The sequence below is a fragment of the Phenylobacterium sp. genome, assembly GCF_041919955.1.
Classification (GTDB): domain Bacteria; phylum Pseudomonadota; class Alphaproteobacteria; order Caulobacterales; family Caulobacteraceae; genus Phenylobacterium.
In genome coordinates this window covers 242658-297982 of the sequence record NZ_JAYRSU010000001.1, presented here as the reverse complement: position 1 = coordinate 297982, position 55325 = coordinate 242658, and the positions used below count along the sequence as shown (strand labels likewise).

The following is a 55325-nucleotide window of genomic DNA, read 5'->3' as shown; positions in this document are numbered from 1 at the left end:
GCCGCCCAGCGCCGACGTCGGCGACCTTGTCTTCGAGCACGACGGCTTTGCGCTCGCCTTCCGTCATGAGGCCGGCGGGCGGCGCCTGACCATCGACGCGCCGCGCTTCGACAAAGGCCGCGGCCTCTCGGGCCAGATCCGGCTCGACCAACCGCCGATGGACCGCATGGTCATCGCCACCCCGTTCGCCGAGAACGACAAGGCCTTCTATTACAATCAGAAAATCAACTGCATGCCGGCGAAAGGGACCATCGCCTACGCGGGGCAAGACTACGACTTCGCGCCGGAGAGCGCCTTCGCCGTGCTCGACTGGGGCCGCGGGGTCTGGACCTACGACAACACCTGGTACTGGGGCTCGGCCTCCGGCCTGGTGGACGGCAAGCCGTTCGGCTTCAACATCGGCTATGGGTTCGGCGACACCTCGGCGGCCTCAGAGAACATGCTGTTCTTCGACGGCAAGGCGCACAAGCTGGCGGAGCTGACCTTCCATCTGCCGCCCGGCGCGCACGATAGCGGCCCCTGGCGCTTCACCTCGTCGGACGGCCGTTTCGAAATGATTTTCGAGCCGATCGTCGACCGCCACGCCCAGTTTGCGCTCGGCGCCATCAGCAGCCTGCAGCACCAGGTGTTCGGCCGCTTCTCAGGGACGGCGACGCTCGACGACGGGACCGTGCTGCAAGTCCGCGACCTGATTGGCTTCGCCGAGGAGGTCGAGAACCACTGGTAGCCTCTGAGGCTTCCCCGACGCGTGTCTTCCCGCTTTGCGAAGCAGGACCTGACGCCCTGAGCACCAGACCGATCAGGACACGGCTCGGCCTCGTCCCTCCGACGGATCACAAGCGCGAGTGGGTCCCGGTCGGGATGTCGCTCGGGGCGTCTAGGCCTGCTGCTGCTTCAGCGGCAGCAGGGCCACCAGGCTGATCGCCGCGGCGGCCGCCAGGTAGATCCCGACCGCCGGCAGGCCGCCGCCGTTGGTCGCCAGGGCCTGGGCGACGACCGGGGTGAGGCCGCCGCCGATGATGCCGCCGACATTGAAGCTCATCGAGGCGCCGGTGTAGCGGACCCGCGCCGGGAACAGGCCCGGCAGGAACGCGCCGAGCGGGCCGTAGACGAAGCCCATGGTCAACAGGGCCAACGACAGGAAGCCCCAGGCGCCCAGCAGCGAGCCCGTCCCCATCATCGGCGCCATCAGCGCCCCGACCGCCACGGCCATGAAGCAGCCGGCCATCAGCACCCGGCGCGGATTGGTCGCGTCGGACCAGTAGCCAGCCAGCACGATGCCCAAGGCCATGAAGCCGATCGCGCCCAGCTGCACGCCCAGGAAGGTCTCGCGGCTGTGGCCCTGAACGGTCGTGCCATAACCGAGGGCGAAGGCGGTGGCGATGTAGAAGACCGCAAAGCAGGCCACCACCGCGAACGTCCCGGCCAGCGTCGGCAGGAAGTGACGCTTGAAGAGTTCGGCCAGCGGCACGTCCGACGGCTTCTCGTGCTCAAGCGCCTTGGCGAAGGCCGGGGTCTCGGTGATGCGCAGCCGCACCCAGAGGCCGACGCCGACCAGCAGCACGCTGCCCAGGAACGGAATGCGCCAGCCCCAGGCCTGGAACTGTTCGGGGGTGAGCAGAACGCCGAGGATGAGGAAGAGGCCGTTGGCGGCGATGAAGCCGACCGGCGCGCCGAGTTGCGGGAACATTCCGTAGCGGGCGCGCCAGCCGGGCGGGGCGTTCTCGACCGCCAGCAGCGCCGCCCCGCCCCACTCCCCGCCCAGGCCGAAGCCCTGGCCGAAGCGCAGCAGGCAAAGCAGCACCGGCGCAAGCCAGCCAGCCTGCTCGTAGGACGGCAGGAAGGCGATGGCGACCGTCGACCCGCCCATCAGCAGCAGCGAGGCCACCAGGGTCGACTTGCGCCCGATCCGGTCGCCGTAGTGGCCAAAGACGATCGCGCCCAAGGGGCGGGCGAAGAAGGCCACGGCCATGGTCGCATAGGACGACAGGAGTTGCATGGCCGGCGAGGCGGCGGGAAAGAACAGCGGGCCGAACACCAGAGAGGCGGCGGTCGCATAGATGTAAAAGTCGTAGAACTCGACCGCAGTGCCCACCAGGCTCGCGCCCAGGATCCGCCGCGCCGAGGGCGCCTCAGAGTTCGTCGCCATTCACATCCCCAACCGTTTGGGTCGGCTTCGCGCTTGAACCGGGCGAGGTCAAGCGGCATCAAGCTTCACTATGATTCGCCTGATGGGCGAGCCCACGCCCCCTGGCGGTTGTCCCCGGTGGCGCTTGCGGGCTCCAGGACGGCGCGATCGCGTGCACACGGGCGACCTAACCGCTTGAAGTCGCTCGAATAAGAACAAAGTACTCAGGGAAGCCCAGCCGTGACCGAGGGTCTACGAGCGCTGTCGATCCTCGTGGTCGACGACAACGAGCAGATGCGCACCATCATCGGAACCGTGCTGTCCGCGGCCGGCGTGGGACGTCTCTACTATGCCGCAGACGGGCGGACCGGCCTCGACTCGCTGGCCCGCTACGACATCGACGTCGCGTACGTGGACTACGAGATGCCGGTGATGAACGGCCTCGACTTCATCGCCCGCACACGCGCGCTCGGCCCGGAGACCAGATTGACGCCGATCATCATGCTGACCGGCCATTCCGACATGATGCGCCTAAGCGCCGCGCGCGATCGCGGGGTGAACGAGTTCCTCGCCAAGCCCGTGACCGCCCGCAACATCCTGCTGCGGTTGGAGGCGGTGATCATGCGGCCGCGGCCCTATATCGACGCGCCCGACTTCTTCGGTCCTGACCGCCGCCGTCGCCAGGCGCCGGACTATCGCGGTCCGCGCCGCCGCGCGGCCGACAACGAAGGCGTTCTGGAGCTTTAGGCCCGCCAGATCGTCGCGCCTTCCTTGAGGGTTTCGACCACCTTGACCGACGCGAGCCGGTCAGGGGCGACCGCGGTCGGATCGGCGTCGAGGAACGCAAAATCGGCCAGCTTGCCCACCGCGATCGAACCCTTCGTCGCTTCCTCGAAGTGTTGGTAGGCGGCCCACAGGGTCATGGCCTTCAGCGCCACCTCGACCGGCACGCGTTCGTTCGGCCCCAGGATGTCGCCCGAGCGGGTGCGCCGCGTCACCGTCGCCGACAGCACCCGCATGGAGTCCGGGTTCGCCACGGGCGCATCGTGGTGCGTCGTGAAGATCATGCCCCTTCGCCAGGCCGAGCCGCAGGGCGAGATGTGGTCCGCCCGCACAGGCCCCAGCACCGAGTCCCGGTGCCAGTCGCCCCAATAGAAGGTGTGCATCGGGAAGAACGAGGGGATGATCCCCAGCGCCTTCAGGGCGTCGAGCTGATCCTCCCGCGCGGTCTGGCCATGGATCAGCACCGGGCGGCGATCGCCTCCGCCATGCTTGCGCGCCGCCTCGCGCACCCCCGCGATCAGCACGTCTATGGCCGCGTCGCCATTGGCGTGGACCAGGATCTGCCAGTTGTTCGCATAGGCCTTGTCGATGGCCGCCAGGCACTGGTCGACGGGCACGGCAGGATAGCCGGCGTAGGCCGCTCCCTGTCCCTCTGGGGGAATGAAATAGGGCTGCGACAGCCAGGCGGTCTTGCCTTGGGGCGAGCCGTCGATCGAGAGCTTCACCCCGCCCACCCGGAACCGGTTCGAATAGGCGCGCGACAGCAGCGGCGGCTTCACGACCTCGGTCGCGGTCAGCACGTCGGGATAGGACACCACGTCGGCCGCCAGCAGCCCCTTGGCGGCGGCGAGTTGCAAAGCCTTCACCCCCATCACGCTCGACTTGCCGTCCTGGCAGGTGGTGTAGCCGAAGCGGGAATAGAGCTTCACGCCAGCGCCGATCATGGCGAGGCTGGCCTCCAGATCCAGGCGGGCGAGCATCTTGCCCATCACCGCCATGAAGGCGGTTTCCTCCATCACTCCATTCGGTTGGCGTCCGCCCGTCTCGCGCCGGAAGACGCCGCCCTCCGGATCGGGCGTCTGCGCGGTGACGCCCGCCGCGGCCAAGGCCTTGCTGTTGGCCGCGCCCAGATGGCCGGACTGGTGGATGAACAGGATCGGGATGTCCGTCGAGATCGCATCGAGGTCAGTCCGAGTCGGATGGCGCTGCTCGCGCACCTGGGAGTCGTCGTAGCCGAAGCCGATCAGCACGCCGTAGCGATCGACAAATGTCTTGTTGGCGGCCAACCACTGACGAGCGATCCGCTGCAGGTCGGCGATCGAGTTTCCCTCCCCATCCGGCGCCGGCAGGAGGTTGGCGGACATGGCCTGCAGCCCGACGAACGAGACGTGCCCGTGCGCGTCGACGAAGCCGGGCAGCATCGTCCGCCCCTGGAGATCGACCCTGCGCGCCTTGGCGCCTGCCGCGGCCAGCGCCTCGTCCCTGGTTCCGACCGCAATGATCCGGCCGCCGCGCACCGTCACCGCCTCGGCCCGCGGCCGGCCGTCCTCCATGGTCAGGATTGGCCCGCCGAAATAGACGCTGGTCTCGCCCTGCGCGGCGGCGGCCGAACTCGCCACGCCGCTCGCGGCCACGCCGGCCAGGAAGCCCCGTCGAGATGTCGCCGCCATCGCCATTCCTCTCCATTATCGTTGCAGGCAGCATAGCCGTGGTTCGCGGCGGCGGCTCATCCTTGATTTGCCTGCGCCCTTGCGCCACTTGGACGGCCATGTCTCTGCGCATCGACCCGTTCCACGCCATCTCGGTCAGCGGTCTGGCCCATCGCCTGAAGAGCGAGGGCCGCTCGATCATCCATATGGAGTTCGGTCAGCCTTCGACCGGGGCGCCGAAGGCGGCGATCGACGCCGCGCACCAGGTGCTCGACACAGACCCGATGGGCTATTGGGAAAGCGCGCCGCTGAAAGCGCGGATCGCCCGCCACTACAAAGAGAAGTATGGGGTCGAGGTCGCGCCGAACCAGATCACCCTGACCTGCGGCGCCTCGCCGGCCCTGGTTCTGGCGCTATCCTCGGCGTTCGCGCCCGGCGACCGCGTGGCCCTGGCCCGGCCCGGCTATGTCGCCTACCGTAACACCCTGAAGGCCCTGCACATCGAACCGATCGAGCTGGCCTGTGGCGCGAACGAGCGCTTCCAGCTCTCCGCCCAGCGCATCGCCGCCATCGAGCCGGCCCCCGCGGGCGTGATCATCGCCAGCCCCGCCAACCCCACCGGCACCATCATCCCGAAGGCCGAGCTGGAAGCCATCGCCAAGGTCTGCCGCGAGCGGGGGATCAAGATCGTCTCGGATGAGATCTATCACGGCCTCAGCTACGTCGAGCCCGCGCACTCGATCCTGGAGTTCGAGCCGAACGCCTTCGTGGTGAACTCGTTCTCGAAGTACTTCAGCATGGCCGGCTGGCGGCTGGGCTGGCTGCTGTCGCCGCCGCACCATGTGAAGGCCGCCATCGCCTATATGGGCGCGCTGTTCCTGACCCCGCCCTCCCTCGCCCAGCACGCGGCCCTCGCGGCCATGGACGCCCACGAGGAGCTGGAAAGCCACGTCGAGGTCTATCGCGCCAACCGCGCCTTGCTGCTGGAGGCCCTGCCGCGGCTCGGCCTGACTGCAATCGCCCCGCCGGACGGAGCCTTCTACATCTACGCCGACATCGGCCACCTGACCGAAGACAGCCTAGCCTTCTGCCAGGGGCTGCTGCAGGATACCGGCGTGGCCACGGCGCCCGGCGTCGACTTCGATCCGGTCGAGGGCAAGCATTTCATCCGCATGTCTTTCGCCGTCTCCACCCCGGAGATAAAGGAGGCCATCGCGCGGCTCGAACCGTGGTTCGCCCAGCAGCCGGCGCGGGGCTGAACCTCCACCTTCGCGTCACAATCGCACCGCACCCTGCGCAGGTGCAGCCATCGTCCGCCTCGTCGCCCGACCTCAGTCTCCGCAAGCGGCCCTTGCAGGCGCGCTCCGCGGCGCTCGTCGATACGATCCTGCAAGCCGCCGCACAGGTAATCGAGACCGAGGGCGCCGCGGCGTTCACCACCAACCGCGTGGCCGAGCGCGCCGGCGTCAGTATCGGCTCGCTCTACCAGTACTTTCCCAACCGGGACGTGATCCTCACCAAGCTGGCCATCCGCGCCGAGGCGCAGCTGCGTGGGCAGGTCGAGACGATCCTGACCCAGGCCGAGGACATTTGCGAAGGCCTCGCCGGCATGGCCGGCGCGGCTTTCGAACACTACCTGGCCGCCCCGCGGCTGCACGAAGCCCTGGCCCAAGCCGAGGCGCGGCTCGGCCCGCTGGTGAAGGAAGAACTGGCCGGGGCGGAACAGCGGATGAGCGACCTCATCGCCGCCTTTGTCGCCCGCCTCGCGCCAGAGCGGCTGGCGGCCAATCCGGCGCTGCCGGGCGAGCTGGAGGCGGTGGGCCATCACCTGGTCGCACAGGCCCTGCGCGATCGCCGGACCGGCCGCGAGGCCCAATCGCGGATCGCCGCGATCCTGATGGCCTGCGTCGAGAACGGCTAGCGCTTCGCCTCCGGCGTCGCCTTGTCGCCCCCCGCGCCGCTCAGCTCGGGCACGTAGAGGCCGGTGATCGCGCCGGCGACGAAGCCGCCGGGGTTGGTGCGTGGGCCGAACGCGGCGCACGGATCGGGTTTGGCGATCTTCCGCGGCTTGCGGTCCTTGGGCGCGAAGGCTTCGCCCACCGCATCGCCGAACGGCTCGGCCAGCTGCAAGGCGTCGCCTACCCGCGACAGCGAGGGGTCGTCGGTGCCGACCACCTGGGCGTCGCGGGCCCAAACCATGGCGGCGACCTGGTTTCCACCGGGCGCCAGCAATTCGGCCTCGGCCGCCAGCCCTCCGGTCGTACCGGGCGCGCGCACGCCGACCGGCCCCGGGATGAAGTAATTGGCGGCGGCCGACGCAGCGGCTCCGAAGCGTCCTGTGGGCGCGATGCGCGTCACCCCGACCCGCACTATCGCCGCTCTCTCGTCAGGCGCGCCGAGCACTGTGAACCTCTCGCTCAGCTCGTAACAGACCTGCCGGTCGACCTCGCGCAGCACCGCCCGGCGGTCGGGCTCGGCCAGGGCCGCGCCGGCCCCGCCCACGGCCGCCGCTGGCTGGATGAACACCTGTTCGATTGCGGCGGCCGCGGCCTCGTCGCGCCGCTCGCGCACGGCGGCGCGCAGGGTCTTCTTGCGCGGTTCGAGACGCTCGTAACCGTTCATGAAGCCGGCGTCGGCCTGCGACGCCGTCTGACAGGCGCCGAGCACGAGCAGGCCCAGGGTGCAGGCGGCGCGGGGAATTCGAGAGGCCATGGTCGCTCCGAGGAGATGCGGGGAGATGTGGTCATGATGGCGCCGTCAGACAACGCCGAAACTCGCGTTTCCGTCGCATGAGGACGAAGCTTTCCATCGAACTTTCAGCAGCTTGTTGGTTGATGATCGTCGCCCGCTCGCATTCGCGGCGAAAAATCCTGGCAGGCCATGTCGGATTTCGCCCGTGTCGCCCGTCCTAGGGCGAGATCGGATCATTGGAGACACGACATGAGCGCCACCGACAGCCACACCGCCGCCGCCGACGACGACGACCGCGAACTGGTCCTGACCCGCATCGTCGACGCCCCCGCCGACAAGCTGTTCCGCGGCTGGACCGAGCCGGAGCTGATGAAGCAGTGGTTCGCCCCCAAGCCCTTCACCGTGCCTGTCGCCGAGACCGACGTGCGCCCGGGCGGCTCCAGCTACGTCGTCATGAAGGATCCGGACGGAAACGAATATCCGAACCGCGGCGTCTATCTGGATGTCGTGCCGGGCAAGAAGATCGTCTTCACCGACGCCTTCGACAGCGCCTGGACGCCCTCGGCCAAGCCGTTCTTCGTCGGGACTGTCACCTTCGAAGACCTGGGCGGCGGTAAGACCCGCTACACCGCCACCGCCCGCCACTGGACGGTTGAAGACAAGCAGGCTCACGAACAGATGGGCTTCCGTGAAGGCTGGGGCCTCTGCCTCGACCAGCTGGTCGAACTGACCAAGACCTACTGATCTGTTTCCTCCCCGCCTGGCTTCCTCCCCCGGCCGCGGGCCCGGGGGAGGAAGTCCCTGTCAGCGCCCGCGTATCGCGACCGCAGCCTAGCTCGCTCCTGCGCGTTTGATCTTCGTCAAGGCCAGCGTCCGACAGGAGCGCATTCTCCTGCGAGCGGCCAGGAGGTCCCGATGGCGCTTCCGAATCCCCCTTCGTCCATGCGGCGTCGGCTTCTGGCCCTGCGGCGCGCAACCTCCGGCGCGTCGCCACCCGCCGCGCCCCCGTCGTATCGCTTCTCGCCAGGGCGCGCGGCGGCGGGCGCGGCGCTCGCCCTGGCCGGCGCCCTCGCGATCGCCGCCCAAGTGGCGCTGCTGAACTGCGGGACCGCCGCCTGCAACACCGCCATCATCGAGATCGGCCTGGCCCTCGGGGCGGTGATCTCCGCGGCCTCCCAGCTCGCCCTGGTCGCGGGCCTGTGGCTCCTCTGGACGGCCCGGTCGCGAGCGTCTTGACGGCGCGGGGCGCACAACCTTAAGTGCAAGCCGCCTCGCCTCCCCGAGGCGCCCGAGCACACCCATGCCGCCTGCGCCCGACATCGCCAGCCGACGGCCGCGCACGCCCGCAGAGGCGCTGGAGCTGGCCGGCCACGCCTTGCGCGCCGGCCGTCCGCAAGAGGCGGAGGCCCTGGCCGCGGCAGTGCTGAAAGCCGACCGGAAGAACAGCCTTGCGGGCCAGACCCTGGCGAGCGCGCTGTTGATGCAGGATCGCGGCTCAGAGGCGATCGAACCGCTGCGCGCTCTCTCGCGCCGACTGGCCGATCCGGCGATCGAAACCTTGCTGGCCAGGGCCCTGGCGGCCGGCGGGCAGGCAGACGAAGCCCTCGCCGCCCTGCGCCGCGCGATCATCCGGCGCCCGGCCTACCCACTGGCGTTTCTCGACCTCGGCCAGGCGCTCGCCGCGGCAGGTCGGCCGCGCGAGGGGATTGCGGTGCTCGAGGACGGCCTCGCCCTCGTCCCCGCCGCAGACGGACTGCGGATCGCCGTCGGGTATCTATATCTCCAGGTCGACGACCGGGGCGCGGCCCAGGCGCAGTTCGCCGCCGTCCACGCCGCCGCGCCCAACCGGCAGGACGCCGTGGTCGGGCTCGCCAAGGTTGCGAGCCTGTCTGGCGAGCACGCGGCCGCCGCCGATCTTTATCGCCGCGCCTTGGCTCTGCGTCCGGGAGACTTCGCAGCCGCTCTCGGCCTCGGCCGCAGCCTGCTTGAGGCAGGCGAGCGTCAGGCCGGCGAAGCGGCGCTGCGGGCGGCCGTCGGCGGCGTCGAACGCATGACCGGGCCCGTGATCTCCGCCCTGGCCGCCGCCCCGCGCGGGCGCTTCTTCCTGCGCCCCAGCGCGGCGCGCAGGTTTCTCGGCGCCTAAGCTCGGAACCGCCGACGGTAGACGCCCTTTTCGCGGCCCATCTCCTCCAACAGCTCGCGCGAACGTCGGTCGGCCTCGTCGGACTGGCCCCCGACGCTCAGGCTCCAGGCTTCGCGCTTGACCGGCACGCACTGGGCGACCGGCGTGCCGGCTGGCAGGACGCCGCTGAAGCCCTCGTCGCGCCAATGCGCCGGAAAGTGAATCCAGGCGTCGTGATAGCGGTCGCAGTCCACCATGCCGGTCAGGGTCGTGAACGGCAGGTCAAAGCGGTTGAAGGGGTGGGTGAACAGCAGCGAGTAGCCGGGCGGCGTCTCGACGGTCCAGGCGTTGTGGAACTTGATCAGGAACCTGTCGTCGTCGAACAGGGGCGTGCCGGCGGCCTGGGCCGCGTCGTGAAAGCCGATCGGCGAGCGGGGCCAGCCGCCGCCCGCGGCGGGCGCCTCGAAGTCCCAGCTGAACTCGCCGCGCTCGACGTGCACGTCGCACATCAGCGGGATCAGGAAGCCGGTCGTCAGGGCGTCGACGAACGGCGGGCAGCGCTTGACCGTGTCGTCCAATGCCGCGACCACGGAACTGTAGGCTTCACTCGGCATGGTCTTGAGCCAGGCGGGCAGGCCCTGGGTCGCCGGAATCGGCGGCGGCAGACGCCCCTCCAATTCACGAGGACAACGGAAGGTCAGGGTCTGCGGCGCCTGCGCCATGCTCTTCAACTCCGTCCGCCAAGCTTGCCGCCCGCCGGGGCCGGGCATAGTCTGGCCAGATTAATTTACGCCATAAAGGGAAGCGACGATGAGCGCGGCGGTGGAAACGACCCCGAGATCCGAAGAAGTCCTCTACGAGGTGAGCGAGGGGATCGCCACCCTCACTCTCAATCGGCCCGAGCGCCTGAACACCATTTCCGGGCCGATGCTGAACCTGCTGACCCAGCTGCTGGTCCGGGCCAACGAGGATCCGGCGGTGCGGGTCGTGGTGCTGACCGGGACCGGGCGCGCCTTTTGCGCCGGGCTCGACCTGGTCGACGCCACCCAGGGCTCGGGCATCGGGTCGGAAAAGCAGCAGCAGGCCGTGTCTGTGAACCTCGACCTGCGCAACACGCCGCCGACCGTGCTGTTCGCCATGGACAAGCCGACCATCTGCGCCCTGAACGGCTCGGCCGCCGGCTACGGAATGGACACCGCCATGGGCTGCGACATCCGCATCGCCGGCGAGAGCGCCAAGATGGCGGCCGCCTTCGTCAAGCGCGGCGTGGTCCCGGAGAGCGGCGGCACCTGGATCCTGCCGCGGTTGCTGGGTTGGGCCAAGGCGGCCGAGCTGATCTTCACCGGCCGCACGCTGTCGGCCCAGGAAAGCCTGGAGCTTGGGCTGGTCAATCACGTCGTGCCCGACGCCGAACTGGCCGCCAAGACCCGGCAGATCGCGCTGGAGATGGCGAACAATGCACCGTTGGCTGTGCAATCGGCCAAGCGCCTGATGCGGATGGGCCTGTCGGAGACGTTCAACGACCACGTCCACCACGTCTATCTGCAGTTCCTGCAGCTCATCCGCACGCAGGACTTCAAGGAAGGCATGACTTCCTTCCTGGAAAAGCGCCCGGCCGACTTCAAAGGCCGCTGACGGCTACCAGACCTTGAACACCTGACCGCGCGCCCCGTCTTCGATGCTGCGCACATAGGCGCGGGCGACGCGGTCGGCGCCGGCCGTGTCGACGCTCTTGCCGGAGCGGCTCGTCAGCCATGATACCGCTGGTCAGAGCGATCGGACCGCCGTCGTTCAGGTGATGCTGGTCGGGCAAGGCCAGCATCACCTGCCCCATCAGCTTCCTGTCCAGGCCGCTGCGTGAATTTCAGGCCCGCGAGGCGAAGCCGACCGTGCCGTCGTCATCCGCCGCCAGGGTCTGGACCAGCTGGACCGTGGCGTCCGGCGGTCCGCCGCGACACGCGTCGATCATGCGCTCCAAGGCGATTTCGTCGCCGATGGCCAGCAGTTCCACCGAACCGTCGGGGCAGTTGCGGACCCAGCCGTCGAGGCTGAGATCCTGCGCCTGACGCTCGGCCCACCACCGATAGCCGACCCCCTGCACGATTCCGGTGATGCGAAGTCTGACCGCCCGACGCTCCATGGGGTGAAGAATGCCGAGGCTTTGCAAAGGTTCAACCATAGTCTGCGGCCAAGAGGATACGCGCCCCGGACCCCTTCCCTTAACGCTACGTCAGCGCGCTAAGTTCCCGACAGGAATCGTGAGGGAAAGCGTACGGATGTTCAGATTTTCGACGGGCGCCGCCGCCCTGGGTCTCGCCCTGCTGGCCGCCGGTTGTGGTACGACCCCGTCCGACAAGCCCGTCGCCAAGGTTGCGCCGGCGCCCGTCAAGGAGATCGCGCCTGGGTATCTCGCCGGCTACCTGGCCGCCGGAACCGCGCCCAACAGCCTGTCGCTGGTCCCTCCGCCGCCCGCCGCGGGATCGGCCGCCCTGGCCCGCGACGAGGAAGCCGCCAAGGCCGCTGTCGCCCAGCGCGGATCCGCTCGCTGGAACCTGGCCATCCAGGACGCCGAACTGAAGTTCCCCAAGGCCGCCGAGACCTTCTCCTGCGCCCTGGGCGTGGAAGTCAGCGAGCAGACGACGCCGCGGCTCTATGTACTGCTGCGCCGCACCCTGGTGGACGCGGGCCTGTCCACCTATCCGACCAAGAACCTCTACAAGCGAGCTCGGCCTTTCACCCAGAACGGGGCGCCGATCTGCACGCCGCAAGAAGAAGCCGAACTGCGTAAGGACGGCTCCTATCCGTCGGGCCACACGGCGCTGGGCTGGGCTTGGGCGCTGATCTTGACCCAAGCCGCCCCCGATCGAGCCGACGCTGTGCTGACCCGCGGCCGGGCGTTCGGCCAGAGTCGTGTCGTCTGCAATGTCCACTGGCTGAGCGACACCGACGAAGGCCGGATGATGGGGGCGGCCACCGTGGCGCGGCTGCAAAGCAACGCAGACTTCACGGCCGACCTCGCCGCCGCCCGGGAGGAGATCCTCGCCGCTCGCGCGGCCGGCAAGACGCCAAAGCGCGACTGCGCCGCCGAGGCGGCCGCCCTGGCGGAGTAAGGCCCTCCCCTCCCAGCGGGGAGAGGAGGACAGTTGGTCAGTTAGGCCGGTGTGGATTCACCGCGGTGGGCGGCCTCCAGGTCGGCGACGATGATCCTGCTCATCTTGAGCATGGCCTGGACCACCCGCTGGGACCTGGCCGGATCGGGGTCGCTCATCAACCGCGGCAGCGCCTTGGGAACGATCTGCCAGGACACGCCGAAGCGGTCCTTGAGCCACGCGCACTGGCTCTCGGCGCCACCGTCGGCGGTCAGGGCGGTCCAGTAGCGATCAACCTCGGTCTGGTCCTCGCAATCGACCACGAACGACACCGCCTCGGTGAACTTGAAGTTCGGCCCGCCGTTCAGCGCCGTGAAGCGCTGGCCCGACAGAACGAACTCGACCGTCATGGCCTTGCCCGCCATGCCGCCGGGCGAGCCGGGCGGGTAGCGCGTGACGGAAAGCACCTTGGAGTCGGGAAATAGCGAACAATAGAGCTCGGCGGCCTCTTCGGCCTGGCCGTCGAACCACAGGAACGGGTGGATCTTCTGCATGTTGTCGTCCTTGGATCGGGCGGCCTCGCCGCCCGCAGATTGAGGCCCCGACGTCAGGACCCGACCCGACGTCTGTTCCAAGGACGAACCTGCGAGATCACTTCCGACAGCCCCCGCCGGATCCTCAACGAAAAATCAGCGACGCTTACGGGCCGGCTTCGCCGCCTCCGTGGGCGGCGCGGTCGGCGCCGGCTGCGCCTTCGGCGGAGGCGGCGGGGGCGGCGGCAGGCTGAAATGGCTGCGGTCGGCCGGGCGGAAGTCCAGGCTCTTCAGGGTCCGCACGACCGGCTTGTCCAGCCCAGGTCCGCTCGTCACGAAGCGGAAGGGCGCCGTCACCGGCCCGACCTTGCGATAATCGTCGATCTCGGTCGCCACGCCCGGCCCTCCCTGGCCCGGTTCGACGATCCGGCCCAGCAGCCCGGTGCGCCGGTCGAACCACAGCTCGCGCGGACGGCCGCCGGCCGGCTGCACGCGAAGGACGTCGAAACTACGGCCGCCATGCGGACGCACGCCCAGGTGCGAGCTGCGCAGGTCGAAGCGGCTGGGATAGAAATAGCCATAGGCGCCGAAGAAGGCGTCCGAGCGCACCTTGGCGACGTGCTCGCCCTGGTCCGAGCCGGTGGCGGCGCCGCTGGACAGAATCCGCCACTCGGCCGCACCGTTGTAGCCCTGCACAAGCTTGCCGCCGGCGGCGGTCGCCGTCTCGTGCCGAAGGCCATAGCGCAGCGGATCGAGCCAGCGTTCGAAGGCCACGCCGGCCTCGTCGCCCACCTCATGCAGCCCGCGCAGCATGTTCCAGCCGGCCGCTCCGCCAGAGGCGGTCCGCGCACGGTCCAGTACACGCTGGGCGGCGGGAGAGTTCTGAGCTTCAGCGGCTCCGCCCAGCACAAACACCGCCGCGGCGACCACCGCCGCGAGCACATGACGCATCGGCGAAATCCACATCAGGCGGGAACTAGTCCGCCAAGCTGTTCAGAATGGGGCGCATCCTGAGGGAGAGTCGGCGCGGGGCTCAACAGGCCAGATTTCCTGGTTTGGATTGTTAGGTTTTCCAACGATTAGGACCTGCTCAAGCGACGTCAGAAAAACTGCGGCGACTCAATTCCCATTTATCCCATAGGAATAATTGCAAGACGTCTTCCTCCCCTTTGACGTCCCACCAAGCGGAGCATGGGTCGGCCCCGGCCGGCCCATGCGACCGCGGTCCTCAAGGGCCCAAGACGACGCCGAACGGCGCTGACCATCGATCAACAAACACCAAGTCGGCGGACGGCGACCGGGGCGGCGTCCGAGCGGGGATAGCTGTGCCAAAACTGAGCTTCAGAACCAAATTGCTCCTGTCGGCCGCCGCTGCGGCCAGCCTGCTGGGCGCGGCGCCCGCAGCGCATGCCGACGATGACGACGTGTCGGTGGAAGAGGTCGTCGTCACCGTACGCCGCCGCACGGAAAAACTGCAGGATGTGCCGATCACCGTCTCGGCCATCGGCGGCCAGACCCTCGCCGAGGAACGCCTCGACCGCGTCGCCGACTACGCCGCCAAGATCGCCAACTTCAACGCTCTGCAACAGAACACCCGCGTCTCGACCCTGACGATCCGCGGGGTCGGCGGCAACGCCAACAGCGACGGGTCCGAGGCCGGGGTCGGCCTGATCGTCGACAACGTCTTCTTCACCCACCCCGGCTTCTCGTGGCTCGACTTCGTGGATCTCGAAAGCGTCGAACTGGCCCGTGGGCCGCAGGGCACCCTGCTCGGCAAGAACACCACCATCGGCGCCCTGGTCGTGACCACTAAGCGGCCATCGTTCACGCCCGAGGGCCAGGTCAGCGCCACCATCGCCAACCACGAGCGCTATCAGGTCCGCGCCAACGTCTCCGGTCCGCTGATCGGCGACAAGCTCGCCGGACGCCTGACGATCTATCGCGACGTCGGCGGCGGCTTCATCACCAACAAGGTCGATGGCCAGGACTATCTCGGCAACGACCGCTGGGCCTTGCGCGGCCAGCTGCTGTTCGAGAACGGCGACTTCAGCAACCGCCTGATCGCCGAGCATTACGAAACCAAGGAATACAACAACTTCTATCCGCCGGCCGGCGATCCGCCGACCTTCGCCAACGGCGCGGCGCGCAACGGCTGGGAGCGCAAGCTGCGCACGGCCTTCGGCTACCTCCCCAGCTACGACACCCGGCACAACGCCGACCTGGACACCCAGGAAGAGATCGTCTCGCGCACCGACGGCGTCTCCAACCAGTTCGACTGGCGGCTGGGCGGCCACACCCTGACCTCGGTCACCGCCTGGCGGCGCCTCTATTTCCGTCCGAAGAACGACTCGGACCTCTCGCCCTATGCGATCTTCCGCGGCGGCTACGACGTCGACGTCGATCAGTACTCCCAGGAGCTGCGCCTAGCTTCTCCGACCAATGGGCAGTTCGACTATCAGGCGGGCGTATTCCTGCTGAAGCAGGAGGTGAGCAGCAACTTCCGCACCCTGTTCTTCAAGGACGCCAGCGCCTTCTTCCTGTCGCCGGCCCTCCCCTCCCTCATTCTCGACGGGCTAGAGACCAATCAGGTCGGCAAGGCCGAGACCACCAGCGTGGCGATCTTCGGCCAGGGGACATGGCGTTTCGACGACCGGGCCAGCCTGACCGCCGGCCTCCGCTACACATGGGAGAAGCGCGAGGCCTCGAACCGCGGCCTCTCCTTCGGCGGAGTTCCCCTCACCGGCCCGCTGGCGAGCCTGGCCGCCTATCGCGCGGCGGTGGCCGGCCAGCCCTTCTATGTCGAAGGCGAGAAGGAGAGCGGCGCGGTCTCCTGGCTGATCAACCCGGCCTACAAGCTCACCGACGACATCCTGGCCTACGCCTCGATCAGCTATGGCGAGAAATCCGGTGCAGCCAACCTCGGCGCCCGGCCGGGCGATCCGGTCATCATCCAGCCCGAGAAGTCGATCGACTACGAGATCGGCCTCAAGACCACATGGCTCGATGGCCGCGCCTATCTCAACGCCAACCTCTACTGGAACGACATCACCGACTATCAGGCGACCCTGACCACGGTGACCGGCGCCGTGCCGCGATCCTATCTCGCCAATGTCGGCAAGGTGCGGCTGCGGGGCCTGGAGCTGGAAGGCCAGGCCCAGATCACGCCGGCCCTGCGCGTTTCCGGCAGCGCGGCCTTCGCCGAGGCCAAGTACGAGTCCTACCGCAACGCCCCGCCGCCCCAGGAACTGCTCTATCCGGGCGCACCGGCCTTCGTGGACCTGTCGGGCACAAACGTTCCGTTCGCGCCGAAATTCACCGGCCAGATCAGCGTCAACTATGAAGAGCCGATCCGTGACGACCTGGTGCTGTTCGCCTACGCGAACCAGACCTGGCGGTCGTCGACCTTCCAGCACGCGCTTTCGCAGTACGGTCGCCAAGACGCCTATGGTCTGACCCATGCGGGCCTCGGCCTGAAGTCGGCGAACGGGCATTGGTCGGCCAACGTCTGGGCGCGGAACCTCTTCGATAAGAAATACGCAGCGGCCTTCGGGAACGCCTCGGCCAACACGCCCTACATCGCCATTCTCGGTGAGCCGCGCACCTTCGGCCTCACCCTGACCGGCCGCTACTAGGAGAGCGCAGGTCATGGCCCGTCCCTCCACCGACCGACTGCCGGCCTGGCGTCTCGCCGTCTTCGCCGCCCTGGCGATCCCGTTGGCCGGGGCGGGCCTGCCCCTCGCCGTCTACCTGCCGCCGTACTACGCCCAGGACCTCGGCCTGGGTCTTGGTCTCGTCGGCCTGATCTTCATGCTGAGCCGGGTCTGGGACGCGATCACCGACCCGCTGGTCGGCGTGCTGTCGGACCGGACCCGCAGCCGCTTCGGCCGACGCAAGCCGTGGATCGCGGCCGGCGCCCCGCTGTTCGTGATCGCCACCGCGGCGATCTTCGCCCCGCACCTGTTCGGGATGAAGCCGGGCGCGATCTGGCTGAGCGTCTGGCTTGTGATCTTCTACATCGGCTGGACCATGATCCAGATCCCTGTCTCGGCCTGGGCCGGGCAGCTGGCGGCCCAGTATCATGAGCGCAGCCGCGTCCAGACCTACTTCCAGGTCGCCACCGCCGCCGGCCTGCTGCTGGTGCTGATCCTGCCGGCCGCGCTCGACCAGCTGGGGGCGTCGGCCGGCCGCCCGGCCGACGCCGAAATGAAGGTCGCCGTCATGGGCGGCTTCATCCTCGTCACCTTCGTGCCCGCTATCCTCGGCGCACTGCTCCTGGTGCATGAGCCACCTGCCCCGCCGCCGCACCCCCAGCAGACCGGCTTTCGCCGCGACCTGGCGCTGGCCGCCCGCGACCCGCTGCTGCTCAAGGTGCTGACCTCGGACTTCGCCGTCACTCTAGGCCAGCTGATCCGCTCGTCGCTCTTCGTCTTCTTCGTCTCGGCCTATGTCGGGCGGCCCGACCTGGCGGCCGGCCTCTTTCTGTTGCAGTTCGTGTTCGGGGTGTTCGCCGGCCCGATCTGGCTGAGGATCGGCTACCGGCTCGGCAAGCACCGCGCCGCCGTCGTCGGCGAACTGGCCCAGGTGGCGATCAATCTCGGCCTGCTGGCGGTGACGCCTGGAGCGCTGCCGCTGCTGTTCGCCCTGACCGTCGCCCAGGGCCTGGCCCAGGGCTCCGGCAACCTGATGCTCCGCGCCATGGTCGCCGACGTCGCCGACAAGCAGCGGCTGGAGACCGGGGTGGACCGCACGGGGCTGCTGTTCTCGATCTTCAGCCTGACCGGCAAGGCCGCCACCGCCGTCGCGGTCGGCGTGGCCCTGCCGCTGGTCGGTCTGCTGGGCTTCAAGCCCGGCGCGATCAACACCCCCGAGTCGCTGCTGGCGCTGAAGCTGGTCTTCGCCCTCGGTCCCGCCGTCGCCCACCTCGCCTCGGCCTGGCTCATCTCCGGCTTCTCGCTGGACGAGACCCGCCACGCCGACATCCGCAGCCAGCTGGAGCAGCGCGACGCCGCCCTCGCCCCGGCCGAATGATCTTCATCATCCAGCCCCAAGGAGCTTCCATGACCACTGAACTCGACATCCGCCCCGTCGGCGGCCGCATCGGCGCTGAAGTCGCAGGCGTCACCCTGTCGGCCGATCTCGACCAGCCGACCCTGTCGGCGATTGAGGACGCCCTGCACCGCTACAAGGTGCTGTTCTTCCGCGACCAGGCCCATCTCGACGACGCCTCGCAGGAGGCCTTCGCCGCCCGCCTTGGCGATCCCGTCGCCCATCCGACCGTGCCGGTGCGCGATGGATCGAGCTACCTGCTGGAACTCGACTCGCAGCATGGCGGCCGCGCCAACGCCTGGCACACCGACGTGACGTTCGTGCCGGCCTATCCGAAGGCGTCGATCCTGCGCGCTGTCGTCTCTCCGGCCTCCGGGGGCGACACCGCCTGGGCCAATACCGCCGAGGCCTACGCCCGCCTGCCCCCGCCGCTGCGCGACCTCGCCGACACGCTCTGGGCGCTGCACACCAACGCCTACGACTACGCCGCCGCCAAGCCGAACGCCTCTGCCGCCCAGATCGAGCGTCACCGCAACGTCTTCGCCTCCACGGTCTACGAGACCGAGCATCCGGTGGTCCGGGTCCACCCGGTGACCGGCGAGCCCAGCCTGATCCTCGGCCAGTTCGTGAAGGGCCTGGTCGGCTTCTCGACCGCCGACTCCCGCCGCATCTACGACACCCTGCAGGAGCATGTGACCCGGCTGGAAAACACCGTCCGCTGGCGCTGGCGGCAGGGCGACGTCGCCATCTGGGACAACCGCGCCACCCAGCACTACGCAGTCGACGACTACGGCGACCAGCACAGGGTGATGCGCCGCGTGACCCTGGCTGGCGATCTTCCGGTGTCGATCGACGGTCGTCCCAGCCGGGCGATCCGGCCTGCGCCCGCGACCGCCATCGCGGCCGAATAGGGGCTCGCCCCCTTAACCAAAAACCGACACATCGCCCCCCATGCTCCGCGCCGTCGAGTATGGGGGGCGGGCTTGGGCGTAGGCCAAGGACGCAGACGCGTTGAGCCGAACTGGGGCGCCGTGGCCGCCCTGACAGCCGGCTATGCCGCGGCCATGGCCCACAGCCTCTTCCTCTCGGGCGCCACCCACAATCTGCCGACGATCTGGATACCCAACGCGGTCGCCGTCGCCGGCCTGCTGGTGCTGCCCCGCCGCCCCGCGACGGCGCTGCTGGTCATCGCCAGCGTCCTGCACGTGGCGCTGGAATTGCTGGCCGGCGATCCGCTGAAGTTCGCCCTGACCATCACCGCACTCGACGCGGCGCAGGTCTATCTCACCGCGGCGGTCATGCGCGCCCTGCGCATCCCCACGCGGATCCGGCGCTACCGCGGCCTCATGGCGATCGTCGGCGTCTCGGGCGTCCTGACCGCAGCGACCTCGATCGTCGTCAACGGCCTGCTCGCCCTGTCCATGGGCCTCTCCTTCTGGACCGCGTGGAGCGACTGGATCACCGCCAACGTCCTCGGCGTGATCATCATACTGCCCACCCTGCTGATCCTGTTCGACCATCGGCACGGCCGCGAGTTTCCCGCGACCTGGCTTGAAGTGATCCTCACCGTCACCTTGACCGCCATTGCAGCGGCGGCCCTCTACCGCTGGGCGCCGGACCTCCAGGTCCTGTTGTTCGCGCCCGTGCTGCTGTCCGCCTTCCGGGGCGGACTGCGCGCCGTGGCGCTCATTGTGCCCGCCTCTCTGATTGCGGCCGTTCCGGCGGTGCTGGCCAGGACCGGCGTCGAGCCGGCGCTCGCTCTGCCCGCTCTGCGCCAAGCCCAGCTTCTGCACGCCGTCGTCTACGCGGTCAGCCTGGTTTCGGCGCTCGCCCTCTTCCGCCAGCACCGCCTGGCGGCGCTGCTGGCGCGGCGCACCGCCGCGGCGCGCGCCGCCGAGGCACGCGCCCGTGCCGCCAGCCAGGCCAAGTCCGACTTCCTGGCCACCATCAGCCACGAAATCCGCACGCCTCTGAACAGCATCCTCGGCTTCACCTCGCTGGTCGTCGACCAGGCCGATCTGACGCCCGAGAATCAGCGCCGCCTGGAACTCGTCGGTCGCGCCGGGCGCTCGTTGGCCGAGATCGTCGGCGACCTGCTCGACTTCTCGAAGGTCGAGGCAGGCGCCCTCGAACTGAACCTTGCGCCAGCCTCGCCCGCCGCCGTCCTGCGGGACGCGGTCGCCATCGCTGCGCCAGCCGCAGAGGCCAAGGGCGTGGATCTGCGCATCGAGATCGCCCTCGAGGAAGCGCCGCGTTTTCAACTCGACGAGGCGCGGCTGCGGCAAGTGATACTGAACCTGCTCTCCAACGCCGTGAAGTTCACGCCGCAAGGCCAAGTCACGGCGCGCGCGACTCTGAACGCCGACGCCGGCCTGCTGCGCTTCGAAGTCGAGGACACCGGCATAGGCATCGCGCCCGAAGTCCAGCAACGGCTGTTCCAGCGCTTCACCCAGGCCGACAGCTCGATCAGCCGCCGGTTCGGCGGCACGGGCCTGGGTCTGGCCATCAGCCGCGCCTTCGTCACGCAGATGGGCGGACGGATCGGCGTGGTCAGCGCCCAGGGGGAAGGCTCCACCTTCTGGATCGAACTGCCGGTGCAGTTGGCGACCGCCGAGGCCGCCCAGCAGTCGCCCGCGCAGGCGGCCGCCCTATCGCCGGATCGCGCGCCGCAGATCCTGCTTGTCGACGACCATCCGCTGAACCGTGAACTGGGAGAGGCGATCCTCGTGCTGGCCGGCTGCGAGGTGGCGACTGCCGAGGACGGCGCTGAGGCCGTCGTCGCCCTGGGACGCCGCCGCTTCGACCTCGTCCTGATGGACGTCCATATGCCGGTCATGGATGGGCTGGCCGCGGCACGGGCCATCCGCGCCATGCCGGGTCCGGAGGCCCGCACGCCTATCCTCGCCCTCACCGCCGACGTCCTGCCCGAACAGATCGCGCGCTGTCATACGGCGGGAATGAACGGCCATGTCGCCAAGCCGATTGACCGGGACGCCCTGATCGCCGCCGTAGCCGGCGCGCTGGACGCCCAAACCTCCGCGGCCTGACGCATCGCCGCGCTGCAAAACGCGCCTTGACGCCCTGACGTCGCCAAATAAGTTGCTATTTGCAAGTTAATGTCGGAGGCGAGGATGTCGGCTGTCGAGGCGAGCGGCGGGAATACGTTCCAGGCGCAGGCGCGGGACTGGATTGCGGCCAATTTCCCGCCCGCCCTCGCCGGCTCTCCAACGCCCGAGATCGGCGCGGCTCTGACTCCGGACCAGGACGCCTGGCGGCGCGCAATGGGCGGGGCAGGCTGGGGTGTGCCCACCTGGCCGCGGGAATACGGCGGCGGCGGACTGACGACGGCGCAGGCGCGCATTCTTCGCGACGAGTTGCGCGCAGCGCGCGCCTACAATCCCATCGGCGGCATGGGCGTCATGCTTCTGGGGCCCACCCTGCTGGAATACGGAACCGACGCCCAGAAGGCCGAGCATCTGCCGCCGATCGCGCGTGGCGACCTGGTCTGGTGCCAAGGCTTCTCCGAACCCGGCGCGGGATCGGACCTGGCCTCGCTCCAGACAGCGGCGGTCGACATGGGCGATCACTACCGGATCAACGGCCAGAAGCTGTGGACCAGCGACGCCAACCATGCCGACTGGTGCTTCTGCCTGGTGCGCACCGATACGACGAAGAAGCATGAGGGCATCTCCTTCGTGCTGTTCCCCATGGACCAGCCGGGGGTCGAGGTGCGGCCGATCAGCCTGATCGCCGGCAGCTCGCCGTTCTGCGAGACGTTCCTGACCGACGCCAGGGCGGAAAAGAAGGATCTGCTCGGGCCGCTGAACGGCGGCTGGACCATCGCCAAGCGCCTGCTGCAGCATGAGCGCTCGGCGATCTCCGAGGCCGGCGAGGCCTTCGGAGCCGGTCGCCCCTTGCCCGAACTGGCCGCCGAGTATGTCGGCCGCAACGAGGCCGGCGCCATCGCCGACCCAGACCTGCGCATGCGTATCGCCCAGTACGAGATGGATAACCGCGCCCTGCAGCTCACCGCCTTGCGGGTGATGAGCGAGGCGCGCAGCGGCGGCCCCAGCGCGGCCACCTCGATCCTCAAGAACGCCGGCACCAAGGTGCTGCAGGATCGGGCGGAGCTGACCGTGGAGATCATGGGCGCACAGGGTCTAGGCTGGGACGGCGAGGCCTTCACCGCCGAGGAGCTCGAGGTCGTGCGCATCTGGCTGCACGGCAAGGCCACCACCATCTTCGGTGGAAGCCACGAGGTTCAGAACAACATCATCGCCAAGCGGATCCTGGGCCTGCCCGATCCAGCCTCGAAGGCTTGAGGCTTGAGTCTAGAGCAGATAGCCAAGCACCAGGCGGGCCGCCTCGTCGACCAGGGCTTCCGCCCCCTCATCCGTCAGCATCTCCGGCCGATGCAGCACGGCCGTGTGGGTCACCGCCTCTATCGAGGTGATGCAGACAAAGGCGGCGAGGTCGAGGTCGAGGGGCCGCACCTCCGCGCGCTTGCGCCCCAGATAGGCCCTGAAGAGGTCGTGAGCCTCCCGGTTGAAGCCCTCCACGTCCTCCAGCGCGCCGGTGCGCGGAATCTGTTCGGCCAGGACGCGGTGCAGCTTCGGATCTAGCCGGTGGGCGGCGATGGCGGCGGCGACCAGCCTGCGCACCCCGATCTCAAGCGGCGCCTCCTCGACCTCGTCGAGCGCCGCGTAGACCACCGCCATCAATTGCCGGTTATGCCGCTGGATCAGCGCGACGACGAGCGCCTCCTTGCTTGGGAAGTACTGATAGAGCGAGCCGATGCTGACGCCAGCTTCCTGGCCGATGCGATTGGTGCTTGCCTTGTCGAAGCCGTCCCGAACCAGAATGCGAGCGGTCGCCTCGACCAGGGCCTCGACCGTGGCGCGCGAGCGCTCCTGGGACGCTTGTTTCCTGGGCTTTGTAAGCGGCCGCTGGGCCATTCCCCTACGCCTCCGGCGATGCGAGTACACAATACGAGCTATCGCTCATATTATCAATCCGATCTCAGAACGCATCCCCTTCTGAAAGGACCCACATGGCCCAGCAGCCCTACGCCCAGCTCATCGATATCAAGCGTTGGGCCGATCACGGCCTCTACGACGTCGTCGGCCGGAACCTCGACCGATTGTCGCCAGAAGACGCCAGCCTCATGCTCCTCGTTCTCGACCACATCCACACGGTGGACCTGATCTTCCAGCACCACCTGCTGGGCCGCCCGCACGGCTTCAAGGCGGCGAGATCGGAGGCCCTGCCCACCTTCGAGGCCCTGGCCGAGGGCATGCGGAAGGTCGACGACTGGTACGCTGACTATGTCGCCGCGCTAGGCCCGCCCGAACTGGAAGAACCCGTCGACTTCGCCTTCACCAGCGGCAAGCCGGCGCGTATGCGTCGCGGCGAGATCCTGCTGCACGTCTGCATGCACGGGACCTACCACCGCGGCAACGCCGGCGCCCTGCTTCAGCTGCGCGGTTTCGCGCCCAGCCGCGACTCCGTCACCGATTTCCTCGAATACGCCGCCTGATCGACCGCGCCGCATCGGAACCTTGCCCGCGCCAGGATGATTTTCCACCGGCGACGCAAAGGAGGTCACGATGCCTGCGAACCCCACCAGCGAGGAGATCATCGCCCTCGAGAAATCCTACTGGGAAGCCATCAAAGCCAAGGACGGCGACCGGACGGCCGCGCTTTCAGGCGCCAACAGCCTGGTCACCGGCGCCCGCGGCGTGATGAGCATCGCCAAGGACCGCATGGGCAAGATGACCGAGGAAGGCGACTGGGCCCTGCACTCGTACGAGTTCGACGACGTGCAGGTCGCCACGCCCGCCCCGAACGTGGCGATCATCGCCTACACCGTCCGCCAGAACGTCACCATGGGCGGCAAGTCGTCGGAGCTTCGCGCCGCCGACAGCTCGACCTGGGTGCGCGGCGAGGGCGGTTGGGAATGCCACGCCCATAGCGAGACCTTCCTCGACGACAAGAAGGCCGCCTAGGCCCGTTCGATGATGATGGCCGGCGCCATGCCGCCGGCCGCGCACATGGTGATGAGCGCGCGACGCGCGCCGCGCCGCTCCAGTTCGTCGACCATGGTCCCGATCAGAATGGCGCCGGTCGCGCCGATCGGGTGCCCAAGCGCCATGGCCCCGCCGTTCACATTCACCTTCTCGCGGTCGAGGTCCAGGTCGCGGATGAACTTCTCGGCCACCACTGCAAAGGCCTCGTTGACCTCGAAGAGGTCGATGTCGTCCAGCGTCAGTCCGGCCTTCTCCAGCACTTTCCTGGCCGCCGGGACCGGCGCGTTGAGCATCAGGGTCGGGCAGTCGCCGACATTGGCCGTCGCGACCACTCGGGCGCGAGCCTTCAGGCCGTTCCGGGCGGCGTATTCGGGCGAAGCCAACAGCAAGGCCGCCGCGCCGTCGACCACGCCTGACGAGTTGCCGGCATGGTGCACGTGCTCGATCTCGAGGTCGGGATAGACGCGACGCACCAGGTCCCCGAAAGTCGGGCCGCCGGGCTCGACCGGAGCCGCCGCCAGAGGGCCAAACGAGGCCTTCAGCGCCGCCAGCCCATCCAACGTCGTCTGCGGGCGGGGGTATTCCTCGCGGTCGAGGGCGAGGCTTCCATCCTCGCGATGGACCGGCACGAGCGACTTGGCGAACCGCCCCTCGCGGATCGCCGCATCGGCCCGCTGCTGGCTGGAGAACGCCAGCTCGTCGAGCGCCTGGCGGCCGATGCCCTCCAGGCTGGCGATGGCGTCGGCGCAGAGGCCCGGCAGCACCTGCGGATGACGCCCGCGCAGGCGCATGTTGCCCGCGTCCAGCATCGGCGGAGGCCCGGCGGTGGAATAGGACATCACCTCCGTCCCGCCGGCGATCACCAGGTCCTCCATGCCCGACATGACCTGCGCGGCGGCCATGTTCACCGCCGTCAGGCCCGAGCCGCAGAACCTGTCCAGAGTCACGCCGCTGGCCCGCACGTCATAGCCTGCGTCCAGCGCAGCCATGCGGGCCAGATCGCCGCCCTGCTTGCCGGTCTGGGTAGAGGTGCCCCAGACGATGTCGTCCACCTCGGCGGTGTTGAGATCGTTCCGCTCGGCCAGCGCCTTCAGCACCGTCGCGGCGAGTTGCTGGGGATGGATGTCGGCCAGCGCCCCCTTGCCGACCCGGCCGATCCCGCGCGGCGTGCGGCAGGCGTCGATGATCAGGGCTTGCGGCATGGGCGCTCCTTGGATGCGGTCTCTTCGCCAACCTCGGCGATACGACTTGCATAACAAGACTAAACAGCCCGCGACAAGCGGTTCCTTGGCGCAGCGCCGAAGGTCGCCTAGAAAGCCGGAGCGCGCAGCCTCTTTCGGGTTTCCGGCCGCCGCCTCAGGTCCGAGCCCGCAAGATCAGGAGAAATCCGATGGCGTGGCTCATCCTCGGCGTCGCCGTGCTCACCGAAATCATCTGGGCGCTCAGCCTGAAATGGGCGGGAATCCAGGCTACCTGGCAGGCGGCCGCCGTCCCGATCACCCTGTCCTTCGTGAACATGGGCCTGCTGGCGCTCGCCATGCGCGGCCTGCCGGCCGGCACGGCCTACGCCGTCTGGACCGGCCTCGGCGCCGTCGGCGTCGCGATCTGCGGCGCCATGCTGTTCGGCGAGCGGATGTCCCCCGTCCAGATCGGCTTCATGGCCCTGATCGTCGTCGGCGTGGTGGGCGCCAAGCTGGCGACGCCGGCCTGAACAATCGGAGGCGCTGACGCCGCACCGACGCCTCCCCCCTCCCCCTCGCGGCAGAGTCCCGCTATATGCGCGGCCATGAGCGCCCAGCCTGCCAAGAGCCTTCGCGAGACCGCGGCCGAGTACGGCCTTAAGTCGGAAGAATACGACGTCATCCTGCAACGCCTGAACCGCGAGCCCAACGAGGTCGAGTTGGGCGTGTTCTCGGTGATGTGGTCCGAGCACTGCTCGTACAAGTCCAGCAAGAAGCACCTGGGCAAGTTCCCGACCAAGGGCCCGCGCGTGATCTGCGGCCCCGGCGAGAACGCCGGCGTGATCGACATCGGCGACGGCCAGGCGTGCATCTTCAAGATGGAGAGCCACAACCACCCGTCCTACATCGAGCCCTATCAAGGCGCGGCGACGGGCGTCGGCGGCATCATGCGCGACGTCTTCACCATGGGCGCGCGGCCGGTGGCCCTGCTGAACGCCCTGCGCTTCGGCGACCCGTCGCATCCGAAGACCAAGCGCCTCGTCTCCGGCGTGGTCGCGGGCATCGGCGGCTACGGCAACTGCGTGGGCGTGCCCACCGTCGCGGGCGAGACCAACTTCCACCGCGGCTATGACGGCAACATCCTGGTCAACGCCATGTGCGTGGGCCTCGCCGACGCCGACAAGATCTTCTACTCGGCCGCCCCGGCGCCCGGCCTGCCGGTGGTGTATTTCGGCTCCAAGACCGGCCGTGACGGCATCCATGGCGCGACCATGGCCTCGGCCGAGTTCGACGACGCCTCGGAGGAAAAGCGCCCGACCGTGCAGGTGGGCGACCCCTTCGCCGAAAAGCTGCTGATCGAAGCCACGCTCGAACTGATGGCCTCCGGCGCCGTCGCCGCGATCCAGGACATGGGCGCGGCGGGCCTCACCTCGTCCTCGGTGGAGATGGCCGGCAAGGGCGGGGTCGGCATCGAGCTGACCCTCGACGACGTGCCCCAGCGCGAAGAGGGCATGAGCGCCTACGAGATGATGCTGTCGGAGAGCCAGGAGCGCATGCTGGCGATCCTGAAGCCGGGCCGCGAGGAAGACGGCCGCCGCATCTTCGAAAAGTGGGGCCTGGACGCGGCCACCATCGGCCACACCACCGAGACCGGCCGCCTGGTGCTCAAGCACAAGGGCGAGGTGGTCTGCGACGTACCGCTGGCGCCGCTGTTCGACGACGCCCCGCTCTATGACCGTCCATGGCTCGCTCCGACCCAGCTGCCGCGTCTTACCGCCGCCGACGTCGCCGCCCCCGCCGACTACGCCGCCGCGGTCGTGAAGCTGATGTCGAGCCCCGACATGGCCTCCAAGCGCTGGCTATGGGAACAGTACGACCGCCACGTCATGGCCGACACCCTGGAAGACAGCGCCACCGGCGCCGACGCCGGCATCGTGCGGGTGCACGGCGGCAGGAAGGCCCTGGCCGTCACCTCCGACTGCACCCCGCGCTACGTCCAGGCCGATCCCTTCGAGGGCGGCAAGCAGGTCGTGGCCGAGGCCTGGCGGAACCTGACCGCCGTCGGCGCCGATCCGATCGCCATCACCGACAACCTGAACTTCGGCAATCCCGAGCGGCCCGAGATCATGGGCCAGATCGTCCGCGCCATCGAAGGCATGGCGCAAGCCTGCGCCGACCTCGACTTCCCGGTCGTCAGCGGCAACGTCAGCCTCTACAACGAGACCAACGGGGCGGCGATTCCGCCCACCCCCACCGTCGGCGCCGTCGGCCTGATCCCCGACTACACGTACCGCGCGGACTTCGCGGGCATGACCGAGGGCGACGCCCTGGTGCTGATCGGCTCCACCGTCGGCGAGCTCGGCGCCTCGATGTATCTTCGTGAGGTGCTGGGCCGCGAGGAAGGCGCTCCGCCTCCCGTGGACCTCGCCTTGGAACGCAAGGTCGGCGACTTCGTGCGAAACCTGATTCTCTCGGGCCAAGCCACTGTTTGTCATGACCTTTCCGATGGCGGCCTGATCGCCGCCGCGGCCGAGATGGCGCTGGCTTCGAACACTGGCCTGAGCCTTGGCGCGAAAGACGGCCTCGCCGCCCACGCCTTCCTGTTCGGCGAAGACCAGGCCCGTTACCTGGTCGCCGTGAAGGACGCTGCGCCGATCCTGGAGGCGGCCAAGGCCGCCGGCGTCGAGGCCACGGTCGTCGGCAAGGCCGGCGGCGCGGACCTGGCGGTCGAGGGCCTCTTCACCCTGCCTCTGGCCAAGCTGCGCGCCGAGCACGAGGGCTGGATGCCGGCCTATATGGGCGGCTAGGCGTGACCAAGCTCCGCCGCCTCATCGACCTGCCGGGCGTCCGCGATCTGGAAGACAAGGCGCTGATGCAGCCGCGCTATGCGGACGCCGACGCGCGCTCGAACTATCCGGAGATAGACGAGGTCTCGCGCGCGCTGTTCGGGCTCACCCAGGATGAGGCCGACGACGTTCCCCGTCCCGAAGGCTGGGACCGCGTCGAACGCAAGCCTGTCCGCGATCAGGTCGTCGCCTTCGAAGCCGCAGGCTGGGACGTCACAGACGACAAGCGCCGTCCGCTACGGATGTTCGACCATTTCGCGCCGCAGCTGTGGCTGGCCTTGCGCGGCGTGGCCGGCGAGCTGCCGTTTCATGCCGAACCCGATCCCGACGATGCGGTCTATTCGTCGCTCGCCGCCGACGCGGCCAAGTTCCGCCGCGATCGCCGCTAGGCGCTGGCCTTCGACAGCAGCGCCAGGGCCGCAGCCGCGAAGGCCTCCATATTCGCGATCCGGTCGGTAGATCCGGTCTCGATGGTGGTGACGAATTCCACCGGCCCGGACACCGCCACGCAAGTATGGCCTGCCGCGTCGCCATAAGGATTGCCGGTCGGCCCGGCGGCGCCGGTCTCCGACACGCCCCAGGTCGCCCCGAACCGCTCGCGGACCGTGCGCGCCAGCAGCAGGGCGTACGGCTCGCTGGCCGAGCGCATGCCCGCCAGCGCCTCCTTCGGGATCTCCATCAGCATGACCCGGGCCTTGGGGGTGTAGATCACTCCGCCGCCGAGATAGTAGGCCGAGGCGCCGGGTACGCTCAGCAGCGCCGCACTGACCAGCCCGCCGGACGAGCTTTCGGCCACCGCCACCGTCTGCTTACCCGCCTTCAGCCGTTCGCCGATCTCGGCCGCCTGCACTATCAGAGCCTGCACTGTCCCCTCCTCACGATTCTCTTTGCCATGCGCCGTTCGCGCCGCATGATGCCGACAATTAGAACCAACGGTATTCTTTCGGGAGGATTTGATGGACGCCCAATCTCAGTGGACGGGCCTGGACGCCGCTCGCCTCGAGCGCATCGGCGAGCATATCGAGCGATCCTATATCGGGCCGCAGAAGATCATGGGCGCGCAGATCGCCGTCGCCCGCCGTGGCCAGCTGGCCTATCGCAAGTCGTTCGGCTCGATGGACATCGAGCGCGGCAAACCGATGGCTGACGACGCCATCTTCCGCATCTATTCGATGACCAAGCCGATCACCTCGGTCGCGCTCATGACCCTCTACGAGAAGGGCTATTTCCAGCTCAACGATCCGGTCAGCCGCTTCGTCCCCTCGTGGAAGAACCATCGGGTCTACGTCTCGGGCGAAGACGAAGCCATGGTCACCGAGCCGGCGCGCCGGCCGATCTCGTTCCGCGACGTGCTCGGCCATATGGCCGGCCTGACCTATGGCGGCGGCCTGCCCGGCGTCGGCATCCAGCACCCCGTCGACAAGATCTATCGCGCCCTCAAGGTCCGGACCTTCGGGGGCGAAGACACCATGCAGGGCTTCCTCGACAAGCTCGGCCAGGTGCCGCTGGTCTATCACCCCGGTGAGCGTTGGATGTACTCGCTGGCCACCGACGTCTGCGGCGCCCTGGTCGAGGTGATCTCCGGCAAACCCTTCGACCAGTATCTTCAGGACGAGATCTTCGGCCCTCTCGGCATGAAGGACACCGCGTTCTCGGTCGCGCCGGAAAAGGCCGATCGCTTCTGCGCCAACTACCAGCGCGGGCCGGACAAGAAACTCAAGCTCATCGACGACCCCGTGACCAGCGCCTACGCCCGACCTGTCAGCTTCAAGTCGGGCGGGGGCGGCCTGACCGGCACCACCGACGACTACCTGCGCTTCTGCGAGATGCTGCGCCGGGGCGGGGAACTTGACGGCCATCGCATCCTCGGCCCGCGCACCCTGGCCATGATGCACATGAACCACCTGCCCCGCGGTCAGGACCTCTCGACCACCGCGCTGGGCAGCTTCTCGGAGACCGCCAATGACGGCGTCGGCTTCGGCCTCGGCTTCGCGTCCACCATGGGCGAGGTCGAGACCGGCCAACTCGGCGCGGGCGACTACTATTGGGGCGGCGCGGCCTCGACCATCTTCTGGGTCGACCCGAAGGAGGAGCTATCGGTCGTATTCATGACTCAGCTGATGCCGTCGGGAACCTTCAACTTCCGCGGTCAGCTGAAGAGCCTGATCTACTCGGCCATCGTCGACTAGGCCCGCAGGGGACGGCGATGGACCTGCTCGTCAACATCGACGTCCCCGACCTCATGGCGGCGGAGGCGTTCTACACCACCGCCTTCGGCCTGAAGGTCACGCGCCGCTTCGGCGACGGCGGGGTGGAGTTGTGCGGCCTGCCCGCCCGGCTCTATCTGCTGATCAAGCCGGAGGGATCGGTCGGCGCAGGCGACGACCTGCGCCGTTACGCCCGCCATTGGACGCCGGTCCATCTCGACCTCGTGGTCGACGACCTGGACGTCGCTCTGGCCCGCGCCCTGGACGCCGGCGCGCGGCTGGAGGGCGAGCCCAAGACCCATGTCTGGGGCCGCATCGCGGCGCTGTCCGACCCGTTCGGCAACGGCCTGTGCCTGCTGCAATTCCTCGGTCGCGGCTACGAGGAGATCGCGCCGACGCTTTGAGCTCTTGCGCTCTCGCAACCGGCTCCCCAATCCAGCGGTTGTTAAGCTTTCTGACGCAGAAAGATTCGCTGAGTGGAGCCGCCCCCATGCCCATGTCCATGGCCGACCTGGAAACCAGCCTGCGCGAGGCGTTCCCCGACGCCCAGATCGCCATCGACGACCTGGCCGGCGACGGCGACCACTATCGCGCCCGGATCGTCTCGGCCGCCTTCGCGGGCCTGACGCGCATCAAGCAGCACCAGCTGGTCTACAGCGCGCTGAAAGGCAAGGTGGGCGGCGAGTTGCACGCCCTGGCGCTCGAAACCTCCACCCCAGCCTGACGGGAACCTCCGGTGCGCTATCGTCCATTCGGCGCGTCGGGAAAGGCGGTTTCGGCCGTCAGCCTGCTTTTGCGGGATGCGCCGAACATGGGCGCGCCGTCGGCTTGGCGCTCGCTGGTCTTCGGGGCCATGGAGAACGGCATCAACTGCTTCGAGGTGACGGCTGGCTCGGATGTCCTGACCCTGGGCGTGGGCGAAGCCCTCGCCGCGGTCGAGCGACGGCTGATCTTCCTGGGCTGGCGCCTGCGCGGCAGTTCGGTCGGCTCGATCACCGCCCGCGACATCGCCGACAGCGTGCGCAGCGCGTTGCAGAAGACCCGCGCCCGCTATCTCGACCTGCTGATGATCGACGAGTCGGCGATCGAGATCCTCACGCCCGACGCGATGAGCTATCTCAGCGACCTGCGCACGAGCGGCGTGTGCCTGCAGATCGGCATCGCCGGTGACGGCGAGGCCATCGAGCAGTGCATCGGCAGCCAGACCTTCGACGTGCTCGCCACGTCGTTCAACCTGACCTCCGACTGGCAGGCCCGCCGGCGCATCCGCGACGCCTCCGCCGCCAACATGACGCTCATCGGCTGCAATCCATTCCCGAGCGGGTTGCACGCCAAGCCTGCGACGCGCGGCGACGTGGAGCGGCCTATGCGGCGCGGCCTGCTGGGCGTGCGCCGCCCCGATCCGCTGTCGAGCAGCGTCGGCTCCTACGCCTTCCTGCAGGAGACGCCCGGCTGGACGCACGAGGAGCTCTGCCTCGCCTACACGCTCACCGAGCCGGCCTTTGCGACGATCCAGCTTGAGGCAGGCCGCAGCATCGACCGGATGGCCGCCGTGCCCGACCGCGACCTGCCGACCGGCGTCGCCGCCCAGATCGAGATGGCCCGCTTCGGCCAGATCGCGGCCGAGCGACGCGCCTGAGGCGCTTGACCCCGGGCCCCCGGCTCCCTAGCTCTGAGAAGTCTTTTACGCCGCAAAGGCTCAAGCCCATGACCGACATCACGACCGCCGATCCCGTCCACGACTTCATCGCCAAGACCGTGGCCGAAAACCCCGTCGTGCTGTTCATGAAAGGCGTGCCTGAACAGCCGCGTTGCGGGTTCTCCGCCGTCGTCGTTCAGATTCTCGACCACCTCGGAACGGACTTCGTCGGCGTCGACGTGCTGCAGGACGACGGACTGCGCGAAGGCATCAAGGCTTTCACCGACTGGCCGACCATCCCGCAGCTCTATGTGAAGGGCGAGTTCGTCGGCGGCGCCGACATCATCCGCGAGATGTTCCAGTCGGGGGAACTGAAGACCTTCCTGGCCGAGCAAGGCGTCCTGGCGGCGTGAGCCGCGTTCTCGAACCACCGCCCGGCCGTCAGGTCTTTTCCCGCGAGTTCACGCCCGCTGCGTCGGACATCGACGAGAACGGGCACGTGAACAACGTCGTCTATGTCCGCTGGATTCAGGACATGGCGACGTCGCATTGGCGGTCCATCCAGCCGAACGAGGAACAGGCCCGCTGGGCCTGGATCGTGTTGAGGCACGAGATCGACTATCGCCGCGCCCTGATGCCCGGCGAGACGGCCACCGCCCGCACCTGGGTCGCCGACGCTCCGGACGGCCCCCGCTTCGACCGGTTCGTGCGCATCGACGGCCCGGATGGCGCCATGTGCGCTCAGGCCCGTACGGTCTGGTGTCTGATTGACCAGGCCAGCGGTCGCCCCAAGCGCGTCAGCCAGGATATCGTCGACCGCTTCATCTAGGCTTGTCCCGGGAGGCCGCCATGCGAACCGTCGAAGTCCTGCCTCTGCGTTGCGGCACCATCCGGGCGCCGGCGAAGTTCCTGGAAACGGGAGCCGAGGGCGAAGCCGTTCTGCCGGTCTACGCCTATCTCATCCGACATCCGGAGCGCGGCGCCGCCCTCTTCGACGCAGGCTTGGCCCCCGAGCATGACGGCCAGACCTTGTTCGAGGCGTTTCGCAACGAATTGCCGGCCGGCCACGATGTCGCTTCGCGGGTCGCCGCGGCCGGCGAGGATCCGGCCCGGCTCGGGGCGCTGGTCCTCTCGCACACCCATTACGACCACCTGGGCGGCGCGGGCCTGATCCCGAACGCGCGGATTCTGCTGCACCGGAACGAAGACCCACGCGAGTTGGGCGGCCGCGACCTGCTGCGGACCGAGGACGTCCATGACCTGTTCGGCGACGGGTCGGTCGAGGTGTTCGCCACCCCCGGACACACCTGTGGGCACCAATCCCTGCGCGTCTGGCGCGAAGGCGGCAGCGACGTTCTGGCAGGCGACGCCTGCTACTACTGCCGCTCGCTGGACCGGGAGGACGCCGATCAGCCGCATCCCTTCGACGCCGCGCAATATGTCGCCACCAAGCGGCGGCTGGCGCACATGCGCGCCGAAGGCGCCTTTGTCGTGCCAGGCCACGACGAAGGCTTTCTGGATCAGAGGCCGATCGGCAGCGCCCTTCGGATCACCAGCCTCAGTCGGCTCTAGCTGCCCGGCCCGGTCCAGGCCGCCAGCGGATTGAGCAGGAAGACGGGGTTATGCCCGTCCAGGCCCAGTTCCGCCCATGTGAAGACCAGTTCGGTCTTGCCCATGGCGAAGGCGCGGCACGGGTCCAGGCGCTTGCGCGCGAACGACAGCGTCGTGCCCACGCCCGAGCGCTCGACATAGAAGGTGAAATCCGCCTTGGCCGTGCAGCCGTTGGACGCCACCTCGATCTTCAGGACTTCGCGCCCGGCGTTTGCGGCGTAAAGCGGCTCGAGCTCGGCATGGGCGGATTGCGCCGGGGTCAGGGGCGCGGTGGCGCAGGCCGATAGCAGACCCAAAGCGGCGATGATGAACAGGCGGCGATTCATGGCCGCCACTCCGCCACAAGCGCCTCAAAAGCAAAAGACCCCGGATCGCTCCGGGGCCTTCGCACACAGACTGGTCGTTTCGGCGCCGGTTAGGACGCGTAGAATTCGATAACCAGGTTCGGCTCCATCTTCACCGGGTACGGAACCTCGGAGAATTCCGGAATGCGGATGAACTTGGCCGCCATGCCCTTGGTGTCGACTTCGATGTAGTCGGGCGTGTCACGCTCCGACGACTGCAGGGCTTCCAGCACCAGGGCCATGTTGCGCGAACGCTCGCGCACGGTGACCACGTCGCCGACCTTCACCCGGTACGAGGCGATGTTGACGCGCTTGCCGTTCACCAGCACGTGGCCGTGGTTCACGAACTGACGGGCGGCGAAGACGGTCGGGACGAACTTGGCGCGGTAGACGACGGCGTCCAGACGCGATTCCAGCAGGCCGATCAGGTTTTCCGAGGTGTTGCCCTTGCGGCGGGCGGCTTCGGTATAGGTGCGCGAGAATTGCTTCTCGGTCAGGTTGCCGTAGTAGCCCTTCAGCTTCTGCTTGGCGCGCAGCTGCAGGCCGAAGTCCGAGACCTTGGACTTGCGGCGCTGGCCGTGCTGACCCGGGCCGTAGGCGCGCTGGTTGATCGGCGACTTCGGACGACCCCAGATGTTTTCGCCCATCCGGCGGTCGATTTTGTACTTGGCGCTCTGGCGCTTCGACATACTCGTCTCTTTCGTTCGACCCGTGCCGGCGATCCCGCGAGTGGGACCGCGATTTCAACGGCGGCGTCAGATCAACCCGTCATGGCATCGCAACCCCGCCAGGCAGGCCCGGCGGCGCGAAGGGGCGGTGTATGACCTCCCCCGCCCGAGGAGTCAACGTCGAGGGCGAAAAACCCAAGAGCGTGACAGCTTCAAGTGGAAGTCGGTTGAAGCGCCCGTCACGCTCCTAAACTTTGGAAGATAGACCCTTTTCATCCGGGTCAGGTTCCACCTGAACCGGAAAGGGTCTAGCGGCAGCGGGACTTGCCCATCGCATCGACCCGGCAGCGGGTGGTCTTGCCGCTGCCGTCCTTGACAACGATGTTGCCCATGGCGTCGCGGCGGGTGCTGACCTTCTCCCCATCGGGATAGGTCGTCGTCACGTTGCCCATGGCGTCGCGCCGCACCTTGACCTGTTCGCCGTATTGGTCGGTCCAGATAGTGTTGCCCAGCGCGTCCTTGGTGCCGGTGACGATGTTGCCGTAGACGTCGTGGCAGGTGGTGCGGCCCACCTCGGTGCGGCAGGCGACGGTCTGGGCGGCGGCCGGGGCCGACAGGACACCAAGCGCGGCGATGGCCAGGACAAAACTCTTCATGGATGCGCTCCCGATTTCGCGGTCAACCTAGCGTGTCGGAACCGCCCCCGCCAGCTTGGGCGGTCCGCGCCGCCCGGCGCGCCGACGCCTCGCCGGCTTCTCGCCACCAGCCACGCACCATGTCGCCCGCGTCGCCGGGCTCGGCCAAGCGTACGCCCTGGCCTGCCCAGAGCGAGATCATGTCGGCGACACCGGCCTTGGCCGCCGCCGCCCGCAGCGGCTGGGTCAGGCGGTTCTGGATCGGATAATCCGGGACCTCGTCCTGCACGGCGGCCATTTCGCGCATGAAGCGGTTCTCGATCCCGCGGGCATAGCGGCCGGTAAAGGCCCGTGTCAGGCGGGTGGCGTCATCGCCGGCCCCGGCCACCGCCTTGCGCCAGGGCGCGCTGACGCCGGTCTGGTCGCTGAGCAGGAATGCGGTGCCCATCTGGGCGGCGCTGGCGCCCAGGGCGAGCGCTGCGGCGACGCCGCGGCCGTTCATGATCCCGCCTGCCGCGATGACCGGCAGGTCGACCGCCTCAAGGATCAGCGAGGTCAGCGCCATGGTCCCGACCAGGCTGGCGTCAAGCTCTGCCAGGAAATGACCGCGGTGGCCGCCGGCTTCGAAGCCCTGCGCGCAGATCCCGTCCGCCCCGACCTCGGCCCAGGCCCGCGCTTCCGGCACGTTTGTCGCCGTGCCGACCACAAACGTGCCGACCGCGTGCAGCGCGTCGACCTGCTCGCCGGTGAGGATACTGAAGGTGAAGGACGCCACCGGCGGTGCTGCGCGCACGAGCGCGGCGAACTGCGCATCGAAGTCCGGGGCGAAATTGTTGGGGTGGGCCGGCGAGGCCTCGCCCAGATCGGCGTACCAGGGGGCGAGGCGCGCAAGAGCCGCATCGACGCTGGCGGCGTCCGGCCGCGCGGCGGGCGCCATCAGCAGGTTCACGCCGAACGGCGCAGCGCCGGCGGCGCGCAAGGCGGCCACTTCGGGCTCGATCGCATCCGGCGCCAGGGCGCCTGCGGCCAGCGAGCCCATGCCGCCGGCCTGCGACACGGCCAGCGCCATCGCCGGGGGCGAAGCCCCGACCATCGGCGCCTGCAGGATCGGAATGGGCAGGCCGTCCAGCAGGGCGCGCAGCGACATGGTCAGGACTCTCCGTCGGCCTTGCGGCGGGCCAGTTTCTCCAGCGACCGACCGCGCCCCTTAGATAGAGCCGTGACCACGCCGCGGAAGGTGCGCACCTCCTGGTCGGAGAACCGCGCCCGCCCGAGGGCGGAGCGCAGGTTCTGCATCATCGAGGGTTTCTTCTCGGGCGGGTGGAAGAAGCCGGCGTCCTCCAGTTCGCGCTCGAAGTGGTCGTAGAGCGCCTGCATCGCGGCGGCCTCCGCCGGCGGCGGCCCGTCGCGAAAGATCGGCGGCGCGCCGGTCTCGACCGTCATGCGCCACTCGTAGGCGTTGATGGCCACGGCCTGGGCCAGGTTCAGCGAACGGAACCGCGGATCGATCGGCAGGGTGACGACCGCCTGGCAGAGCGCGATGTCGGCGGTTTCCAGCCCCGCGCGCTCGCCGCCGAACAGCAGGCCGACCGAACGGCCCTGCGCCACCTCGTGCGATAGGTTGGCGGCCGCCTCGCGCGGACCGATCACCGGCAGCTGCAGCTCGCGCGGTCGCGCCGTTGTCGCATAGACCAGATGCAGATCGGCGATCGCCTCGGGCACGCTCTCATAGACGCGCGCGGCGTTCAGCGGCCATTCCGCGCCCGAGGCGGCCGCCCAGGCCCGCTCCTGCGGCCAGCCATCCCGGGGATTTACGAGCCGTAGGTCGGAAAGCCCGAAATTGGCCATCACCCGCGCGACTGCGCCGATGTTCTGGGCCAGTTGGGGGGCGTTGAGGATAATGCAGGGGGGAGGGCTGGAGTTCATGCCGCGTTTTGCGGCGGGAGCACGCCTTGTGGCAAGGGCGGGCAGGAGTCCATCGACACGCCGCACCGGGCCTCCGCCCCTTTGCGTAGCGGCCTTGGCCTAGTATACGGCCCCTACCCCATCCGTCACACACTTCCGGAGTGCTCCGCCCTCATGGCCAAGATTAAAGTCGCCAACCCCGTCGTCGACATCGACGGGGACGAGATGACCCGCATCATCTGGAAGTGGATCAAGGACAAGCTAATCTTCCCCCATCTGGACATCGATCTGGACTACTACGACCTGGGGGTCGAGCATCGTGACGCCACCGACGATCAGGTCACCATCGATGCGGCCGAGGCCATCAAGCGTCACGGCGTCGGCGTGAAGTGCGCCACCATCACGCCGGACGAAGCCCGCGTGACCGAATTCGGCCTGAAGAAGATGTGGAAGTCGCCGAACGGCACCATCCGCAACATTCTCGGCGGCGTCGTCTTCCGCGAACCGATCATCTGCAAGAACGTCCCGCGCCTGATCCCGGGCTGGACCCAGCCGATCATCGTCGGCCGCCACGCCTTCGGCGACCAGTACAAGGCCACCGACTTCAAGGTGCCCGGCAAGGGCCGTCTGACCATCAAGTGGGAAGGCGAGAACGGCGACACCATCGAGCACGAAGTGTTCGAGTTCCCCGGCGGCGGCGTCGCCATGGGCATGTACAATCTCGACGACTCGATCCGCGAATTCGCGCACGCCTGCCTGAACTACGGCCTGCAGCGGAAGTACCCTGTCTACCTGTCGACCAAGAACACCATCCTCAAGGCCTATGACGGCCGCTTCAAGGACATCTTCGCCGAGGTCTACGAAGCTGAGTACGCTGCGAAGTTCAAGGAAGCGGGCATCACCTACGAGCATCGGCTGATCGACGACATGGTGGCCTCGGCGCTCAAGTGGTCGGGCGGCTTTGTCTGGGCCTGCAAGAACTACGACGGCGACGTGCAGTCCGACCAGGTCGCCCAAGGCTTCGGCTCGCTGGGCCTGATGACCTCGGTGCTGATCACCCCGGATGGCAAGATCATGGAGGCCGAGGCCGCCCACGGCACCGTCACCCGCCACTTCCGCCAGCACCAGCGCGGCGAGTCGACCTCGACCAACTCGATCGCTTCGATCTTCGCCTGGACGCAAGGGCTCAAGCATCGCGCCAAGCTCGACGACAACGCCGAGCTCGCCCACTTCGCCGAGACCCTGGAGAAGGTCTGCGTCGACACCGTCGAGGCCGGCTCAATGACCAAGGACCTGGCCCTGCTGGTCGGCGACACCCAAGGCTGGCTGACCACCGAGGGATTCATCGACAAGGTTGCGGCCAATCTCGAAGCGGCTCTCGCCAAGACCGCGGCTTAAGCCGATGGACGGCCGCGCGCACGGGGACTGGAGCCTCGGCCGCGCGGCCTTCCGCCTGATCGTCATCGCGATCTTCGGAACGGCGCTGGTCTTCGCGACCGCGCCGTTCTTTGCATTCAGGGCCGTGAAGGCGGCGGCCCGCGACGGCGACGGCCAGGCGCTGGCCCAGCTCGTCGACTATCCCGCGGTCCGCCAGGGCCTGCGCCAGCAGGTGGCCGCCGAGCCGGCGAGCGCCCCTGCCCCGCCCGACATCTGGACCGATCCGATCGGCGCGATGAAACGCGCCATCGAGCCGGTCGTCCCCTTGCCGCCCACGGTCGAGCCGTACCTAAGCGCTCCCGGACTTTACGACCTTGCCCGAGGCTACCGGCCAGGCAAGGCGCCGGCCGGCGCCCGCGAAGGGGCGATGCCCAAGCTGCGCTACTGGGACCCCAATCGCGTGCGGATCGCCGCCGTGGCCAAGGGCGCCAATATCTCGGACGGAGCGCTCTTCACGTTCGAGCGACGCGACATCTTCACTTGGAAGCTCGTCCAGATCCGTCTGCCCAGGACTGAAGGATGAGGCTGGCGCCCTGGCTGGCGGCCGCGCTGGCTGCGCCCAGCCTGGCCGGAGCCGAGCCGTTCCGCGCTTGCGCGCTTCCCCGCGACTTGATCCCGGCGCGAGCGTCGCCGCCCCCGGCGGCCGAGATCGTGCGGGACGCACCGACCGCATCCTACGCGCTGGCCCTCACATGGTCGCCCGAATGGTGCCGCACTCGCAAGGCGGACGTCGAGGCTTACGGCCAGTGCGAGCTGAACCATCTTGGCTTCGTGGTGCACGGCCTCTGGCCGAACGGCTCCCGGGGGCGTCATCCTCGCTATTGCCGCCCGGCGCCCGCGCTTTCGCCTGCGACTGTACGCGCCAACTACTGCATGACGCCGTCGGCGCACCTGTTGCAGCACGAATGGGCGGCCCACGGCGCCTGTGGATGGGCTACGCCGGAGGCCTATTTCGGCAGGGCCCAGGCCCTATGGAGCCGGATCCAGGCGCCGGACCTTTCGCGCGCGGCGACCGCGGGCGATGTTCGCCGCGCCTTCGTCCGACGCAACCGGCAGATCCCCCTGGACGGAATCTACATCAAGGTGGCGCCCGGCAACCGCCTTGAGGACGTGCGCCTGTGCTATGATCTCGACTTCCGTCCGGCACGTTGCCCGAGCGGCTTCGGCGCACCGGACCGGGCGCGCATCCGCATCACGCACTAGACCGTTTGTTCTTGTTATGTTCGGATTGTTGATCTAGCTTCCCGGCCTGGACGCAAGGGAGGCGGACGCCATGATTGGATATGTCACGATCGGCGCTTTGGACGTCGAACAGGCCATGCCGTTCTATGACGCGGTGCTGGGTGCGATCGGCTATGAGCGGCAGTTCTTTGATGGCGGCTGGGCAGGCTATGGGCCAAGGGGCGGCGATGCGGACACTTTCATCTGCCCGCCTTTCGACGGCCAGGCCGCGCGTGGCGGCAACGGGATCATGATCGCTTTCAAGGCCCCTTCGACTGATGCAGTGCGCGCGGCCCATGCGGCGGCCCTGGAACATGGCGGCGAGGATGAAGGCGGCCCCGGGCCGCGACCGGCGGAATCGACCACCTTCTTCGGCGCCTACATGCGCGACCCGACCGGCAACAAGATCGCAGTCTTCGCCAGGACCTAGGCACGAGTGAAGGGCCGGGAGGGGGTCCCCGGCCCTTCTCGCGCGTCGAACGCCCAACGGCGCTCCGCTGCGGTGTGGAGGCGGACCGCAGGCGCGCGATCCCTGTCAGGCCGCTTCAGGCTCCAGGTTGACGCGACGCCGCCGGACGGCCGTTCCAGCCAAGCCGAACCCGACGATCATCAACGCCCAAGCGCCGGGCTCCGGCACCGAGGCCTGCAGCAGCGTGAACTCGGCGCAGATGGTCGCCGCGTGACCCACGCCGCCCTTGAGCCCCAGGACGCCGCTGTTGAAGACCACGTCGTCGAGATCGACGAGCAGCTTCCCGCCGTTGCCGAAGTTGAGGACGGTGCCGCCGCCCCCGGACCAGGTGATGGACCCGTTCTGGAAGAGGCCGAACAGGGCGCTGGCGCCCTGCGAGTGGCCATTGACCGAGCCGCCGAAGGCGTTGGGACCAGTGAACCCGAAGGTCACCGCGATCGGGTATGAGACCAGGTCATCGGCATTGACCGCCGCCTCGTTCGTCCAGACCTTGAACAGCGCCGCCGAGGCTGTGTCTCCGACATTGTTCAGCGAGAAGTTCAACGCGCCGGGCAGGTCTTGCACCTGGAGCACCAGTCCGGGGTCGGAATTCCGGAAACTGACGCTGTAGTCTCCGGTGAAGGTCGCCGCGCCGGCTGGCGCCGCCGCGAGGGCCAAGGCGAGCGCTGCGCTCGCCGCGGACAGATATTTGAGCATGTACAGCCACCCTTGTGTCCGAGCGCCCGTCAGCGCTCGCCGACATGGCGCCGCGAAAGCCCAACACCCGACAATCGCCCACACCCTGAAGGTGTCGTCAGCGTGACCACATTCCCCTGCAAGCGGGCCGCAAACTGCGGAATTTGTGCAACTTTCGCACAAGAGGCGGCCGAAGCGGCCCATTTGCAGGCACAAAAAAAGGCCGGGAAAATCCCGGCCTTTTCCGCAGTTTCGAAGGCGCTTAGGCAGCGGCGAAGGTCACCCGGCGGCGGCGGATCGTGGCGCCGGCCAGGCCGAAGCCGGTGATCATCATCGCCCAGGTCGCCGGCTCCGGCACCGCCGAGACCGGCGGCGGAGAGAGGCTGAAATCAGCGGTGATGAACTCGCCATGGCGCTTGCCGTTGTCGAGGCTCCACCACGAGCCTTGGTTGAAGACCGCGTCGTCCAGGTGGATCTTGAGAACGCCGTAGCTGCCGAAGTCGATGGTCTCGTCGCCCGTCCAGCGGACCACGCCGTTCTGGAAGAAGCCGAACCAGGAGGACTCGCCCTGGGTCACCCCGCCGATCTCGCCGCTACCGGCGGCAGGGGCGGTGAAGTTGAACTTCACGGTGATCGTGCTGCCGTTGTAGTCGTCCGGATTGACCGCGACTTCATCCGTCCAGATCTTGAACAACTGCTTGTTGTTCAGGATCGACGGCGCGTCGTTCATGCTGAAGTTCAGCGCGCCCGGGTTCGGCGACACCGAGACGTTCAGGCCAGGGCCGTTGCTGTTGAATTGCGTGACGGCGTAATTGCCCGAGAAATTCACGGCCGCGGCTGCCGGCTGGGCCACGACGGTGAGAGCCAGCGCAGCGCTGGCGACGGTAAGAAGCTTAATCATGAGCGGTCCCAACAAACCTAGTTCACACGCGTCAAATCGACGCAACTCTGGATGGTGAACTAGAGCTTAACGGACGGCCCGACAACCCGACTCGCCCCTCAGGCGAGAAAGAACTGTTCCGTGAGCTGACGCCCTGTCCCGAAGCCAAAGTGTTCGCGACTGAAGCGACAGGGCCGCGCGTGAGCCTCGAATCAAAACGGCGCGGGATTTCCCCGCGCCGTTGATGTCATCCCTGACGAACCGATCAGGCGCCCAGCAACTGCTTAATCGCCGCCATGCCTTCGACCGCCTTAGCGCCATCAGGCGCACCGCCCTGGGCGAAGTCCGGACGACCGCCGGCGCCCTGGCCGCCCATGGCCTGGACGGCCGCCTTGGCCAGGTCGACCGCGCTGAACTTGCCCGCCGCGGCGCCAGTCACGGCGACCGTGACGGCCGCCTTGCCTTCAGCCGAGCCGACCAGGGCGATCACCCCGTCCGGAAGCTGCTTCTTGAACTCCTCGGCGATGGGACGCAGATCCTTGCCGCCGACACCGTCCATGATGCGCGCGATCACCTGGACGCCGCCGATCTCCTCGGGTCCAGCTGCGCCGCCGCCGCCGCCCATGGCGAGTTGGCGCTTGGCCTCGGCCAGTTCCTTTTCGAGCTTGCGGCGCTGAGCCTCCAGCGCGTCGACGCGCGCGGCCACCTCGGCCACGGGAATCTTGAACTGATCGGCCAAGGCTTTGGCGACGCCCGCCTGTTCGGTCAGCCAGCGACGCGCCGCCTCTCCGGTCAGAGCCTCGATCCGCCGCACGCCGGCGGCGACGCCGCCTTCGGACACGATCTTGAACAGCGCGATGTCGCCGGTGCGGGCGACATGGGTGCCGCCGCACAGTTCGACCGAATAGTTGCCGTCGCCGCTGAGCGCCTTGCCGAGAGTCAGGACGCGGACGCTGTCGCCGTACTTCTCGCCGAACAGGGCCATGGCGCCGGCTTCAATCGCACGGTCAGGCGCCATTTCCTCGGTCACGGCCGGCAGGTTCTGGCGGACGACCGCGTTCACCTCGGCCTCGATCTTCTCGATCTCCTCGGCCGTCACCGGACCGCCGTGGCTGAAGTCGAAGCGGATACGTTCGCCGTCGACCATCTGGCCTTTCTGCGACACGTGCGGCCCCAGCACGTTGCGCAGTGCCGCGTGCAACAGGTGGGTCGCCGAGTGGTTGGCGCGGGTGGTGGTGCGCAGGTCCGGATCGACGGCCAGGCGCGCCTCGGCGCCGCGGGCGAGTTCGCCCTGCAGGATTTCGATCTCGTGCACGAACAGGTCGCCGGCCTGCTTCTGGGTGTCGAGCACCCGGGCCTTGCCGCCATTCCACTCGATCTCGCCGACGTCGCCGGCCTGGCCGCCGCTCTCCGCATAGAAGGGCGTCCGGTCGAACACCGCGAACACGGTCTGACCACTGGCCGCTGCACCGACTTCGGCCCCGTCGGCCACCAGGGTCAGGAGCTTGCCGGTCGCCTCGGTGGTCTCATAGCCGAGGAACTCGGTCGCGCCCAGGCGCTCGCGGATCGAGAACCACTCGGCCGCCGCGGCGGCCTGGCCCGACCCCGTCCACGCCTCGCGCGCCTGATCGCGCTGGCGCTTCATGGCGTCCTCGAAGCCCGACAGGTCGACCGACAGGCCCCTGCTGCGCACTGCATCCTGGGTCAGGTCGAGCGGGAATCCGTAGGTGTCATAGAGCTTGAAGGCGGTTTCGCCCGAAAGCATGTCGCCGGCCTTCATGCCGGCCGTCGCCTCGTCCAGCAGGGTCATGCCGCGGCCCAGGGTGCGGCGGAACCGCTCCTCCTCCTGGCGCAGGGTCTCGACGATCACCGGCTCGGCGCGCTTCAACTCGGGATAGGCCTCGCCCATCTCGGCCACCAGCACCGGCGCGAGGCGATGCATCAGCGGCTCCTGCGCGCCCAGCAGGTGAGCATGGCGCATGGCGCGGCGCATGATCCGGCGCAGCACGTAGCCGCGCCCCTCGTTCGAGGGCGAGACGCCGTCGGCGATCAGGAAGCTGGTCGAACGCAGGTGGTCGGCGATGACGCGATGCGAGGCCGGCTCGCCGTCCGGACCGACCAGTTCCTTCGACGCCCGGATCAGAGTCTGGAAGAGATCGACGTCATAGTTGTCGTGCACGCCCTGCAGAACCGCAGCGATGCGCTCCAGGCCCATGCCGGTGTCGATCTGCGGCTTGGGCAGGTCGATACGCCGCCCGTCGGCGAACTGCTCGAACTGCATGAAGACAAGGTTCCAGATCTCGACGAACCGGTCGCCGTCCTCGTCCGGGCTGCCGGGCGGACCGCCGGGGATGTGCGGGCCGTGGTCGTAGAAGATTTCCGAGCACGGGCCGCAGGGGCCGGTGTCGCCCATCGACCAGAAATTGTCGTTCGTGGCGATGCGGATGATCTTCTCGTCCGGCAGACCGGCGATCTTCTTCCAGAGCGCCGCAGCCTCGTCGTCGGTATGATAGACGGTGACGCAGAGCTTCTCCGCCGGGATCTTGAATTCCTTGGTCAGGAGGTTCCAGGCGTACTCAATCGCACCTTCCTTGAAGTAGTCGCCGAAGGAGAAGTTCCCCAGCATCTCGAAGAAGGTGTGGTGGCGGGCGGTGTAGCCGACATTGTCCAGGTCGTTATGCTTGCCACCGGCGCGCACCGACTTTTGCGAGGAGGCCGCGCGGCGGGCCGGCGGGGTTTCAGCGCCCGTGAAGTAGTTCTTGAACGGCACCATACCCGCGTTGACGAACAACAGGGTCGGGTCGTTCTGCGGCACGAGCGGAGCCGAAGGAATGATCAAGTGATCATTCTTTTCGAAGTAGCCCAGGAACTCGGCTCTGATTTCGTTGAGGCTCGGCATGGCTCGTCGGACTTTGAAAGCGATGAAATAGATATGGGATTGCGCCGTTCTCGGCGCCGCCCGCCGGCGACCGTTTACGGATTTTGGCGCCGCCCGCAAAGGAAAAGGACGCCTGGACGGTCTGCGTCCAAGCGTCCTTGAGCATCGGCGGCCGCCGCGCGGGGGCTACGGCCGACCCGGGCGGGTCCGGACTCGGGTTGGAAAGGTCCGGTTCCGAGCGGCCGTGGCGGACCGCCGACGCCGATCCCTAGTCTTCTTCACCCTCGTCGCCGCTCGGGCCGACCAGCAGTTCTTCCTCGATCGCATCCTTGGCGCCGCGCACCTGCTTCTCGATCTGCTGGGCGATATCTGGGTTGTTCTTGAGGAATTCGCGGGCGTTGTCGCGCCCCTGGCCGATCCGTGTCGAGTTCCAGGAGAACCACGAACCCGACTTCTCGATCACCCCGGCCTTCACCCCCAGGTCGATGATTTCGCCCAGCTTGGAGATCCCTTCACCATACATAATGTCGAACTCGACCTCACGGAATGGCGGAGCGACCTTGTTCTTGACCACCTTGACCCGGACGTTGTTGCCCAGGATTTCGTCACGCACCTTAACCGACCCGGTGCGGCGGATATCGAGGCGCACGGAGGCGTAGAACTTCAGGGCGTTGCCGCCCGTCGTGGTCTCGGGGCTGCCGTACATCACCCCGATCTTCATGCGGATCTGGTTGATGAAGATCACCAGGGTCTTGGCCTTGGAGATCGAGCCGGTCAGCTTGCGCAGCGCCTGGCTCATCAGGCGGGCCTGCAGGCCAGGGAGCTGGTCGCCCATCTCGCCTTCGATTTCGGCGCGCGGCGTCAGGGCCGCGACCGAGTCGATGACGATCACGTCGATAGCGCCCGAACGCACCAAGGTGTCGGTGATCTCCAGCGCCTGCTCGCCGGTGTCCGGCTGCGAGACCAGGAGGTCGTCGAGGTTCACGCCCAGCTTGTTGGCGTACTGCGGATCGAGCGCATGCTCGGCGTCAACGAACGCGGCGACGCCGCCCGCCTTCTGGACCTCGGCCACCACGTGCAGGGCGAGCGTGGTCTTGCCCGAGCTTTCAGGGCCATAGATTTCGATGATGCGGCCCTTAGGCAGGCCGCCGATGCCGAGCGCCATGTCGAGGCCCAGCGAGCCGGTGGACACCGCCTCGACCTCGATGTGGCTCTTCTCGCCAAGCTTCATCACCGAGCCTTTACCAAAGGCCCTATCGATCTGCGCGATCGCCGCTTCAAGCGCGCGCTGCTTATCGCCTTCTTCTCGTCCCACGAGCTTCAACGCCGACTGACTCATTGCAAGGGCGCTCCTTGTTTCATGATTCCAACCCGACAGTCCGAGCCCGCAAAGGCGTCGTCGTCCGTTGAGACAAGGCGTACGCGCTTTGTTCCGAGTTGCCAAGATGTTCTTTCGCGCCCCGGAACCGGCTATACGACCGGAACTGACGCACAGGGGCGGGCCTTCAGAAATCGTAGCTGGCGGTAAGGCCGAACCGCCGCGGACGCGGCGCGAACGCCTGGGGCAACCGCCCCGTCGTGGCGAACACCGGCTGGTCGGCCCCCGCAAGGTTCTCGCCGTAGAGGCCAAAGCTCCAGTCGCCTGCCCGCACCGCCGCGCGCAGGTTCAGCAGCCAGTAGTCGCCGAGCTGGGCGTCGACACCCTGCCCCGGATCGAAGGTGCTGTGCGAAGTCCCGACATAGGCCGCATCGCCCCGCACCATCAGTTCCATGCCCGCAGGCAGATCGCGGCGGTATTCCACCCACCCGTCGAAAGCGACCCTGGGGATTACGGGGATGCGGTCGCCGGCCGAGCCGAGGCCCACCCCGTCGTTGCTGGCCTGGTCCCGGGTCAGGACCGCGTCGGTGACCGACAGATTCGCCCCGCCCTTGAACTGCGAAGTCAGCACGAAGCTGGTCTCGGCCTCCAGGCCGACGACGCGGGCGGCTCCCAGGTTGGTGATGAACGAGAACGCCCCGTTTGTGCTGTTGGCCGTGTACTGCATGTCGCGCCAGTCGATTCGATAGACTGCGGCGCTGACCAGCACGCGGTTGTCGAACCAGCCGCCTTTGAAGCCGGCTTCATAGTTCCAGAGGCTGTCAGCGCCGTAAGAGGCCAGGTTCGGCGGCAGGTTCGGGACGGTGTTGATGCCACCTGGCCGAAACCCCTGAGAGGCCTGGACATAGCCGATCGTCGAGGGGCCGAACCGATGGCTGGCGAGCAGCTTGACGCTCCAGCCGCTCTCGTCGGCCGTGGTCCGGAAGTTCGCCTCCGCAGTGTTGGAGATCACGTTGACGACCAGGGCCTGGCCCACCGTGCGCTTGTCATAGGCGAACCGCCGGACACCGAGGGTCAGCGAGCTGTCGCGATCGGCGCCCAGCGTGACCTCCCCGTACACCGCCCGCTGCGTCAGCCGGCTGTCGACGATGCGACGCCCGGTGAAGCCGTCGTCGAACCGCGGGCGGCCGGTCGTGCGATCGGCCAGCACGACCTGACTGTCGATGACGTCGCTGCGGGCCTCGCGAAAGAGACCGGCGGTCCAAGCCATGAAGCCGGCTGTATCGGACTGCAGACGCAGCTCCTGGACATGGGCCTGCAGATCGATCGGCTGGTGCAACAGGCCTGGCGTACGGCTGTCGACATAGGCCGAATAGCGGTCGAGCTGCGCCTGGGTGCAGCCGGCGTCGACAGGAAGCTGCAGGTAGCGCTTGCAGCCCTCTGGGCTCAGGCGCTCGCTCAGCAGCGTGCCGGTGTATTCGATATGGCGCGTGCTCTTCCAACCGTAGGAGGCCAGGTTGGCCGTCAACCGCATGCCCGAGAAGCGCCAGTTGAGGGCGCCGCTCAGCAGGGTCAGGCGGCTGTCGAAAGGCGTGCGGACATAGTTCTGGGAGACATAGGCCGCCCCGCCCAATGCGCCGGCCGAGGTATCCTCGTCGCGACTTTCCTGGCGCACAACCGACAGGTTGAGCTGGACGTCCTGATTGAACTCGACGCCGAGCCCGGCGCGCGCGCCCCAGATGGTGCTCTCGTTCGTCCCCGTAAGCCCCAGCCGGCCATTGTCGGCGAACGCCGGCTCGCTGCGGCGATAGAGGGTGAGCCGCACCCCCAGCTGGTCCTGCACGATAGGCTGGTTCAACACCGCGGTTTCGGCGTGGCCCCAATGGCCGGCGTTGGTCGAGGCCTCGACCGAGACGGAGGCGCCGGCCCGCGACAAATCCGGCCTTTTGAAGAGCACCTTGAGCGCGCCCCCCATGGCGCTGGCGCCGTAGAGCGTCCCCTGCGGCCCGCGCAGCAATTCCAGCCGATCGACATCGACCAGCAGCAGTTCCGGCGCAGAGCCGCCCGGATCAGCCGTGGTGCCGCTGGGGCCGGTGACCGGGACGTCGTCGTAATAGAGCGCCGTAGTCGCCTCGCCAGATCCGTAGACGCCGCGCAGGCTGAGACGGTTGCGGCCGGTGCCGGTATTGGTCTGGGCCAGGCCCGGCAGCAGGGCGGCCGCCTGCTGGAAGGTCACCGCGCCAGCCCGCGACAGTTCGTCGCCCGACATCGCCCGCATCGACATCGGCGTCATGCGGTCGAGCGTAGGCCGGCGCAGCGCGGTGACCACGAGACTCTCCACCTCCGAGACCATCTCGGGCGGCGACGGCGATGGCGGCGGCGGAGCCAGTTCGATCAGATAGCGGCCTTCGAACTCGCGCCAGACCAGACCAGAGCCGCGCAGCATCTCGTTGAGCGCGGCTGCCGGCTCCATGCGGCCGGACACGGCCCGCGCCTTGAGACCGGCCACCACGCCGGGCGCGAACAGGATGTCACGGTCGCTCTGGGCTGAGAACGCGGTCAGCGCCCGATCCAACGGCAGGCCCGCGGGAATCGAGAACTGCGCGCGCTGGCCCGCGGCCTGGGCCGGGCCCGCCGCCAGAGCCGCGCCCAACAGGCACGCCAGGACAAAACCTGTACGAAGCAGTTTCAACGGGCGCGCGACTCCCTGCGAACGCCACGCCCTTTGGCCCGGCGTCGATCCGCCGTCAGCCCCGGATGCCTCCCCTCGGGCGCTTTGCCGCGCCTGGCGCCCCCCGCGATGATCATCGCTTCGTCCCTGCCCGAAAATCCAGCACGGGGGCTTCTTGGCCGTCCCCCTTCCCAAACGTCATTGACCTTGGTCCCCCCATCAACAACCATGACGCCAATAAGACAATGCGGGGTGTTCAGGAAATCTAGATGGCGTGGGCGGAAACGACCGGGCCTAGAGGCGAGCCGGAGGGGCTGGCGCATGCGTCGCTTCCTTACCAGCAAGCCTTACGCGCCTTTTTCAGGCGTCGGGCAGACGGTCACGAAATCGACGACCTGATCCAGGAAGTACTCCTGCGCCTGCATAATCGGCGTCAGGGCGGCGAGGTGTCGAACCTCTCCAGCTTCATCTTCCAGACCGCGACCAACGTGCTTCTCGACCGTCGGCGCCGCGACACAGTGAGGCGCCGGGGCGCGCACTGCGAACTCGAGGAAGCCCACCACCCGCTCGACGAACTTTCGCCCGACCGGATCCTTCAGGCCAAGCAGGAGGCGTCGGTGGCGCTGGAGGCCTTGAACCAACTTTCGCCGCGAACCCGCGCTGCATTCATGCTCGTTCGCTTCGAGGGCATGAGCTACAAGGCCACCGCGGCGCAACTGGGCATCTCGGTCAGCGCCGTCGAGAAGCACGTCACCAAGGCTCTGCGGATCGTCTCGACCCGCCTGCAGGAATTCGATGAACGACAACCAGCCACAAATCGGTCCTTCCGGTAGCCCGGACGCCGCCGAGTGGTTCGTCCGGCTGCAGCGCCGCCCCGACGACGGGGCTCTGCGGCAAGCGTTCGAGACCTGGTTGGCGGCCGATCCCCGCAATCGTCGAGACTGGGACGCCGTCGACGGCGCCTGGACCCGCATGGGTGACCTGAAGGATGACCCAGGCGTGCTCGCCGCGCGCCAGGCGATGAAGGTCGACCTGGCCGCCGCACGTCGCCAACCGCACATGCGCTGGGCCGCGGGTATCGCCGCCACCCTGCTGACGGCCGGCGCCATGCTGGGCTATGGCTCCTGGCGGCAGGCCGCCGAGGGTCAGGACAAGGCTGTGATCGCCGCGACGCCGCGGGCGCTGGCCGTTTATGCGACCCCCGTCGGCGGCCAGCAAATCGTCACCCTTGAGGACGGGTCAAAGGTGACCCTCAGCACCGACACGGAAGTGCGCCTGAACGAATGGGGCCGCCGCCGCGGTCTGACCGTCGTGAAAGGCGAGGCCTTCTTCGAGGTCGCGAAAAATCCGGACCGTCCGTTCGTGGTGACCGCGTCTGGCCGCACGGTGACCGCGCTCGGCACCGCCTTCGACGTGCGCGTCGAGCCGGGCCAGTGGTCGGTCAGCCTGCTTGAAGGCAAGATCCGCGTCGCTGCGGCCCATGCCGTGGTCGACATTACGCCGGGCCACGAACTGGTGCAGGCTGGCGACAAGCCATGGACCGTCCAGTCGCGCAACGTCGCCGACCTGACCAGCTGGCGCGACGGCAGCCTGGTGTTCGAGAATCGCCCGCTGGGCGCGATCGTCCAAGAGATGAACCGCTACTCGGCCCGCAAGGTGCGCATCAACGACGCGGCCCTGGCGGCTACCCCGCTGAGCGGCCGCTTCCGGACCGGCGACGTAGCCGGCTTCGTCGCCACGCTTGAAGCCTACGGTATGGCTAAGGCCGGCCAGACCTCGCCGTCGCTGATCGATCTCTATCCCCCCGCCGGCGAGTGAGGATTCGCGTCCTTCCTGCGTCTTGACGACGAAGCGCCGCGCTTGCCTGCGGCGTGCTGGAGGACCCATGAAGACCATCACCAAGGCGCTGGCTGCCAGCGCGCTCTGCACGGCCGCCTGGCTGGCCGCCGGCGCGGCCGGCGCCGCGTCCCTGACCGCCGCCGACAAGTCGCAGCTCATCGGCGCGGTCGAGGCCTATACGCCGAAAATGAACGACGCGGCGCTCAAGATCTGGAACTTCGCCGAGCTCGGCTATCAGGAGACCAAGAGCACCGCGGTCCTCCAAGACCAGCTCAAGGCCGCCGGCTTTACGGTGAAGGCGGGCGTGGCCGGCGAGCCGACCGGCTTCGTCGCCAGCTTCAAGAACGGGTCCGGCCCGGTCATCGCGATCCTCGCCGAGTTCGACGCCCTTCCCGGTCTGTCCCAGGCCGCCGTGCCGACCAAGCAGCCGGTCGCCGGCCGCGACAACGGCCACGGCTGCGGTCACAGCCTGTTCGGCGCCGCCTCGGTGGCGGGCGCCATCGCCCTGAAGCAGTGGATGATCGCCAACAAGGTTCAGGGCGAGGTCCGCGTCTACGGCACCCCGGCCGAGGAAGGCGGTTCCGGCAAGGTCTACATGGTGCGCGACGGCCTGTTCAACGATGTCGACATCACCCTGCACTGGCACCCGGGCAACGTGAACTCGGCCCGTCAGGGCACCTCGATGGCCAATATCAGCGGCAAGTTCCGTTTCTACGGCCAGTCGGCGCACGCCTCGGGCGCGCCGTGGGCCGGACGCTCGGCGCTGGACGGCGTCGAGATCATGAACGTCGCCACCAACTACCTGCGCGAACATATCCCGGACCGCACCCGCATCCACTACGTGGTGACCAACGGCGGCAAGGCGCCGAACGTGGTGCCGGACTTCGCAGAGGTCTACTACTACGTCCGCAACGCCAATCCGAAGATCGTCGTCGACGTGATGGACCGGGTGAAGACCGCCGCCAACGGCGCGGCCATGATCACCGGCACCAAGGTCGAGTTCGAGCAGACCGGCGGCGTCTACAACCTGCTGCCCAACGACGTGCTGGGCAAGGTCATGCAGTCCTCGCTCGAAAGCGTCGGCGGCATCACCTGGACGGCGGAAGAGACCAAATTCGCGCAGGAACTGGCCAAGTCCCTGCCGAATGGCGGCGGCGACCTGTCGTCGGTGGCCAAGATCCAGTCCTACGCGCCGGCCGACACCTCGGGCGACGCGGGCGGCGGCTCGACCGACGTGGCCGACATCTCGTGGGTCACGCCGACGGTCGGCCTCTCGACGGCGACCTTCGTGCCCGGTTCGGCCGGCCATAGCTGGCAGAACGTGGCCGCGGCGGGCATGAGCATCGGCCTGAAGGGCGCAGCCGTGGCGGCCAAGACCCTGTCGCTGACGGGCGCGGAGCTGTTCTCGAACCCCGAACTGATCGCGCAGGCCAAGGCCGAGCTGAAGCAGCGCCAGGGCGAAGGTTTCACGTACAAGGCCATGGTCGGCGACCGCGCGCCGCCGCTCGACTACCGCAAGGCCGGCGGCGCGGAGTAAGCCCCATCGCAAGGGCGCCGCGGGAGCAAGGGCTCCCGCGGCGCCTTTTTCATGCCCGGGCTTCTAGCCTCCGGTACCGTCCCGCATCCGGCAAAATCTCCCACAACCGAGAGTGCGGAATCGACGCCCCCATGCGTCTCGCTTACTGACGGGCCAAAGTGCGCCCGGGGCTTTCAGGCAAGACATGGGGATGGGAATGACGCGAAAACACGCACTGACGGGCGCCGCCCTGGCGCTGGTCATGATCATGGGCGGGACGGCCAATGCCGCGTCCATCACTCCCCCGAGCGAGGCCTTCGCCCAGAATCCCGGCAGCGACTACTTCCTCGCCGACTACACCGCCTATGAATCCTACCTGAAGACCCTGGCCAGCCAGTCCGACCGCATGAAACTGGTCGACTTCGGCAAGACCGAGGAAGGCCGCACCCAGTGGATGGCGATCGTCTCCTCGCCCGCCAACCTCGCCAAGCTCGATCACTACAAGGCGATCTCCAAGCGCCTTGCCAAGGCCGAAGGCCTCTCCAAGGACGAAGCGGCCAAGCTGGCCGCCGAGGGCAAGGCGGTGGTGTGGATCGACGCCGGCCTGCACGCGACCGAGACGGTGACCTCGCAGGGCCAAATCCAGGCGCTCTACCGGATGCTGACCATGAACGATCCGGAGACCCTCCGGATGCTCGATGACGTCATCATCCTGTTCGCGCACGACAATCCGGACGGCATGGAGCTGGTCTCGGACTGGTACATGCGCAATCCGGACCCGAAGAAACGCGAGTTCAACTCGATCCCGCGCCTGTACCAGAAGTACGTCGGCCACGATAACAACCGCGACAGCTTCATGTCGCAGATGGCCGAGACGACCAACGTCAACAAGCAGCTGTTCCGCGAGTGGTATCCGCAGATCATCTTCAACCAACACCAGACCGGCCCGACGGGCATGGTGGTGTTCGTCCCGCCGTTCCGCGATCCCTTCAACTACAATTACGACCCGCTGGTTATGACCACCCTGCAGGAGGTGGGGATGGCGATGCACAGCCGCCTGGTCGCCGAGGACAAGCCCGGCTCCGGCGCGCGCAGCGCGGCGTCCTACTCCACCTGGCACAACGGGATGGAGCGCTCGATCGCCTACTTCCATAACGCCGTCGGCCTGCTGACCGAGATCATCGGCGGCCCGACGCCCGAGAGCGTGAAGCTGGTGCCGAACCTGCAGCTGCCCAACGGCGACCGGCCGATGCCGATCGAACCGCAGGCCTGGCACCTGTCGCAGACCGTCGAATACCAGTGGAGCATGAACCGCGCGGTGATCGACTACGCCTCGCGCAACCGCGAACGCCTGCTGTCCAACATCTACAAGATGGGCGCGAACAGCATCGAGCGCGGCTCGAAGGACAGCTGGACCATGACGCCGACCAAGGTCGACGCCATGAACGAGGCGGCCAAGAGCGCCAAGCCCGCGGCCGAGGACGACATGATGGCCTCGTTCTTCGGCCGCGCCGGCGCGGTCGACCCGGGCATCTACAAGAAGGTCGTCCAGACGCCGGAAAGCCGTGATCCTCGCGGTTACGTCATTCCGTCCGACCAAGCCGACATGCCGACGGTCACGGCGTTCCTGAACGCCCTGATCAAGAGCGGCGTCGACGTCGACAAGGCGACCAAGGCGTTCAAGGTCGGTGAGAAGACCTATCCGGCCGGGTCCTACGTGGTGAAGACCGCCCAGGCCTATCGCCCGCACATCCTCGACATGTTCGAGCCGCAGGACCACCCGCACGACACCGAGTATCCGGGCGGCCCGCCGAAGGCGCCCTACGACATCACCGGCTACACCCTCGCCTACCAGATGGGGATCAAGTACGACCGGATCCTCGACGGCTTCACGGCCCCGACTGAGCGCGTTCCCGACCTGATCGGGGTCACGCCCGGTGCGATCAAGGGCTCGGGCAAGGCCGGCTGGCTGATCAGCCACGAGACCAACAAGAGCTTCACCCTCACCGCCCGCCTGCTGAAGGCCGGCGCGCCGGTGTTCTGGCTCAAGGACGGCGCCAAGGCGGGCAAGACCAGCTTCGGCGCCGGCGCGATCTGGGTGCCGGCCTCGGCCCAGGCCCAGTCGATCCTGGCCCAGGGCGTGAAGGATCTCGGCATCGACGCCTATGCGGTCGGCGCCAAGCCGGCCGGCGCCTCGATCCCGCTGAAGAACATCCGCATCGGCCTGGTCGACGTCTATGGAGGCTCCATGCCTTCGGGCTGGAACCGGTGGCTGTTCGAGCAGTTCGAGGCGCCGTTCCAGGTGGTCTATCCGCAGCGGCTCGACGCTGGCGACCTGGCCAAGGACTTCGACGTCCTGGTCTTCGCCGACGGCGTGGTGCCCGCGCCCCAAGGCGGCCCGTTCCGCTCGGGCCGCGGATTCCCGCAGCCGAAGGCCGAGGACATCCCGGCCGAGTATCGCGGCTGGCTCGGTTCGATCACCGACGACAAGACGCTGCCGCAGATCGCCGACTTCGCGAAGAACGGCGGCACCGTGATCACCATCGGCTCGTCCTCGCGCCTGGCGACCGCTCTCGGCGCGCCGGTCGAGGTCGCCGTGGCCAAGAAGGACGGCGACAAGGTGCTCGGGCTGTCGACCAAGGAATTCTACATTCCCGGCTCGGTCCTGCGCGCCAAGGTCGATAACACCCAGCCGCTCGCCTACGGCATGCCCAGCGAGGTCGACGTGTTCTTCGACCGCAGCCCGACCTTCAACCTGAAGGCCTCGGCCAGCGGCGTGGCCCGCGTCTCCTGGTTCGACAGCGACAAGCCGCTTCGCAGCGGCTGGGCGGTCGGTCAGGAGAAGCTGAAAGGGTCCACAGGCGTGCTCGACATCGATTACGGCAAGGGCAAGCTGCTGGTCATGGGCCCCGAAGTGACCCAGCGGGCCCAGCCCTACGGGACCTTCAAGTTCCTGTTCAACGGCCTGCTCTACGGCCCGGCCGCGGCGAAGAAATAGGCGTCTCTCCCAGGAGACTTCTCCCCGCCCCGGGACCGTGAGGTCCCGGGGTTTCTTTTTGTGCGCCTGCGCCGGCCGCCGGCGTCTCTCGGAACGACAAAAAGGGCGTCGGTCTTTCGACCGACGCCCGCCTTGGGGACCATCAGGTCTCCAAGCTCTACCTTGGAAATAATAGGGGCGTCGGCCTTTCGACCCACGCTCGCCTTGGAGACCATCAGGTCTGCCGGCTCTCCCTTGGAAATAATAGGGGCGTCGGCCTTTCGACCCACCCCCCCCGCCCCCCCCCGCCCAGCCGCGTGGGCAAAAGCGGCCCGGGGGGG

Annotated in this window: 54 protein-coding genes (1 of these 54 only partly in view); 34 read left to right on the top strand and 20 right to left on the bottom strand. The window is 68.1% G+C overall.

Translation table 11 applies throughout. The features are described 5' to 3' along the window. Nucleotides 1–727, top strand: the 3' portion of a protein-coding gene (locus ACE3T2_RS01420; protein WP_374653917.1) for a DUF2804 domain-containing protein. 299 nt of this gene lie to the left of the window's left edge; only the last 727 of its 1026 coding nucleotides appear in the window; its start codon lies beyond the left edge, outside the window; the stop codon is at nt 725–727. Nucleotides 728–877: 150 nt separating this feature from the next. On the opposite strand, the gene ACE3T2_RS01415 is transcribed toward ACE3T2_RS01420, so the two are convergent. Continuing rightward, nucleotides 878–2149, bottom strand: a complete 1272-nt coding sequence (locus tag ACE3T2_RS01415) for an MFS transporter (RefSeq protein WP_374653915.1) — start codon at nt 2147–2149, stop codon at nt 878–880. 219 nt (nt 2150–2368) lie between these two features. Here ACE3T2_RS01415 and ACE3T2_RS01410 point away from each other — a divergent pair, with 219 nt between their 5' ends. After that, nucleotides 2369–2875 (top strand): response regulator, encoded by a 507-nt coding sequence (locus tag ACE3T2_RS01410; RefSeq protein WP_374653913.1) that lies wholly within the window; start codon nt 2369–2371, stop codon nt 2873–2875. Here ACE3T2_RS01410 and ACE3T2_RS01405 read toward each other — a convergent pair. Then, the gene (locus ACE3T2_RS01405; protein WP_374653911.1) at nt 2872–4581 is read right to left on the bottom strand and encodes an amidohydrolase; all 1710 of its coding nucleotides are present in this window, start codon (nt 4579–4581) and stop codon (nt 2872–2874) included. The genes ACE3T2_RS01410 and ACE3T2_RS01405 overlap by 4 nt on opposite strands. A gap of 98 nt (nt 4582–4679) precedes the next feature. On the opposite strand from ACE3T2_RS01405, the gene ACE3T2_RS01400 reads away from it, so the two are divergent. Both ACE3T2_RS01400 and ACE3T2_RS01395 read left to right on the top strand, forming a co-directional pair. Continuing rightward, nucleotides 4680–5819, top strand: coding sequence for a pyridoxal phosphate-dependent aminotransferase (locus ACE3T2_RS01400; RefSeq protein ID WP_374653909.1), 1140 nt, complete (start codon nt 4680–4682; stop codon nt 5817–5819). Nucleotides 5820–5911: 92 nt separating this feature from the next. Next, a complete protein-coding gene (locus ACE3T2_RS01395) occupies nt 5912–6481 on the top strand; it encodes a TetR/AcrR family transcriptional regulator (protein ID WP_374653907.1) in 570 nt (189 codons plus the stop codon). Here the strand turns inward: ACE3T2_RS01395 and ACE3T2_RS01390 are convergent. Next, nucleotides 6478–7272: a DUF3313 family protein gene (locus tag ACE3T2_RS01390; protein WP_374653905.1), complete on the bottom strand. Its 795-nt coding sequence runs from the start codon at nt 7270–7272 to the stop codon at nt 6478–6480. The genes ACE3T2_RS01395 and ACE3T2_RS01390 overlap by 4 nt on opposite strands. A gap of 228 nt (nt 7273–7500) precedes the next feature. Here ACE3T2_RS01390 and ACE3T2_RS01385 point away from each other — a divergent pair, with 228 nt between their 5' ends. The 3 genes from ACE3T2_RS01385 (at nt 7501) to ACE3T2_RS01375 (ending at nt 9394) form a co-directional block, all read left to right on the top strand. Further along, nucleotides 7501–7995, top strand: coding sequence for an SRPBCC family protein (locus tag ACE3T2_RS01385; protein WP_374653903.1), 495 nt, complete (start codon nt 7501–7503; stop codon nt 7993–7995). Between the two features lie 171 nt (nt 7996–8166). Next, nucleotides 8167–8487: a hypothetical protein gene (locus ACE3T2_RS01380; protein WP_374653901.1), complete on the top strand. Its 321-nt coding sequence runs from the start codon at nt 8167–8169 to the stop codon at nt 8485–8487. A gap of 64 nt (nt 8488–8551) precedes the next feature. Next, nucleotides 8552–9394 (top strand): tetratricopeptide repeat protein, encoded by an 843-nt coding sequence (locus ACE3T2_RS01375; RefSeq protein WP_374653899.1) that lies wholly within the window; start codon nt 8552–8554, stop codon nt 9392–9394. Here ACE3T2_RS01375 and ACE3T2_RS01370 read toward each other — a convergent pair. After that, nucleotides 9391–10095 (bottom strand): hypothetical protein, encoded by a 705-nt coding sequence (locus tag ACE3T2_RS01370; protein WP_374653897.1) that lies wholly within the window; start codon nt 10093–10095, stop codon nt 9391–9393. The genes ACE3T2_RS01375 and ACE3T2_RS01370 overlap by 4 nt on opposite strands. 88 nt (nt 10096–10183) lie before the next feature. Here ACE3T2_RS01370 and ACE3T2_RS01365 point away from each other — a divergent pair, with 88 nt between their 5' ends. Then, nucleotides 10184–11008 carry an enoyl-CoA hydratase/isomerase family protein gene (locus ACE3T2_RS01365; protein WP_374653895.1) on the top strand — a complete coding sequence of 275 codons (825 nt, stop codon included), beginning with the start codon at nt 10184–10186 and terminating at the stop codon, nt 11006–11008. Between the two features lie 229 nt (nt 11009–11237). Here the strand turns inward: ACE3T2_RS01365 and ACE3T2_RS01360 are convergent, their stop codons facing one another. After that, complete coding sequence (locus tag ACE3T2_RS01360) at nt 11238–11513, bottom strand: acylphosphatase (protein ID WP_374653893.1); 276 nt, start codon at nt 11511–11513, stop codon at nt 11238–11240. Between the two features lie 136 nt (nt 11514–11649). Here ACE3T2_RS01360 and ACE3T2_RS01355 point away from each other — a divergent pair, with 136 nt between their 5' ends. After that, nucleotides 11650–12483 (top strand): phosphatase PAP2 family protein, encoded by an 834-nt coding sequence (locus tag ACE3T2_RS01355; protein WP_374653891.1) that lies wholly within the window; start codon nt 11650–11652, stop codon nt 12481–12483. A gap of 41 nt (nt 12484–12524) precedes the next feature. On the opposite strand, the gene ACE3T2_RS01350 is transcribed toward ACE3T2_RS01355, so the two are convergent. Beyond that, on the bottom strand, nt 12525–13016 hold the full coding sequence (locus ACE3T2_RS01350; protein ID WP_374653889.1) for a VOC family protein: 492 nt from the start codon (nt 13014–13016) through the stop codon (nt 12525–12527). A gap of 135 nt (nt 13017–13151) precedes the next feature. Continuing rightward, complete coding sequence (locus ACE3T2_RS01345) at nt 13152–13946, bottom strand: hypothetical protein (protein ID WP_374653887.1); 795 nt, start codon at nt 13944–13946, stop codon at nt 13152–13154. A 401-nt stretch (nt 13947–14347) separates the two neighbouring features. Here ACE3T2_RS01345 and ACE3T2_RS01340 point away from each other — a divergent pair, with 401 nt between their 5' ends. From ACE3T2_RS01340 to ACE3T2_RS01320, 5 genes are all read left to right on the top strand, one after another. Continuing rightward, nucleotides 14348–16627: a TonB-dependent receptor gene (locus ACE3T2_RS01340; RefSeq protein WP_374653885.1), complete on the top strand. Its 2280-nt coding sequence runs from the start codon at nt 14348–14350 to the stop codon at nt 16625–16627. A gap of 13 nt (nt 16628–16640) precedes the next feature. After that, the gene (locus tag ACE3T2_RS01335; protein ID WP_374653883.1) at nt 16641–18023 is read left to right on the top strand and encodes an MFS transporter; all 1383 of its coding nucleotides are present in this window, start codon (nt 16641–16643) and stop codon (nt 18021–18023) included. Nucleotides 18024–18052: 29 nt separating this feature from the next. Continuing rightward, nucleotides 18053–18952, top strand: a complete 900-nt coding sequence (locus ACE3T2_RS01330; RefSeq protein WP_374653881.1) for a TauD/TfdA dioxygenase family protein — start codon at nt 18053–18055, stop codon at nt 18950–18952. Nucleotides 18953–19072: 120 nt separating this feature from the next. Further along, nucleotides 19073–21088, top strand: a complete 2016-nt coding sequence (locus ACE3T2_RS01325) for an ATP-binding protein (RefSeq protein WP_374653879.1) — start codon at nt 19073–19075, stop codon at nt 21086–21088. Nucleotides 21089–21172: 84 nt separating this feature from the next. After that, nucleotides 21173–22363 carry an acyl-CoA dehydrogenase family protein gene (locus ACE3T2_RS01320; RefSeq protein ID WP_374653877.1) on the top strand — a complete coding sequence of 397 codons (1191 nt, stop codon included), beginning with the start codon at nt 21173–21175 and terminating at the stop codon, nt 22361–22363. A 9-nt stretch (nt 22364–22372) separates the two neighbouring features. On the opposite strand, the gene ACE3T2_RS01315 is transcribed toward ACE3T2_RS01320, so the two are convergent. Continuing rightward, nucleotides 22373–22996 carry a TetR family transcriptional regulator gene (locus tag ACE3T2_RS01315; RefSeq protein WP_374653875.1) on the bottom strand — a complete coding sequence of 208 codons (624 nt, stop codon included), beginning with the start codon at nt 22994–22996 and terminating at the stop codon, nt 22373–22375. Between the two features lie 95 nt (nt 22997–23091). Between ACE3T2_RS01315 and ACE3T2_RS01310 the strand changes: the two genes are divergently transcribed. Further along, nucleotides 23092–23577: a DinB family protein gene (locus ACE3T2_RS01310; RefSeq protein ID WP_374653873.1), complete on the top strand. Its 486-nt coding sequence runs from the start codon at nt 23092–23094 to the stop codon at nt 23575–23577. A gap of 70 nt (nt 23578–23647) precedes the next feature. Next, nucleotides 23648–24046 (top strand): nuclear transport factor 2 family protein, encoded by a 399-nt coding sequence (locus tag ACE3T2_RS01305; protein ID WP_374653871.1) that lies wholly within the window; start codon nt 23648–23650, stop codon nt 24044–24046. Here the strand turns inward: ACE3T2_RS01305 and ACE3T2_RS01300 are convergent. Further along, nucleotides 24043–25269 (bottom strand): acetyl-CoA C-acetyltransferase, encoded by a 1227-nt coding sequence (locus tag ACE3T2_RS01300; protein WP_374653869.1) that lies wholly within the window; start codon nt 25267–25269, stop codon nt 24043–24045. The genes ACE3T2_RS01305 and ACE3T2_RS01300 overlap by 4 nt on opposite strands. 188 nt (nt 25270–25457) lie before the next feature. Here ACE3T2_RS01300 and ACE3T2_RS01295 point away from each other — a divergent pair, with 188 nt between their 5' ends. From ACE3T2_RS01295 to ACE3T2_RS01285, 3 genes are all read left to right on the top strand, one after another. Further along, entirely contained in the window at nt 25458–25778 is a 321-nt protein-coding gene (locus ACE3T2_RS01295; RefSeq protein ID WP_374653867.1) for a multidrug efflux SMR transporter, read from the top strand. A 75-nt stretch (nt 25779–25853) separates the two neighbouring features. Next, on the top strand, nt 25854–28055 hold the full coding sequence (gene purL, locus ACE3T2_RS01290) for a phosphoribosylformylglycinamidine synthase subunit PurL (protein WP_374653865.1): 2202 nt from the start codon (nt 25854–25856) through the stop codon (nt 28053–28055). 2 nt (nt 28056–28057) lie between these two features. Beyond that, nucleotides 28058–28483 (top strand): hypothetical protein, encoded by a 426-nt coding sequence (locus tag ACE3T2_RS01285; RefSeq protein WP_374653863.1) that lies wholly within the window; start codon nt 28058–28060, stop codon nt 28481–28483. On the opposite strand, the gene ACE3T2_RS01280 is transcribed toward ACE3T2_RS01285, so the two are convergent. Next, nucleotides 28480–28959 carry a CinA family protein gene (locus tag ACE3T2_RS01280; protein ID WP_374653861.1) on the bottom strand — a complete coding sequence of 160 codons (480 nt, stop codon included), beginning with the start codon at nt 28957–28959 and terminating at the stop codon, nt 28480–28482. The genes ACE3T2_RS01285 and ACE3T2_RS01280 overlap by 4 nt on opposite strands. 91 nt (nt 28960–29050) lie before the next feature. On the opposite strand from ACE3T2_RS01280, the gene ACE3T2_RS01275 reads away from it, so the two are divergent. The 7 genes from ACE3T2_RS01275 (at nt 29051) to ACE3T2_RS01245 (ending at nt 33512) form a co-directional block, all read left to right on the top strand. Further along, nucleotides 29051–30283, top strand: a complete 1233-nt coding sequence (locus ACE3T2_RS01275) for a serine hydrolase domain-containing protein (protein WP_374653859.1) — start codon at nt 29051–29053, stop codon at nt 30281–30283. A gap of 17 nt (nt 30284–30300) precedes the next feature. Then, complete coding sequence (locus ACE3T2_RS01270) at nt 30301–30705, top strand: VOC family protein (RefSeq protein WP_374653857.1); 405 nt, start codon at nt 30301–30303, stop codon at nt 30703–30705. An 86-nt stretch (nt 30706–30791) separates the two neighbouring features. Beyond that, nucleotides 30792–31025 carry a BolA family protein gene (locus tag ACE3T2_RS01265; protein ID WP_374653855.1) on the top strand — a complete coding sequence of 78 codons (234 nt, stop codon included), beginning with the start codon at nt 30792–30794 and terminating at the stop codon, nt 31023–31025. A 12-nt stretch (nt 31026–31037) separates the two neighbouring features. Continuing rightward, nucleotides 31038–31940 carry an aldo/keto reductase gene (locus tag ACE3T2_RS01260; protein WP_374653853.1) on the top strand — a complete coding sequence of 301 codons (903 nt, stop codon included), beginning with the start codon at nt 31038–31040 and terminating at the stop codon, nt 31938–31940. Nucleotides 31941–32008: 68 nt separating this feature from the next. Next, nucleotides 32009–32353: a Grx4 family monothiol glutaredoxin gene (gene grxD, locus ACE3T2_RS01255; protein ID WP_374653851.1), complete on the top strand. Its 345-nt coding sequence runs from the start codon at nt 32009–32011 to the stop codon at nt 32351–32353. Next, entirely contained in the window at nt 32350–32769 is a 420-nt protein-coding gene (locus ACE3T2_RS01250) for an acyl-CoA thioesterase (protein WP_374653849.1), read from the top strand. The genes grxD and ACE3T2_RS01250 overlap by 4 nt, the downstream gene beginning before the upstream one ends. Before the next feature lie 20 nt (nt 32770–32789). Beyond that, on the top strand, nt 32790–33512 hold the full coding sequence (locus tag ACE3T2_RS01245; protein ID WP_374653847.1) for an N-acyl homoserine lactonase family protein: 723 nt from the start codon (nt 32790–32792) through the stop codon (nt 33510–33512). Here ACE3T2_RS01245 and ACE3T2_RS01240 read toward each other — a convergent pair. The 5 genes from ACE3T2_RS01240 to ACE3T2_RS01220 all read right to left on the bottom strand — a co-directional run bounded on the left by ACE3T2_RS01240 (nt 33509) and on the right by ACE3T2_RS01220 (nt 37124). Further along, nucleotides 33509–33877: a hypothetical protein gene (locus tag ACE3T2_RS01240; RefSeq protein WP_374653845.1), complete on the bottom strand. Its 369-nt coding sequence runs from the start codon at nt 33875–33877 to the stop codon at nt 33509–33511. The genes ACE3T2_RS01245 and ACE3T2_RS01240 overlap by 4 nt on opposite strands. Nucleotides 33878–33966: 89 nt before the next feature. Further along, entirely contained in the window at nt 33967–34584 is a 618-nt protein-coding gene (gene rpsD / locus ACE3T2_RS01235; protein WP_374653843.1) for a 30S ribosomal protein S4, read from the bottom strand. 287 nt (nt 34585–34871) lie between these two features. Next, a complete protein-coding gene (locus ACE3T2_RS01230) occupies nt 34872–35219 on the bottom strand; it encodes a hypothetical protein (protein ID WP_374653841.1) in 348 nt (115 codons plus the stop codon). Nucleotides 35220–35241: 22 nt separating this feature from the next. Beyond that, entirely contained in the window at nt 35242–36345 is a 1104-nt protein-coding gene (locus ACE3T2_RS01225; protein ID WP_374653839.1) for an NAD(P)H-dependent flavin oxidoreductase, read from the bottom strand. Between the two features lie 2 nt (nt 36346–36347). Beyond that, nucleotides 36348–37124 (bottom strand): RNA methyltransferase, encoded by a 777-nt coding sequence (locus tag ACE3T2_RS01220; RefSeq protein ID WP_374653837.1) that lies wholly within the window; start codon nt 37122–37124, stop codon nt 36348–36350. Between the two features lie 153 nt (nt 37125–37277). On the opposite strand from ACE3T2_RS01220, the gene ACE3T2_RS01215 reads away from it, so the two are divergent. From ACE3T2_RS01215 to ACE3T2_RS01200, 4 genes are all read left to right on the top strand, one after another. Continuing rightward, entirely contained in the window at nt 37278–38501 is a 1224-nt protein-coding gene (locus tag ACE3T2_RS01215) for an NADP-dependent isocitrate dehydrogenase (protein ID WP_374653835.1), read from the top strand. Nucleotides 38502–38505: 4 nt separating this feature from the next. After that, nucleotides 38506–39063, top strand: coding sequence for a DUF2939 domain-containing protein (locus ACE3T2_RS01210; RefSeq protein WP_374653833.1), 558 nt, complete (start codon nt 38506–38508; stop codon nt 39061–39063). After that, nucleotides 39060–39743: a ribonuclease T gene (locus ACE3T2_RS01205; RefSeq protein WP_374653831.1), complete on the top strand. Its 684-nt coding sequence runs from the start codon at nt 39060–39062 to the stop codon at nt 39741–39743. Before ACE3T2_RS01210 ends, ACE3T2_RS01205 begins: the two co-directional genes overlap by 4 nt. 70 nt (nt 39744–39813) lie before the next feature. Continuing rightward, a complete protein-coding gene (locus ACE3T2_RS01200) occupies nt 39814–40191 on the top strand; it encodes a VOC family protein (protein ID WP_374653829.1) in 378 nt (125 codons plus the stop codon). Nucleotides 40192–40296: 105 nt separating this feature from the next. Here ACE3T2_RS01200 and ACE3T2_RS01195 read toward each other — a convergent pair whose 3' ends face one another. From ACE3T2_RS01195 to ACE3T2_RS01175, 5 genes are all read right to left on the bottom strand, one after another. Next, nucleotides 40297–40926 (bottom strand): PEPxxWA-CTERM sorting domain-containing protein, encoded by a 630-nt coding sequence (locus ACE3T2_RS01195; RefSeq protein WP_374653827.1) that lies wholly within the window; start codon nt 40924–40926, stop codon nt 40297–40299. A 241-nt stretch (nt 40927–41167) separates the two neighbouring features. Next, the gene (locus ACE3T2_RS01190; protein WP_374653825.1) at nt 41168–41806 is read right to left on the bottom strand and encodes a PEPxxWA-CTERM sorting domain-containing protein; all 639 of its coding nucleotides are present in this window, start codon (nt 41804–41806) and stop codon (nt 41168–41170) included. Between the two features lie 244 nt (nt 41807–42050). Beyond that, nucleotides 42051–44684, bottom strand: a complete 2634-nt coding sequence (alaS, locus tag ACE3T2_RS01185) for an alanine--tRNA ligase (RefSeq protein ID WP_374653823.1) — start codon at nt 44682–44684, stop codon at nt 42051–42053. A gap of 247 nt (nt 44685–44931) precedes the next feature. Continuing rightward, complete coding sequence (gene recA, locus ACE3T2_RS01180; protein WP_374653821.1) at nt 44932–46002, bottom strand: recombinase RecA; 1071 nt, start codon at nt 46000–46002, stop codon at nt 44932–44934. A gap of 166 nt (nt 46003–46168) precedes the next feature. Beyond that, complete coding sequence (locus ACE3T2_RS01175) at nt 46169–48673, bottom strand: TonB-dependent receptor plug domain-containing protein (RefSeq protein WP_374653819.1); 2505 nt, start codon at nt 48671–48673, stop codon at nt 46169–46171. A 248-nt stretch (nt 48674–48921) separates the two neighbouring features. On the opposite strand from ACE3T2_RS01175, the gene ACE3T2_RS01170 reads away from it, so the two are divergent. From ACE3T2_RS01170 to ACE3T2_RS01155, 4 genes are all read left to right on the top strand, one after another. Beyond that, on the top strand, nt 48922–49485 hold the full coding sequence (locus tag ACE3T2_RS01170; protein ID WP_374653817.1) for an RNA polymerase sigma factor: 564 nt from the start codon (nt 48922–48924) through the stop codon (nt 49483–49485). After that, a complete protein-coding gene (locus tag ACE3T2_RS01165) occupies nt 49448–50470 on the top strand; it encodes a FecR domain-containing protein (RefSeq protein ID WP_374653815.1) in 1023 nt (340 codons plus the stop codon). The genes ACE3T2_RS01170 and ACE3T2_RS01165 overlap by 38 nt, the downstream gene beginning before the upstream one ends. Before the next feature lie 67 nt (nt 50471–50537). Continuing rightward, a complete protein-coding gene (locus ACE3T2_RS01160) occupies nt 50538–52028 on the top strand; it encodes an amidohydrolase (RefSeq protein WP_374653813.1) in 1491 nt (496 codons plus the stop codon). A gap of 196 nt (nt 52029–52224) precedes the next feature. After that, the gene (locus ACE3T2_RS01155; protein WP_374653811.1) at nt 52225–55005 is read left to right on the top strand and encodes a M14 family metallopeptidase; all 2781 of its coding nucleotides are present in this window, start codon (nt 52225–52227) and stop codon (nt 55003–55005) included. The last annotated feature ends 320 nt before the right edge of the window (nt 55006–55325 follow it).

Bases quoted from the DNA above. Each gene is read 5' to 3' on its own strand.
- ACE3T2_RS01415 (WP_374653915.1), bottom strand. From the start codon at position 2,149: ATGGCGACGAACTCTGAGGCGCCCTCGGCGCGGCGGATCCTGGGCGCG.
- ACE3T2_RS01405 (WP_374653911.1), bottom strand. From the start codon at position 4,581: ATGGCGGCGACATCTCGACGGGGCTTCCTGGCCGGCGTGGCCGCGAGC.
- ACE3T2_RS01400 (WP_374653909.1), top strand. From the start codon at position 4,680: ATGTCTCTGCGCATCGACCCGTTCCACGCCATCTCGGTCAGCGGTCTG.
- ACE3T2_RS01390 (WP_374653905.1), bottom strand. From the start codon at position 7,272: ATGGCCTCTCGAATTCCCCGCGCCGCCTGCACCCTGGGCCTGCTCGTG.
- ACE3T2_RS01385 (WP_374653903.1), top strand. From the start codon at position 7,501: ATGAGCGCCACCGACAGCCACACCGCCGCCGCCGACGACGACGACCGC.
- ACE3T2_RS01380 (WP_374653901.1), top strand. From the start codon at position 8,167: ATGGCGCTTCCGAATCCCCCTTCGTCCATGCGGCGTCGGCTTCTGGCC.
- ACE3T2_RS01375 (WP_374653899.1), top strand. From the start codon at position 8,552: ATGCCGCCTGCGCCCGACATCGCCAGCCGACGGCCGCGCACGCCCGCA.
- ACE3T2_RS01370 (WP_374653897.1), bottom strand. From the start codon at position 10,095: ATGGCGCAGGCGCCGCAGACCCTGACCTTCCGTTGTCCTCGTGAATTG.
- ACE3T2_RS01365 (WP_374653895.1), top strand. From the start codon at position 10,184: ATGAGCGCGGCGGTGGAAACGACCCCGAGATCCGAAGAAGTCCTCTAC.
- ACE3T2_RS01360 (WP_374653893.1), bottom strand. From the start codon at position 11,513: ATGGAGCGTCGGGCGGTCAGACTTCGCATCACCGGAATCGTGCAGGGG.
- ACE3T2_RS01355 (WP_374653891.1), top strand. From the start codon at position 11,650: ATGTTCAGATTTTCGACGGGCGCCGCCGCCCTGGGTCTCGCCCTGCTG.
- ACE3T2_RS01350 (WP_374653889.1), bottom strand. From the start codon at position 13,016: ATGCAGAAGATCCACCCGTTCCTGTGGTTCGACGGCCAGGCCGAAGAG.
- ACE3T2_RS01345 (WP_374653887.1), bottom strand. From the start codon at position 13,946: ATGCGTCATGTGCTCGCGGCGGTGGTCGCCGCGGCGGTGTTTGTGCTG.
- ACE3T2_RS01335 (WP_374653883.1), top strand. From the start codon at position 16,641: ATGGCCCGTCCCTCCACCGACCGACTGCCGGCCTGGCGTCTCGCCGTC.
- ACE3T2_RS01330 (WP_374653881.1), top strand. From the start codon at position 18,053: ATGACCACTGAACTCGACATCCGCCCCGTCGGCGGCCGCATCGGCGCT.
- ACE3T2_RS01320 (WP_374653877.1), top strand. From the start codon at position 21,173: ATGTCGGCTGTCGAGGCGAGCGGCGGGAATACGTTCCAGGCGCAGGCG.
- ACE3T2_RS01315 (WP_374653875.1), bottom strand. From the start codon at position 22,996: ATGGCCCAGCGGCCGCTTACAAAGCCCAGGAAACAAGCGTCCCAGGAG.
- ACE3T2_RS01310 (WP_374653873.1), top strand. From the start codon at position 23,092: ATGGCCCAGCAGCCCTACGCCCAGCTCATCGATATCAAGCGTTGGGCC.
- ACE3T2_RS01305 (WP_374653871.1), top strand. From the start codon at position 23,648: ATGCCTGCGAACCCCACCAGCGAGGAGATCATCGCCCTCGAGAAATCC.
- ACE3T2_RS01300 (WP_374653869.1), bottom strand. From the start codon at position 25,269: ATGCCGCAAGCCCTGATCATCGACGCCTGCCGCACGCCGCGCGGGATC.
- ACE3T2_RS01295 (WP_374653867.1), top strand. From the start codon at position 25,458: ATGGCGTGGCTCATCCTCGGCGTCGCCGTGCTCACCGAAATCATCTGG.
- purL (WP_374653865.1), top strand. From the start codon at position 25,854: ATGAGCGCCCAGCCTGCCAAGAGCCTTCGCGAGACCGCGGCCGAGTAC.
- ACE3T2_RS01275 (WP_374653859.1), top strand. From the start codon at position 29,051: ATGGACGCCCAATCTCAGTGGACGGGCCTGGACGCCGCTCGCCTCGAG.
- ACE3T2_RS01270 (WP_374653857.1), top strand. From the start codon at position 30,301: ATGGACCTGCTCGTCAACATCGACGTCCCCGACCTCATGGCGGCGGAG.
- ACE3T2_RS01265 (WP_374653855.1), top strand. From the start codon at position 30,792: ATGCCCATGTCCATGGCCGACCTGGAAACCAGCCTGCGCGAGGCGTTC.
- grxD (WP_374653851.1), top strand. From the start codon at position 32,009: ATGACCGACATCACGACCGCCGATCCCGTCCACGACTTCATCGCCAAG.
- ACE3T2_RS01245 (WP_374653847.1), top strand. From the start codon at position 32,790: ATGCGAACCGTCGAAGTCCTGCCTCTGCGTTGCGGCACCATCCGGGCG.
- ACE3T2_RS01240 (WP_374653845.1), bottom strand. From the start codon at position 33,877: ATGAATCGCCGCCTGTTCATCATCGCCGCTTTGGGTCTGCTATCGGCC.
- rpsD (WP_374653843.1), bottom strand. From the start codon at position 34,584: ATGTCGAAGCGCCAGAGCGCCAAGTACAAAATCGACCGCCGGATGGGC.
- ACE3T2_RS01230 (WP_374653841.1), bottom strand. From the start codon at position 35,219: ATGAAGAGTTTTGTCCTGGCCATCGCCGCGCTTGGTGTCCTGTCGGCC.
- ACE3T2_RS01225 (WP_374653839.1), bottom strand. From the start codon at position 36,345: ATGTCGCTGCGCGCCCTGCTGGACGGCCTGCCCATTCCGATCCTGCAG.
- ACE3T2_RS01220 (WP_374653837.1), bottom strand. From the start codon at position 37,124: ATGAACTCCAGCCCTCCCCCCTGCATTATCCTCAACGCCCCCCAACTG.
- ACE3T2_RS01215 (WP_374653835.1), top strand. From the start codon at position 37,278: ATGGCCAAGATTAAAGTCGCCAACCCCGTCGTCGACATCGACGGGGAC.
- ACE3T2_RS01210 (WP_374653833.1), top strand. From the start codon at position 38,506: ATGGACGGCCGCGCGCACGGGGACTGGAGCCTCGGCCGCGCGGCCTTC.
- ACE3T2_RS01205 (WP_374653831.1), top strand. From the start codon at position 39,060: ATGAGGCTGGCGCCCTGGCTGGCGGCCGCGCTGGCTGCGCCCAGCCTG.
- ACE3T2_RS01200 (WP_374653829.1), top strand. From the start codon at position 39,814: ATGATTGGATATGTCACGATCGGCGCTTTGGACGTCGAACAGGCCATG.
- ACE3T2_RS01195 (WP_374653827.1), bottom strand. From the start codon at position 40,926: ATGCTCAAATATCTGTCCGCGGCGAGCGCAGCGCTCGCCTTGGCCCTC.
- ACE3T2_RS01190 (WP_374653825.1), bottom strand. From the start codon at position 41,806: ATGATTAAGCTTCTTACCGTCGCCAGCGCTGCGCTGGCTCTCACCGTC.
- alaS (WP_374653823.1), bottom strand. From the start codon at position 44,684: ATGCCGAGCCTCAACGAAATCAGAGCCGAGTTCCTGGGCTACTTCGAA.
- recA (WP_374653821.1), bottom strand. From the start codon at position 46,002: ATGAGTCAGTCGGCGTTGAAGCTCGTGGGACGAGAAGAAGGCGATAAG.
- ACE3T2_RS01170 (WP_374653817.1), top strand. From the start codon at position 48,922: ATGGCGTGGGCGGAAACGACCGGGCCTAGAGGCGAGCCGGAGGGGCTG.
- ACE3T2_RS01165 (WP_374653815.1), top strand. From the start codon at position 49,448: ATGAACGACAACCAGCCACAAATCGGTCCTTCCGGTAGCCCGGACGCC.
- ACE3T2_RS01160 (WP_374653813.1), top strand. From the start codon at position 50,538: ATGAAGACCATCACCAAGGCGCTGGCTGCCAGCGCGCTCTGCACGGCC.
- ACE3T2_RS01155 (WP_374653811.1), top strand. From the start codon at position 52,225: ATGACGCGAAAACACGCACTGACGGGCGCCGCCCTGGCGCTGGTCATG.